This window comes from Serratia sp. 1D1416 (genome assembly GCF_003641105.1).
GTDB lineage: Bacteria > Pseudomonadota > Gammaproteobacteria > Enterobacterales > Enterobacteriaceae > Serratia > Serratia ficaria.
The window spans coordinates 2,231,202-2,288,872 of record NZ_CP032738.1 but is presented as its reverse complement, the minus strand read 5'-3'; the positions used below and the strand labels follow the sequence as shown (position 1 = coordinate 2,288,872).

Here is a 57,671-nt window from a genome sequence, read left to right as displayed (position 1 = left end):
ACGCGCTACGCCATCCGCTTCCTGCCGCTGGACAACGAACACGGCGTGGTGCCGGAACGCCTGACCTTCGAACTGGCCTGTTGCTGAATTATTGAGATGAAACCCTTTCTGATCGGGAGGGGTAAGGAACCGTTATGACGACCGTAGTGAAATGCCCGACCTGTGGCAAAGGCGTAGTATGGGGCGAAGTGAGCCCATTCAGACCGTTCTGCAGCAAACGCTGCCAGCTGATCGATCTCGGCGAGTGGGCCGATGAAGAGAAGCGTATTCCGAGCAACAACGAACGGTCGGAAAGCGATGACTGGAGCGAATGAAAAATCGGTCGGGAACAGATTTGAACGCTGCTTGCAGCGGCCCTGAAAGGGCCAGGCTCATGGACGAGCCGAGTAGCCATCGTTGATCGCCTCTGCCGGCCCGGCGCCCCGCCGGGCCGGTTGTTTTATTGCGCAGCGTTGGCCTGATCCACCAACAGCTTGATAATGCTGATGTTGGCCTCGGGAAACTCTTCCTCGCGCAGATCCGCCTGCTTCACCCAGCGCATCGGCTGGCCTTCGCGGCCGAACGGCTCGCCCTGCCAACCTTCCACCAGATAAAAGTTCAGCGTGACGATGCGATCGCTGAAGCGATGCTCCAGCACCTCCAACAGCGTTGCGCGTTCGGTTTCGATGCCGGTCTCTTCGCGCAGCTCGCGGCTCAGCGCCTGTTCCGGCGTTTCGCCCTGCTCGATTTTACCGCCGGGAAACTCCCAAAAACCCGCCATATGTGAATCGGCGGCGCGGCGGGTAATAAAGATCTCCTGCCGATCGTTACGGATAATGCCCACGGCGATGTTCAGATGTTTCATCACATCCTCCTGTTTGATGCCAAAAAATAGGGGTTCAGCATGCTGAACCCCTGACGTACCGCGTTAAACCCGACTCAGCTTACTTCTGCAGGCGGCCGTGGCACTGTTTGTATTTCTTGCCGGAACCGCACGGGCAAGGATCGTTGCGGCCCACCTTACGCTCGGCGCTCGCCGGCGCGTTAGGATCTTCGGTAACCAGCGAGTTCTCTTCGTAATGGCTCAGCTGCTGCTGCTGCGCCAGACGTTCGGCTTCTTCGCGACGCTGCTGTTCCAACGCTTCAACCTCTTCCGGCATCCGCACCTGCACCTTGCTCAGCACGCTGATCACTTCGTATTTCAGTGATTCGAGCATGGTGGCGAACATGTTGAAGGACTCGCGTTTGTACTCTTGCTTCGGATCCTTCTGCGCATAGCCGCGCAGGTGGATGCCCTGACGCAGGTAATCCATCGCCGCCAGGTGCTCTTTCCACAGGGAATCCAGCGTTTGCAGCATCACGCCCTTCTCGAAGTTGCGCATCATCTCGGTGCCGACCACTTCTTCCTTGCGCAGATACTGTTGCTTGGCGTTATCCAGAATGCGCTCACGCAGCGTCTCTTCGTGCAACTCGGGCTCTTTGTCCAGCCACTGGGCGATCGGCATATCCAGGTCGAAATCGTTCTTCAGCCGCTCTTCCAGCCCCTGAATGTCCCACTCTTCTTCCAGCGACTGCGGGGTGATGTAGTTGTCGATGGTGCTCTTGAACACGTCTTCGCGGATGCTGGCGATGGTTTCGCTCACGTCAGACACGTCCAGCAGTTCGTTACGCTGGCTGTAGATGGCGCGGCGCTGATCGTTGGCCACGTCGTCGTATTCCAGCAGCTGCTTACGGATGTCGAAGTTGCGGCTTTCCACCTTACGCTGGGCGTTGGCGATCGCCTTGGTCACCCATGGGTGCTCAATCGCTTCGCCTTCTTTCATGCCCAACTTGCGCATCATGCCGGAAACGCGATCCGAGGCGAAGATACGCATCAGGGCGTCTTCCATCGACAGGTAGAAGCGGGATGAACCGGCATCGCCCTGGCGACCGGAACGGCCGCGCAGCTGGTTGTCGATACGGCGCGATTCATGGCGCTCGGTACCGATGATGTGCAGGCCGCCGGCTGCCAGTACCGCATCGTGGCGCACTTTCCAGGCGTCCTTGATGGCGGCGATTTGCTCTTCGGTCGGCGCTTCCAGCTGAGCAACCTCAGCCTGCCAGCTGCCGCCCAGCACGATATCGGTACCACGGCCCGCCATGTTGGTGGCGATGGTTACCGCGCCGCTCTGGCCGGCCTGGGCGACGATATCCGCTTCCATGGCGTGGAATTTGGCGTTCAGCACCTTGTGGTCGATGCCCGCTTTGGTCAATTCGCGCGACACCACTTCGGATTTCTCGATCGAGATGGTGCCCACCAGCACCGGCTGGCCGTTGGCGGTGCGCTCACGAATGTCTTCGATGATCGCGCCGATTTTCTCCAGCTCGGTCATGTAGACCAGATCCGGCATGTCCTTACGGATCATCGGCCGGTTGGTCGGCACCACGATGGTGTCCAGCTTGTAAATGGAGCTGAATTCGAAGGCTTCGGTGTCGGCGGTACCGGTCATGCCGGCCAACTTCTCGTACAGACGGAAGTAGTTCTGGAAGGTGATGGAGGCCAGCGTCTGGTTCTCGTTCTGGATCTCCACGCCCTCTTTCGCTTCCACCGCCTGGTGCAAACCGTCGGACCAGCGGCGCCCCTGCATGGTGCGGCCGGTGTGTTCGTCGACGATGATCACTTCGCCGTCTTTCACGATGTAGTCAACGTCGCGGGTGAACAGCACATGGGCGCGCAGCGCGGCGGTCACGTGGTGCATCAGCATGATGTTGGTCGGCGAGTACAGCGACTCGCCTTCTTCCATGATGCCGGCTTCCACCAGCATCTCTTCGATCAGGATCAGGCCGCGCTCGGTCAGGTGCACCTGACGCGCTTTTTCATCCACCGAGAAGTGACCTTCGCCCTGGAAGGAGTCGGAGTCTTCTTTTTCCTGGCGGATCAGTTTGGGGATCAGCTTGTTGACCTTGATGTACATCTCGGAGCTGTCTTCAGCCGGGCCGGAGATGATCAACGGAGTACGGGCTTCATCGATCAGGATGGAGTCCACCTCATCCACCAGCGCATAGTGCAGCTTGCGCTGAACCCGCTCTTCCGGGCTGAACGCCATGTTGTCGCGCAGGTAGTCGAAGCCGTATTCGTTGTTGGTGCCGTAGGTGATGTCCGCGGCGTAGGCTTCACGCTTGGCCGGCGCCGGCATGCCCGGCAGGTTGATGCCGATGCTCAGGCCGAGGAACTCGAACAGCGGGCGGTTGTTTTCGGCGTCACGCTGCGCCAGATAGTCGTTGACGGTCACCACGTGCACGCCGCGGCCGCTCAGGGCGTTCAGGTAGGCAGGCAGGGTAGCGGTCAGGGTTTTACCTTCACCGGTGCGCATCTCGGCGATGCAGCGGTCGTTCAGCACCATGCCGCCCAGCAGCTGCACGTCGAAGTGGCGCATGCCGAATACGCGCTTGCTGGCCTCGCGCACCACGGCGAAGGCTTCAGGGATCAGGCTGTCCAGCGCTTCGCCTTTTTCCAGGCGCGCGCGGAATTCGTTGGTTTTGGCTTTCAGCTCGTCATCGGACAGCTTTTCCATGTCCGGTTCCATGCGGTTGATCTGCTCAACCACTTTGCGCATGCGGCGCAGCGTACGATCGTTGCGGCTACCAAAAACTTTGGTCAATAATTTCACTAACATGATGTTTGATATCTCTGTCATGACGGCCAAAAGTGGCCGTCAACTTGCTGTTATTTTATCGGTTTTTTGTCGCCCTGCGGGCAGAATCAGCTGAGCGCGCCTGGCCCGGCGCGGATGCCCTGCACCTGCGCCAGCCACAGGCCGGTCTGATGCTGCGCCTGAGCGGGCAGCAGCGCACGATGCGTATGGCGAATGATGGTCGGCGGCTTCGGCTCGTGCGTCAGCAGCGCGTTGAGGGTGGAAAGCAGCGCCAGTTGCGCCACCTGCAAAGGAGGTTCGGCCGCTTCGGCTTCGCTTTCCTGCACCCGCGCATAGACCGCCTGCGGCGCCAGCGCGAAAGAAAGGTGACGAATGACGGTGCGAAGCGCATGCTGTTGCCAGTAGTCGACGCTGAAGGTCGGGCGGCGGTGCGCTTCCTGCAGCAGCGCCAGGCTATTGAAGGCGCCGCTGGCTGAATTTTGCCGGTTGAGGCTGGACGAGGTACTTGGCAGAGCGGCCTGATCGGGTACGCCGGACAGATTTGAAGGTACGCCAAGCGTGGCCGCGACCATCCCTAACAGGAGATGGGGCCAGAAATAACGTCTGCCAAATTGTCGCCAACGATTTAGAATACCGATCACGAGTTTATAATCCGCCGGAGCCCATTATGCGCGATAGCCGTCCACAATTATTAGATGTCCTGTTCGACGACGCGTCTGCAGAAGACAAAGGGCCGCTGCATAACGTCCAGCAACGCGCGGTGGCGCTGCTCAAGCTTAACCGTGCAGTGAAGGGCCTGCTGCCCGTTCAACTGCATCCCTGGTGCCGCGTCGCGAATTTCCGACAGGGTATTTTAGTGCTAGAAACGGCAAATGCCAGCTGGATGATGCGCTTGCGCTACGAACAACCCGCCTTGCTGTCTGCACTACGAGCGCAAATTCTACCATCATTGTCATCGATCGACATCAGGATTAATCCGGGCTTGATGGCGAAAGGGAACAATCAGGTGCAGAACGCGGAGAAAAAGCCGGAAAAAGCGGCGCCGCTGCGTCATTTGAGCCAGGAAAGCGCGGAAGAGCTGAGAGTTTTGGCGAGCCGCAGTCCGGAAAAACTGCGCAAGATATTGGAACGACTGGCGGCATTGGCCGGAGAGGGTGCCAACGCAACCAGTCGTGATAAGTAGCCAGCGACACGGCATTTGACCTGCAAGGGCTACCCGCAGCCGACGTCCATCGTACCCAGAGCCTGGTTGCCAGGCTCTCGGGATCAGGTGTCGCCCGCCGGTATTCCTAAGGCGATGGGGCCCGGCTTTACGCCAATACGGTGGACGGCGCCTTGAATGCCAAAGGCATTTCCGCTTCGTCCTGGAAAGTCACGTATTCCCACGCTTCCTGCTTGGCCAGCACGGCCTGCAGCAGTTTGTTGTTCAGCGCATGGCCAGACTTGTACGCGGTGAACGCGCCAATGATGTTGTGGCCGCACATGAACAGGTCGCCGATGGCGTCCAGCATTTTGTGACGTACGAATTCGTCTTCGAAACGCAGGCCGTCTTCGTTCAGCACGCGGTAGTCATCCACCACGATGGCGCAGTCGAAGCTGCCGCCCAGGGCCAAACCGCGGGACTGCAGGTATTCGATATCACGCATGAAACCGAAGGTACGCGCGCGGCTGATTTGGCGCACGAACGAGTCGGCGGAAAAATCAAGGCGATAGCGCTGCGTGCTCGCGTCGATGGCCGGGTGGTTGAAGTCGATGGTGAAGTCCAGGCGGAACCCGTTATGCGGGGACAGCTCGGCCCATTTGTCGCCATCTTCAACACGCACGGTGTCTTTCAGACGCAGGAATTTCTTCGCTGAGTTCAGTTCTTCGATGCCGGCATCCAGCAACAGGAACACGAACGGACTGGCGCTGCCGTCCATGATCGGGATCTCGGCGGCGTCGACTTCAATGATGATGTTGTCGATGCCAAGCCCAGCCAGTGCGGCGTTAAGGTGCTCAACGGTAGAAATACGCACGTCATGCTCATTCACCAGGCAAGTACAGAGCATGGTATCACGCACGGATTTTGCATCAGCCGGAAAATCAACCGGTGGATTCAAGTCAGTGCGACGATAGATGACCCCGGTATTAGCCGGCGCGGGGCGCATGGTCAGCGTGACTTTCTTGCCGGTATGCAAACCGACGCCAGTCGCCTGAACAATACGTTTTAATGTCCTTTGTTTGATCATCGTTTTATCTCGCAATGTTATCCATCCTACCGGCCAAGCATACAGCATGGCCGGCGGGACAGTTTAGCACAAAGAGCGGAGATTCCAAATTCTCAGGATATTCTTAGTCCGCCTGCTTGCGCAGGAAGGCTGGAATATCAAGATAGTCGGGCTCTTTATTCGGCTGCGCAGCTTGATCGTTAACCACCTTGGCGGCAGGCTTCACTTCCTGCGGCAGCGGTGACATGCCGTGCTGCTGATAACGGTGATCCATCACCGGCTGGCTGGCCTGCTTGTTGGTAACCAGCGTGATTTCAGGACGCTTGTCCATACCGATACCGGTCGCCACCACGGTGACGCGCAGTTCGTCGTTCATTTCCGGATCCAACGAGGTACCGATAACCACGGTGGCGTTGTCGGAAGCGAAGGCGCGGATGGTGTTACCCACGGTTTCGAACTCATCCAGACGCAGGTCGAAGCCGGCGGTGATGTTGACCAGCACGCCGCGCGCGCCGGACAGGTCGATGTCTTCCAGCAGCGGGCTGGAGATCGCCATTTCGGCCGCTTCTTCAGCGCGGTCTTCACCACAGGCAATGCCGGAACCCATCATCGCGTAGCCCATTTCGGACATCACGGTGCGCACGTCGGCGAAGTCGACGTTCATCAGGCCCGGGCGGGTGATCAGCTCGGCGATACCCTGCACCGCGCCTTTCAGCACGTCGTTGGCCGCGCCGAACGCGTCCAGCAGAGAGATGCCGCGACCCAGAACTTTCAACAGCTTGTCGTTCGGGATAGTGATCAGTGAGTCCACATGCTTGGACAATTCTGCGATGCCCTGCTCAGCGAACGCCATGCGTTTCTTGCCTTCGAAATTGAAAGGCTTGGTAACCACGGCCACTGTCAGAATACCCAGATCTTTGGCAACTTCAGCCACCACCGGCGCCGCACCGGTACCGGTACCGCCGCCCATGCCGGCTGCGATGAAGACCATGTCTGCGCCGTCCAGCGCTGCGCGCAGGGCTTCGCGGTCTTCTTCCGCTGAATTGCGACCCACTTCAGGGTTCGCGCCCGCACCCAGACCTTTGGTAATACCGCTACCAATCTGGATGGTTTGGCCAACTGCCGTTTTACGAAGCGCCTGAGCGTCTGTATTAACGGCGAAGAATTCAACACCTTCGATGCGCTCGCGCACCATGTGTTCAACGGCGTTGCCGCCGCCACCGCCGACGCCGATGACTTTAATCACCGCGTCATTGGTTAGTTCCATTGGTTCAAACATAGTTTCTCTCCGTTTTGTGCCTGTCGCTGCGAGATCATAAAAAGATTACTCAGCATGATCTCTTTGTTGAAACATTAAAACTCTTTTCTCAGCCAGCTATTGATGCGTTTAAACCAATTGCCCACCGAGGCGCGTTTTTCTACTTCTGCCTCACCGCTCAGGTGAGACTCTTTTCCATAGTGCAGCAGACCTACCGCCGTAGAGTAGTAAGGCTCCTGCGCATAATCCGTCAGACCCGTGATGTTCAAGGGTTGGCCGATGCGTACCTGAGTGTGGAACACCCGTTGCGCACAGGCTGCCAGGCCATCAATCTGGGCGGCGCCACCGGTCAGCACGATACCCGCTGCCAGATGATGCTTCACCCCTTGCTGACGCAGTTGCTCCTGCAATTGCAAAATTTCATCGTTAACCAGATTCAACAGTTCGGTGTAGCGTGGCTCAATGACTTCAGCCAGCGTCTGTCTTTGCAGACTGCGCGGAGGACGTCCCCCGACGCTAGGCACCTCTACACTCTCATCCTTGCTAACAATCGACCCAAGCGCACAGCCGTGCCGAACCTTGATCGCTTCCGCATCTGTCGGCGGCGTGCCGAAGGCGTAGGCGATATCGCTGGTGACCACGTTCCCGGCGTAAGGGATCACTTTGGTGTGGCGCAGCGCACCGCCGGTGTACACCGCCATATCCATGGTGCCGCCGCCGATATCCACTACGCAGACGCCGAGTTCGCGCTCATCTTCGGTCAGCACCGCATAGCTGGCGGCCAGACCGGCGAAAATAAGTTGGTCAACTTTCAGACCGCAACGTTCCACGGCCTTGACAATGTTCTTCGCCATATCGTTATGGCAGGTGATCAGGTGCACCTTGGCCTGCATGCGCACGCCGGACAGCCCAACCGGGTTCTTGATGCCTTCCTGATAGTCGATGGCGTATTCCTGAGGAATAACGTGCAGGATGCGGTGTTCGTCGCGGACGCGTACCGATTTAGCGGTATGCACTACGTTCTCCACATCTTCCTGAGTCACTTCCTCTTCTGAAATAGGAACCATCCCTATTTCGTTCTGACAGCTGATATGTTTCCCCGATAATGCGAGGTACACCGAAGAAATCTGGCAATCCGCCATCAGCTCGGCCTGATCGATGGCGCGCTGCACGCACTTCACCACCGACTCCAGGTCGTTTACGCCACCCTTATCCATGCCGCGAGACGGGCAGCTGCCCACCCCGATAATGTTGACCATGCCATCGGGCAGAACTTCCCCTACCAATGCGGAGACTTTTGCAGTACCGATCTCCAGTCCAACTACCAGTTTTCTGTCCGTCGACTTGATCATTGTTGTTTTGCCTGTGCCTGATTCTGTTGCTGATTACTGTTTTGCTGACCGCCTGCCGCCTGCGGGTCGACGAGCACCGGGGCCCAACCTACCGAGGCGCCGGACTCATAGCGCAAATCGACGTAGCTGACGCGCTTGCTTTCCGCCTGGCCCTGCTGCTGCAGCACCGGATACAGCTCGATAAACCGCTGCAGACGCCCGGCGCGATCGTCGCGCCCCAGCTCCAGCCGAACATCGTTATCCAAAGCCAGCTGCCACGAATGGCGAGCGCTCATCGCCACCATTTTCAACGTAAACTTGCTGGCCGTTAACATGCTGCTCATGGTTCGATAGCCTTCCAGAACGTCCTGTTCGCTGCCTTCCGGACCATAGAGCAACGGCAATTTCTGTTTGCCGGCCCGTTCTGCCGGCACGCTGAATGATTTGCCGTCGGCATCCACCATGTGCAAATCATTCCAGCGCGCCACCGGCACATACTCCACCAGGTGGATCTTCAGCTCATCCGGCCACTGCTTGCGCACGCTGGCCTGTTTGATCCACGGCAGGCGTTCAATCTGTTGCTGGATAACGTCCACATCCTGGGTCATGAACGTCCCCGGCGCGCCCAGCGCCAGGATCGCCTGACGAATATCATCGTTGGTGGTGTAGTGCCGTTCACCGGTCACCACCAGTCGCGAGAGCGGCAGGCGGCTGGCGTCTTTCATCCAGCCAATCACCGCCCACCCGCTCCACAGGACCGTTCCCAACACCATCAGCAGGAAGACCATTCCCGCCAACTGGGTTCCATTGCTGCGGCGCGGGCCGTTGTCCACCTCGCGTTCGCGCGCATTCAGGGCAGCTTGCGACATATCAGTCGGCCAACTCCAAAATTCTCGCTACCAGCTGCGAGAAGCTTAATCCAAACTGGCGCGCCGCCATCGGCACCAGGCTATGACTGGTCATGCCCGGAGAGGTATTCACCTCAAGCAGATAGAAGCTGCCATCGCTGTCTTGCATCACGTCCACGCGGCCCCAGCCGCTGCAGTCCAGGCCGCGGTAGGCGCGCAGCGCCAGCGCCGCCATCTCGGCTTCCTGCTCGGCGCTTAAACCGCTCGGGCAGAAGTACTGCGTGTCGTCCGAAATGTACTTGGCCTGATAGTCGTAGAACACGCCGGCCGGCTGAATGCGGATCGACGGCAGCACCTGGTCGCCCAGCATCGCCACGGTGTATTCCGGCCCGCTCAGCCATTTCTCCACCAACACGTCGTCGTCGTGACGGAAGGCTTCTTCCAGCGCCGCTTCCAGCGCGGCGCTTTCGGTGACCTTGCTCATGCCGACGCTGGAACCCTCGCGGCTCGGCTTGACGATCAGCGGCAGGCCGAGCGACGCGACGCGATCCAACAGCGCCGCTTTCTCGCCGCCGAGGTACAGCTGACGATTCAGCGCCACATAAGGCGCCACCGGCAGGCCCATCGACTGCCACACCATCTTGGTGCGCCATTTGTCCATGGTCAGCGCCGAAGCCATCACGCCGCTGCCGGTATAAGGCAGCGCGAGAAACTCCAGCAGCCCCTGCAGGGTGCCGTCTTCGCCGCCGCGCCCGTGCAGCGCGATAAATACCTTGGTGAACCCCTGCTCTTTCAGCTGGGTTACCGGAACGTCGCGGGTGTCGACGCCGTGGGCGTCGATGCCGGCTTCGCGCAGCCCGGCCAGCACGGCGGCGCCGGATTGCAGCGATACGTCACGTTCAGCGGAGGTGCCACCCAGCAGTACGGCAACTTTATCAGCCATGATGCTCCTCCTCCTTTTTCTGCGGCTGCAGCTTCAGCTCGGCCAGTTTGCGGGCGATTTTGCCCACGTTGCCGGCGCCCTGCACCAGCACCAAATCATCGGCCTGCAGCAGCTGCGCCAAGGTTTCCGACAGGGTATCGGCGTCGGAAACCAGGATCGGATCCAGCTTGCCGCGGTTGCGGATGGTGCGGCACAGCGAACGGCTGTCCGCGCCCGGGATCGGCGCTTCGCCGGCGGCGTAGACGTCGAGCATCAGCAGCACATCCACCTGCGACAGCACGTTGGCGAAGTCGTCGTACAGGTCGCGGGTGCGCGTGTAGCGGTGCGGCTGGAAAATCATCACCAGCCGCTTGTCCGGCCAACCGGCGCGCGCCGCTTTCAGCGTGGCGTCCACCTCGGTCGGGTGGTGGCCGTAGTCGTCCACCAGCATCGCGCTGCCCGCGGTGCCGTTGACCGGCTCGAGCGGGAACTCGCCCAGGAAATCGAAGCGGCGCCCGGTGCCCTGGAAGCCCGCCAGCGCACGCAGAATATCTTCGTCGTCGATACCTTCTTCGGTCGCCACCGCCACCGCCGCCGCGGCGTTCAGCGCATTGTGGCGGCCCGGCGCGTTCAGGGTCACCGTCATCAGCGGCTTGTCCTGACGGCTCAGGGTAAAGTGCCCCTGCGGCCCCACCTGGCTGTAGCTCTCGATGCGCACGTCGGCATCGTCGCTGAAGCCGTAGGTGGTGATATGGCGGCCCACGCGCGGCAACAGCTCACGCACCACAGGATCATCGACGCACATCACCGCGCGGCCGTAGAACGGCAGGTTGTGCAAGAAATTGATAAACGTCTGCTTCAGGTTCTCGAAGTCGCCCTGGTAAGTGTCCATGTGGTCGGCTTCGATGTTGGTGACGATCGCCACCATCGGCTGCAAATGCAGGAACGACGCGTCGCTCTCGTCCGCTTCCGCGATCAGGTAACGGCTGGAGCCCAGACGCGCATGGGTACCCGCCGCCTTCACCAGCCCACCGTTGACGAAGGTCGGGTCCAGCCCGGCTTCGGCGTAAATGCTCGACACCATCGCCGTGGTGGTGGTCTTGCCGTGCGTGCCGGCGACGGCGATGCCGTGGCGGAAACGCATCAGTTCGGCCAGCATTTCGGCGCGGCGGATCACCGGGATGCGCGCTTCACGGGCGGCGACGATCTCCGGGTTATCGGCGGAAATGGCGGTAGACACCACCACAACGCTCGCATCCAGCACGTTTTCCGGGCGGTGATTGAAGTAAATCGTCGCCCCGAGCGCGCTCAGCTGTTGGGTTACCGGGTTCGGCGCCAGGTCGGAGCCGCTGATCTGATAACCTTCGTTTGCCAACACTTCGGCGATACCACCCATGCCGGCACCACCGATGCCGACAAAGTGAATGTGCCGGACGCGTCGCATCTCGGGCACTATAGTACGTAGTTTCGCCAGTTGTTGTGTATTCATCAGTCTCTCTAATCCAGGTCCGGTTAGCCGAACCCCTACAGATTCTTCAATTCAGGCCCGGCATACCGAGCCCCTGCATATTATTTGGCGACCCGCACCAGCTCCGCCGCCACCCGTTCGGTCGCGTCGGGGATGGCGACCGCGCGCGCCTTTTCGGCCATCGCCAGCAGCGTCGGGCGGTCCCAGCTCGCCAGCAGTTCCGCCACCGCATCGGCGCTGAACTGCGGCTGTTCGATAATCTTCGCCGCGCCGGCTTCTTCCAGCGGACGCGCGTTCCAGTACTGCTGGCGGTCCTTGTGCATAAACGGCACAAAAATCGCCGGCAGGCCGGCGGCGGCAATTTCGCTGACGGTCAAAGCGCCGGAACGGCACACCACCACGTCGGCCCAGGCGTAGGCGGCCGCCATGTCATCGATAAACTCGGTCACCTTGTGCTGCGTCTGCCCTACCCTCTCGTAGTCGCGCAGCACCGTATCCAGTGCGCCTTTGCCTACCTGATGCCAGAGCGTAATTCTATCGCCCAAACGCGCCGCGACTTCAGGAACTGTCTGATTCAGCACCCGGGCCCCCTGACTTCCGCCAATGACCAGCACGCGGATCGGGCCTTCACGCCCGTTCAAACGCTCCGCCGGCAGCGGCAGGGCCAGCACGTCGGTGCGCACCGGATTGCCCACCACTTCGGCGTTCGGAAACGCGCCGGGGAAGGCTTGCAATACCGTTTTGGCCACGCGCGCCAGCCAGCGGTTGGTCAGCCCGGCGATGCCGTTCTGTTCGTGCAGCACCACCGGAACGCCGCACAGCCAGGCGGCCAGACCGCCCGGGCCGGAAACGTAACCGCCCATGCCCAGCACCACGTCCGGCTGATAGTTGCGCATGATCGCCTTCGCCTGACGCACCGCGCTCCAGATGCGCAGCGGCGCGCTCAGCTGGGCCTTCAGCCCCTTGCCGCGCAGGCCGGAAATGCGGATAAAATCAATTTCGATCCCGTGCTTCGGCACCAGATCGGCTTCCATTCGGTCTGCGGTTCCGAGCCAGCGCACCTGCCAGCCCTGCGCCATCAGATGATGCGCGACCGCCAGCCCCGGGAACACATGCCCGCCGGTACCGCCTGCCATCACCATTAAACGCTTAGCTTTCCCGCTCATCCCTTACCTCTTCACGAACGCCTGGGCTTTGGCCAGACGCGTTTCAAAATCAATACGCAGCAACAGCACGATCGCCGTCGACATGATCAACAGGCTCGAACCGCCGTAGCTGATCAATGGCAGCGTCAGGCCTTTGGTCGGCAGCATGCCGGCGGCGGCGCCGACGTTAACCAGCGCCTGGAAGCTGAACCACACGCCGATCGAGCAGGCCAGGAAGCCGGAAAAGCGCTGATCGATCTCCAATGCGCGGCGGCCGATCGACATCGCGCGAAAAGCGACGAAGAATACCATTAACAGGGCTAAAACCACACCGATATAGCCCAGTTCTTCGCCCAAAATCGAGAAGATGAAGTCGGTGTGCGCTTCCGGCAAATACTCGAGTTTCTGCACCGAGTTGCCCAGCCCTTGTCCCCAGAATTCGCCGCGGCCAAACGCCATCAGCGACTGGGTCAGCTGGTAGCCGCTGCCGAACGGATCGGCCCACGGGTTCCAGAACGAGGTCACGCGGCGCATACGGTAAGGCTCCGCGATGATCAACAGCACCACCGCGAAGGCGCCCGAACCGATGATCGCCAGGAACTGCCACATTTTGGCGCCGGCCAGGAACAGCATCGCCAGGGTGGTGATGAACAGCACCACCACGGTGCCGAGGTCCGGCTGCGCCAGCAGCAGCACCGCCAGCACCACCATCACGCCCATCGGCTTGCAGAAGCCCCAGAAGTTGCTGCGCACCTCTTCCACCTTGCGCACCAGATAGCTCGCCAGGTAGCAGAACAGCGACAGCTTGGACAGCTCCGCCGGCTGAATGCGCAGCGGGCCCAGCGCAATCCAGCGCGATGCCCCGTTTACCGAGCTGCCGACCACCAGTACGATCAGCAGCATCACAATCGACATCAACAGCATCACGTTGCTGTAGCGCTGCCAGACTTCCATCGGAATGCGCAGCGTCACCATCGACAGCCCGAAGGCCAGGCCGAGATACAGCGCGTCGCGCTTGGCGAACAGGAAGGGATCGTCCGCCAGACGCTGGCCGATCGGCATCGAGGCCGAGGTCACCATCACGAAGCCGACGATCGCCAGCCCGAAGGTCAGCCACAGCAGCGTGCGGTCGTACAGCACCATGTTGACCGAATCGTTGTCGCGCGATCCCATCACCCAGTCTTTCAGCCGTTCTGTCAGCCCGAAGTTCGGCATGCGTAGTCTCATCCGCCAAGCTCCTGTGCCAGGCGGGCGAATTCATCGCCGCGCGCTTCAAAATTACGGAACTGATCGAGGCTGGCGCACGCCGGCGACAGCAGCACCATATCGCCAGGCTGCACCCGGCCGGCGATAACGCGCATCGCCTGCGCCATGGTTTCGGTCAGCGTCGCCACTTCCGGCCGCAGCTGCGCCAGCTGCTCGCCGTCGCGGCCGAAGCAGTACAGGCGCAGGTTGTCGCCCTGCAGATAACGCGCCAGCGGCGAGAAGTCGGCGGATTTGCCGTCGCCGCCCAGCAGCAGATGCAGCGAGCCGTCCACCTGCAGGCCGTTCAGCGCCGCTTCGGTGCTGCCGACGTTGGTGGCTTTGGAATCGTTGATCCAGCGCACGCCGTTGTGTTCCCACGCCAGCTGGAAGCGGTGCGCCAGGCCGGTAAAGGTGGTCAGCGCCTTCAGGCTGGAGGCGCGCGGGATGTTCACCGCGTCGGCCAGCGCCAGCGCCGCCAGCGCATTGGTGTAGTTATGGCGGCCGGTCAGTTTCATCTCGCGGGTATTCAGCACTTTCTCACCCTGCACCCGCAACCAGGTTTCGCCCTGCTGCCGGTTCAGGTGGTAGTCGCCCACGTCGGCGCCGAAGCTGACGCAGCGCGCGTCGGCGCCGCGCACCGGCATGGTCAGCGCGTCGTCCGCATTCACCACGCAGACGCCGGCATTTTCATAAACGCGCAGTTTGGCGCCGCGATACTGCTGCAGGCCAAACGGGTAACGATCCATATGGTCTTCGGTAACGTTCAGGATGGTCGCCGCCGCCGCCCGCAGGCTGTGGGTGGTTTCCAGCTGGAAGCTCGACAGCTCCAGCACGTACAGCCGGCATTCCTGGCGCAGCAGGCTCAACGCCGGCAGGCCGATATTGCCGCCGACGCCCACCGCCCAGCCGGCCGCCTGCGCCATCTCGCCCACCAGGGTGGTGACGGTGCTCTTGCCGTTGGAACCGGTGATCGCCACGATCGGCGCCTGGGCTTCGCGGCAGAACAGCTCTACGTCGCCGACGATTTCCACCCCGGCGTCCGCCGCGGCGCTCAACGCCGGGGTCGCCAGGGCCACGCCCGGGCTGGCGACGATCAAATCCGCCGCCAGCAGCCAGTCCTGATGCAGATCGCCCAGATGGCGTTCTACGCTGTCCGGCAGCTTGTCCAGCCCAGGCGGTGAGACGCGGGTATCCATAACGCGCGGCGTCACGCCGCGCGCCATAAAGAAATCAACACAGGACAGGCCGGTAAGGCCCAGCCCGATGATGACCACTTTCTTACCCTGATAGTCTGCCATGATTACCGCACCTTCAGCGTCGCCAGGCCAATCAGCACCAGCATCAGCGAAATGATCCAGAAGCGCACGATCACGCGCGGTTCCGGCCAGCCTTTCAATTCATAGTGGTGGTGAATCGGCGCCATGCGGAAAATGCGTTGTCCGCGCAGCTTGAACGATCCCACCTGCAAAATTACCGACAGCGTTTCAACCACGAACACGCCGCCCATAATCAGTAACAGAAACTCCTGACGCAGCAGCACCGCGATGGTGCCCAGCGCGCCGCCCAGCGCCAGCGAACCGACGTCGCCCATAAACACCTGCGCCGGGTAGGTGTTGAACCACAGGAAACCGAGGCCGGCGCCGACGATGGCGGTACACACGATCACCAGCTCACCGGCATGGCGCAGATACGGAATATGCAGGTAGTTGGCGAAGTTCATGTTGCCGGTAGCCCAGGCCACCAGCGCAAAACCGGCGGCCACGAACACCGTCGGCATGATCGCCAGGCCGTCCAGCCCGTCGGTCAGGTTGACCGCGTTGCTGGTGCCGACAATCACGAAATAGGCCAGCAGCACGTACAGCAGCCCCAGCTGCGGCATGATGTCCTTAAAGAACGGCACAACCAGCTCGGTGGCTGGCGTGTCTTTTCCTACGGCGTACATGGCGAATGCGACAATCAGCGCAATCACCGATTGCCAGAAGTACTTCCAGCGGGCGATCAGCCCCTTGGTATCCTTGCGCACCACCTTGCGGTAGTCGTCGACAAAGCCGACGATGCCGTAACCCACCAGCACGAACAGCACGCACCACACATACGGGTTGGACGGGTAGGCCCACATCAGCACCGAGATGGTGATGGAGGTCAGGATCATGATGCCGCCCATGGTCGGCGTGCCGCGCTTGCTGAAGTGCGACTCCGGGCCGTCGTTGCGCACCACCTGCCCGAAGGACATTTCCTGCAGGCGCTTGATCACCCGCGGGCCCATCCACAGCGACAGGAACAGCGCGGTCAGCAGGCTGACAATGGCTCGGAACGTCAGGTAGGAAAAGACGTTGAAGCCTGAGTAATACTTGACCAAATGCTCGGCCAGCCAAACTAGCATGGTGCTCTCTCCTGTAACGCGCGTACTACCTGCTCCATTGCGGCACTACGTGAACCCTTGATTAACACGGTAATTACCGCATGTTCCGACAGTAATTCCGCCACGCGCGCGATCGCTGCCGTCTTGCCCTGATAATGCTCGCCGTTGCCGGACGCCGCGCTCAGCACCCGGCTCAAACCGCCGACGCTGATCACCTTGTCGACGCCGGCCAGACGGGCGGCTTCGCCCACCTGACGATGGCATTCTTCGGCCTCTGCCCCCAGTTCGGCCATATCGCCCACCACCATCACGCGGTAGCCCGGCATATCCGCCAGCACCTGCGCCGCCGCGGTCATCGACCCGACGTTGGCGTTGTAGCTGTCGTCCAACAGCAGCTTGCCGGCGCCCAGCGCCACCGGGAACAGACGCCCCGGCACCGCTTCCAGCTGTTGCAGCCCCTGGCGCACCGCCTCGAGGGTGGCGCCCACCGACATCGCCAGCGCCGTCGCCGCCAGGGCATTGGCCACGTTGTGGCGCCCCGGCAACGGCAGCCTGATCTCGGTGCGGCCAAACGGGCTATGCAGTTGGAACTGCGTGCCGTCGCCGTTAACCCGCACCTCTTCAGCGAAGAAATCTACGCCTTCCGCCGCCTGCGGCGAGAAGCGCCAGACGGTCTTGCCGCCCAGCATGCTCTGCCAGTGCGGCCAGTCGTTATTGTCGGCGTTGATGATCGCCACGCCGTCGTCCGGCAAGCCGGCAAAAATTTCACCTTTCGCCTGGGCGACGCCGGCCAACGAGCCGAAGCCTTCCAGGTGGGCCGCCGCCAGGTTGTTCACCAGGGCGGTCTGCGGCCGCGTCAATGCGGTGGTGTAAGCAATCTCGCCAATATGGTTAGCGCCCAGCTCAATCACGGCAAAGTCATGCTGCGGCTGCAGACGCAGCAGCGTCAGCGGCACGCCGATGTCATTGTTGAAGTTGCCGGCGGTATACAGCACCTCGCCGCATTCACGCAGAATGGCGGCGGTCATTTCTTTCACCGAGGTCTTGCCGGAAGACCCGGTCAGCGCCACAACGCGCGCCGGCACCTGCTGACGCACCCAGGCGGCAAGCTGCCCCAGCGCCAGTCGGGTATCCGCCACCACCAGCTGCGCTACGTCCACCAATAAGCGCTTACTTACCAGCAACGCCCCGGCGCCCGCGGCTACGGCGTCAGCTGCAAAATCATGAGCGTCAAAACGCTCGCCTTTCAGCGCCACAAACAGGCAACCGGCGGTCACCTTGCGGGTATCTGTCGTCACCTCAACGATTTGGCAATCGGCGCCGTAAAGCTCAGCGCTCAATACCTCAGCCAGTGCCTGAAGGGAGACAGGGATCATGCCAACACCCCCAGCAGCCGGGCGACCGTGGTGCGGTCGGAGTAATCCAGGCGGCGGTTGCCCACCAGTTGGTAATCCTCGTGGCCTTTGCCCGCCACCAGCACCACATCCTGCTCTTGCGCCTGCATGATGGCGCTGGTCACCGCCTCGGCGCGGCCGTGGATCACCAGCGCCTGCCCGGCGTCCAGCAGCCCGGCAAGAATATCGGCGATGATCGCCCGCGGCTCTTCGGTGCGCGGGTTGTCATCGGTGATCACCACCCGATCGGCGAACTGTTCGGCGATGCCGCCCATCAGCGGGCGCTTGCCCTTGTCGCGATCGCCGCCGCAGCCGAACACGCACCACAGCTGCCCCTGGCAGTGCAGGCGCGCCGCTTCCAGCGCTTTTTCCAACGCATCCGGGGTGTGGGCGTAGTCCACCACCACCGTCGGTTTGCCCGGCGCGTTAAACACTTCCATCCGGCCGCAGACCGGCTGCAGACGGTTGCCGGTTTCCACCAGCTGATCCAGCGGATAACCCAGCGACAGCAGCGTCGCCAGCGCCAACAGCAGGTTGCTGACGTTGAAGGCGCCCATCAGGCGGCTTTCGATTACGCCGTCGCCCCAGCTGGAGCTGAAGCGAATGGTGGCGCCGTTGTCGTGATAGCTGACCGCGGTGGTTTTCAGCCAGCGGCCGTGACAGCCCGGCTGCAGGTTGTCGTGCAGGGTGACCGCCACCGCATCCGGCAGCTTGCTCAGCCAGCGCTGGCCGACTTCATCGTCGGCGTTGATGATCGCCTGGCCCACGTCGTGGCCGGCGAACAGCGACCATTTGGCGGCTTCGTAATTGGCCATGTCGCCGTGGTAATCCAGGTGATCGCGGCTCAGGTTGGTGAACACCGCCGCGGCGAACGGCAATGCCGCCACCCGGTGCTGCACCAGCCCGTGGGAAGACACTTCCATGGCGGCGAAGGTCGCGCCCCGCTCAGCCAGATCGTTTAATACGTGTTGAACATCCACCGCAGAACCGGTGGTATTCTCCGTCGGGCACACCTGGCCCAGCAGACCGTTGCCGACGGTGCCCATCACCGCGCTGGTCTCGCCCAACAGTTGGCTCCACTGCGCCAGCAGCTGGGTGGTGGTGGTTTTGCCGTTGGTGCCGGTGACGCCCACCAGGCGCAGACGCTCCGCCGGCTGGTGGTAAAAACGCCCGGCCAGCGCGGAAAGGCGCTGGTTCAGTTGGCTCAGGTAGATAACCGGCACGCCGTGCATTTCGACGATGGCGCCGTCTTCGTCCTGGCCGTCAGCTTCGGCGATCACGGCGGCGACGCCCTGCGCGATGGCCTGCGGAATATAGCGGCGGCCATCCGTTTGATGGCCGGCAACGGCGACAAACAGATCCCCGGCAGCCGCAATACGGCTGTCTAATGTCATTTCCCGCAGCGCGCGCCCGGGTGCCGTCGGCACCCACGGGGCGAGTAAGTCGCGCAAATTACGATCTGCCACCTGAACCCTCTTTTTTGTTAGTCACTAATTCGCTTTTATCGCTGGTAGGCAATGCGTCCGGTTCGACGTTCATGGTGCGCAATACGCCGCCCATGATGGCGCCAAACACCGGCGCGGAAATTGCGCCGCCATAGTACTTCCCGCCCTGCGGGTCGTTGATGACCACCACCAGAGCAAAACGGGGATTACTGGCCGGCGCGACGCCGGCGGTATAAGCGAGGTATCGGTTGACGTATTTGCCGTCCGGACCGACCTTTTTGGCGGTACCGGTTTTAATGGCGATACGGTACCCCTTGATGGCGGCTTTCACGCCGCCGCCGCCCGGCAGGGCTACGCTTTCCATCATGTGCACCACGGTGCGCACCAGTGGTTCAGGGAAAACGCGTTCGCCGGCGACCGGCGGGTCAACCTTGGTGATCGACAATGGGCGATACACGCCCAGGCTGCCGATCGTTGCGTAGACTCGCGCCAACTGTAACGGAGTTACCATTAGCCCGTAGCCGAAAGAGAAGGTGGCCCTCTCTATGTCAGACCACCGTTGTTTTTTTGGGTATATGCCACTGCTTTCTCCGACCAGCCCCAAATTGGTCGCCTTTCCCAGTCCAAAACGAGAGTAAGTATCTACTAACGCCGAGGACGGCATCGCTAACGCCAGCTTGGTAACGCCGACGTTACTCGACTTCTGCAAGATCCCGGTTACCGACAGCTCCGCATAGCGCGCCACGTCTTTAATTTCGTGGCCCTGAATGCGGAAAGGAATGGTGTTCAGCACGCTGTTCTCTTTCACCACGCCATTCTGTAAGGCGGTCATCACCACCATCGGTTTTACGGTAGAACCAGGCTCAAAAATATCGGTGATAGCGCGGTTACGCATGGTGTCTTTCGGCGTACCGGCCATGTTGTTCGGGTTGTAGGACGGGCTGTTGGCCATCGCCAACACCTCGCCGGTGTTCACGTCTATCAGCACCGCGGTGCCGGACTCGGCCTTGTTGAAGGCCACGGCGTTGTTCAGCTCGCGGTACACCAGCGCCTGCAGGCGTTCATCGACGCTCAGCACCAGGTTATGCGCCGCCTGGCTGTCGACCGAGGAGATGTCCTCAATCACCCGGCCATAGCGGTCCTTGCGCACGGTTCTTTCGCCCGGTTGCCCGGTCAGCCAGCGGTCGAAACTCTTCTCGACGCCTTCGATGCCCTGGCCGTCAATGTTGGTGACGCCGATGATGTGCGAGGTGACCTGCCCGGCCGGGTAGTAACGGCGCGATTCCTGCCGCAGGTTAATCCCCGGCAGCTTCAGCTTGCGGATATAATCGCCGACCGCCGGGTTCACCTGACGCGCCAGGTAAACGAAGCGCCCTTTCGGGTTGGCGTTGATGCGGTTGGAGAGCTGATCCAGCGGGATATTCAGCGCGTCGGACAGCGCCTTCCAGCGGCTGTCCAGCGTAATGCCGCCGCGTTCGTTCAGCTCTTTCGGATCGGCCCAGATGGCGTTGACCGGCACGCTCACCGCCAACGGCCGGCCGGCGCGATCGCTGATCATACCGCGCGCGGTAGGCACTTCCTGCACCCGCAGCGAACGCATGTCGCCTTCTTTCACCAGGCGATCCGGGTTGATGACCTGCAGATAGGCCACGCGCAGCATCAACCCCACCAGCGCCAGTAAAATACAGCCGCACAGCAACGCAAAACGCCAGCTTACAAAGCTGGCCTGATCTTCCTGGCGTTTCAACTTACCGGGGCGCGCTGCTTTCATGCGTTTCCTTTCTACTCCGTGTCATTATTCCGGTTAAACCATTCATTGTTTAACGATGATATTTTCCTGCGATGGATCAACGTGTTGCATCTGCAGTTTTTCGGTAGCGATACGTTCAACCCGGCTATGGTCGCCGAGGGCGTTCTCTTCCAGAATCAGGTTGCGCCACTCGATATCCAGCGCATCCCGCTCAAGCACCAGCTGCTCGCGTTCGGCGGTCAGCAGGCGGGTGCGGTGCGCGGTGGTCACCACAAAAACGGCGGAGACCAGGGCGGCAACCAGTAAAATCAATGGGATCTTGGCGTTGCGCAGCAGATCGCCGCCAATCACCCCGACCAGGCCGTGACGTTCGTTGCCGATCACGCGGGCATCCTCTCTGCAATGCGCAGCACCGAGCTGCGGGCGCGTGGGTTGTCCGCCACTTCGGCTTCCGACGGCATCATCTTGCCCAGCGCTTTCAGCGTGCGTCCGCCCATGCTGCGCAGTTGCTCTTCGGTCAACGGAATGCCGGCCGGCACCTGCGCGCCGCGGCTGTGGTGACGCATAAAGCGTTTGACGATGCGGTCTTCCAGCGAGTGGAAGCTGATGATCGACAAACGGCCCTTGGGGGCCAACACTTCCAGCGCGCCGTCGAGCGCGCGCTCGATCTCTTCCAGCTCGCTGTTGATATAGATGCGGATCGCCTGGAAACTGCGCGTCGCCGGGTGCTTGTGCTTCTCGCGGAACGGGCTGGCTTCGGCGATCAGATCGGCCAGCTGCTTGGTGCGGGTCATCGGCTCGACGCGGTTTCTCTCCACGATGGCGCGCGCGATGCGCTTGGCGAAACGCTCCTCGCCAAAGGTTTTCAGCACCCAGGCGATGTCGTCGGCTTCCGCCTTCATCAGCCATTCGGCGGCGGAAAGGCCGGTGGACGGGTCCATGCGCATATCCAGCGGACCGTCGCGCATAAAGGAGAAACCGCGCTCCGCGTCGTCCAGCTGCGGCGAAGAAACGCCCAGATCGAGCAGAACGCCGTCGATCTGCCCCACCAGCTCGCGTTCCCGCACATAGTGTGACAAATCGGAAAATGGGCCGTGTACGATAGTGAAACGAGGATCTTCAATAGAATTGGCGGCTGCAATCGCCTGAGGATCGCGGTCAATTGCCAGCAAGCGTCCTTCCGGCCCCAGCTGGGACAGAATCAGACGAGAATGGCCACCGCGACCAAAAGTACCGTCGATATATATGCCGTTGCTGCGGATGTTGAGGCCGTTAACCGCCTCATCCAACAGTACGGTGGTGTGTTTATAGTTTTCCAACATGCTTATAGCGACAAGTCCTGTAGCCGCTCAGACAACGGTTCCTGAGTCGACTGTTCAGCGTCAATATCATCCTTGACTTGTTGATACCAGGTCTGTTCATCCCACAGTTCAAACTTGTTGAACTGCCCGACCAGCATCACTTCTTTCGTGAGTCCGGCGTGTTGCCGCAGCGTACTGGCTAACAGCAAACGGCCGGCGCTGTCCATCTGACACTCACTGGCATGCCCCAACAGCAAGCGCTGAACGCGGCGCTCGGCGGGATTCATGCTCGACAGACGGGACAATTTTTGTTCAATAATTTCCCATTCGGGTAAAGGATAAAGCAGCAGGCAGGGCTGATGGAGGTCAATGGTACAGACCATTTGGCCTTGCGATTCCTCGTTCAGCAAATCCCGATATCGGGTTGGTACGGCAAGCCGCCCTTTGCTGTCGAGGTTGACCATCGTTGCCCCACGGAACATTCCTGAGCTACCCCTTCATGACCGTTTTCACCACTTTACCCCACAAATTCCCACATAATGGAGTTTACGGAGGGTATGAAAACCTTGTCAAGCCAGAGCGGCTGCGCTTTGGCAATATTTCTCTGGTCATTTTGGGAGCTGACTCGCGAAAGGAACTCTATTTGTTCGACGATTAAAAATTAACACCATGATAAACGGAGAGAATTTTCTAAGCGGAAAGAGCCTGATTAAAAACCTGACAAATTGGCGATTAATTAACTCATTACTTCCTTCTGCAATCGATGTCTCATTTTTCAGCTCGGCAATCGCATGCCTGTATCTCATGCCGCGCTGCGCCAGCCAAGGCTCGGCGCAGCGCGCCCCGGTCGGCGAAATAGGGCATAACCCCTTGAGTTAATAACGCTCAACGGTAATTGCCGTCGGGGCCGCGCGCTATTTTACTTCAATTGAAGCGGCAATGATGAGGCCGAAGAAAAAATAAATGGCTCGGATATTACGAGCAGAGCCAATTTCGATTTAAATCAACTCGGTAAGATTATTCCCAAAATACCTGTTTACAATTATGGTTTCATTTTCTTACACCTTTATTCCCACAATTTTTTCTTTGAAAAACCGCCGTTGAAACCGAAAAAATGCAACATGTTGTTTTTAATCAACTTATTTAAAAAACTCGATTTTAATCCCTTCGCGCCAGATTTAGCCGACCGCTATCAGCATAAAAACCAGCCAGATGTTAAAAATAAAAACATCCCGCTAGTTAAAAAACCACCCTCAGATTAGTACACTATAAATTGATGCAAAAACCAAAATTAACCACCACACACAACGCAATTAACAGAATATTAACAATGAAAAGTCGAGGATGCACCATGCTTTCGCCCACCGCCCGCTGGCGCAGCGCCGCCGCCGATACCTTTGCGCTGGTGGTGTACTGCTTTATCGCCGGTATGGCGATAGAAGTGTTGATCTCAGGCATGAGTTTCCAGCAGTCCCTTTCCTCGCGCCTGTTGTCGATCCCGGTCAATATCCTGATCGCCTGGCCCTATGGGCGCTACCGCGACCTGTTTATCCGCACCGCCCGCCGTAGCCCACGCGGCCAGTTTCTATTGCGCAACCTCGCCGACCTGCTGGCCTACGTCAGCTTTCAGTCGCCGGTTTATGCGGCGATCCTGTGGAGCGTCGGCGCCGACGGGCAGCAAATGGCCGCGGCTGTCGCCAGCAATGCGGTCGTGTCGATGGCGATGGGCGTGGCGTACGGTTATTTTCTGGAATATTGCCGACGGCTGTTTGGCGTGACGGGATACGTTTGAGATACCGGGCCTCACGCGGGAGGCCCGGCGGCGGGCATTACTTGCGGCTGAGGCTGCCGCGGCGGAACAGGTTGCGGCGAATGCGCGTCAAACCCGGTTTGGGTTTGCGCGGCTCATCGAGGCTGGCCAACACCAGCTCCAACACGCGTTCCGCAACGTCGCGGTGACGCTGCGCTACCGCCAGCACCGGACACTCCAGGAAATCCAGCAGCTCGTGGTCGCCGAAGGTGGCGATCGCCAGATCGGTCGGCAAGCGGCCGCGCTGCTTCAGGGTGACGTCCATCACGCCCTGCAGCAAAGAGAACGAGGTGGTGAACAGCGCCTGCGGCATCGGGTGCGTTTTCAGCCATTCGGCAAACAGCGCACCGGCGGCTTCGCGCTCATAGCTGTTGGCATACAGATAATCGACGTGGCGCGGATCGTCTTGCCAGGCCTGACGGAACCCCTGCTCGCGCAGGAAGCTGACGGACAGCTCCGGCAACGCCCCCAGGTACAGCACCGACTCCGCCGGGAAGCTGCGCAGCTCCTGCGCCAGCGCAAAGGAGTCTTCCTGATCGGCCCCCACCACGCTGATGAAATGCTCGCGATCCAGCGCGCGGTCCAAGGCGATGATCGGCAGCGGATCCTTGGCCCAGCGTTGATAGAACGGGTGTTCCGGCGGTAAGGCGGTGGAGACGATGATCGCGTCCACCTGGCGCTGCAGCAGATGTTCGATGCAGCGCATTTCGTTGTCCGGCTGGTCTTCCGAACAGGCGATCAACAGCTGGTAGCCACGCTGGCGCGCCTGGCGCTCCAGATAATTGGCGATGCGGGTGTAGCTGGTGTTTTCCAGATCCGGTATCACCAGGCCGATAGAGCGGGTCCGCCCGGCGCGCAGCCCTGCCGCGACGGCATTCGGGTGATAGTTGTGCTCCCTGACCACGGCCATCACTTTCTCGACGGTTTTATCGCTGACACGATACTGCTTCGCCTTGCCGTTGATGACATAACTGGCCGTGGTGCGCGAAACGCCCGCGAGACGCGCGATTTCATCCAGTTTCACATTAACCCCTTAATGACGCTGAAAATAGAAGTGTAAGCTGGGCTCGGATTAACCATCGCATCCCGTGCGGTTATTCAATCCAGCTTCTGCGATCTAACAGCAGAAAACACTGCCTAGCAACCGCTTTTGCCGAAAGGTGCCGGCAAACAGGCAAAAAACGCCGAAAAACAAAGGGCGCAGCCATGTGAACTGCACCCCAAAAGTTGGACACCCAACTGAGTAAGGTGCAGTTTTTTATGAGCAAATATTCTCTTAGCTTTAAGCTTCAGGTCGTGCAGCACTATCTTTCCGGGCTGGAAGGGCAGAAGGCGACGGCAAAGCGCTTTGGTATCGACCACAGCGCCGTTCGTAAGTGGTCTGTTGCCTGGAAACTTCATGGTGAAGCCGGACTGATTACCCGACATTTCATCTATTCTCCTGCTTTCAAAGAGTCCGTTATCCTGCATATGCGTGAACGCCAGATGTCTGTTCGCGAAGCCTGTGCAAAGTTCACTATCCCTGCTTTTTCCTCGGTTTGTCAGTGGAAACGACTGTATGATGAAGGCGGTATAGAAGCCCTCACAGACAATCGTCGCAGGAAAAAAACGATGCCGGAAATCTCTGGAAATAAGTCAGTACTCCCTTCCAAAGACTCGCTTAGCTCGGACGAACGTGAAGAACTTGAGCAGCTACGCGTTGAGGTGGCCTATTTAAAAAAGCTGCAGGCCTTACTCAGGGAAAAGAACACACCAAAGCGCGAGATAAAACGCAGGTCGTGAATGAGTTAAGGCTGCTGTTTCCTCTGGCTCGCTTACTGAAAGCTGCCGGATTAGCCAGAAGTACTTTTTACTGGCAGATGACGAGCGGCAAAAAGGAAGACAAATACGCCGACGATAAGCGTCAGATTTTGACGCTATTTCATAAGCATAAAGGACGGTATGGATACCGCAGGATAACGCTTGCCGTTCGCCGGGAAGGAAGTCAGCTGAATCATAAAACGGTTCAAAGGTTGATGCAGCAGTTGGCGTTAACATCCTGTATCAGAAGGAAGAAATATACCTCCTACAAAGGTCATTATGGCAAAGCCGCAGGCAATGTTCTGAACCGCCAGTTCAGCGCGGACAAACCGAACCAGAAGTGGGTAACTGACGTTACTGAATTTAAAATTAACGGTGAAAAACTCTATTTATCACCGGTTCTTGACCTGTACAACGGTGAGATCGTCGCGTATCAGATGGAAGCTCGTCCGCATCTATCGATGGTGGACGATATGCTGACTAAGGCACAGTCAGTGCTGAGTGAAGGTGAACATCCGCTGCTGCATTCAGATCAGGGCTGGCAGTATCAGATGGGGCACTATCAGAAACGGCTCAGGGACGCAGGGTTGAAACAGAGCATGTCCCGCAAAGGAAACTGCTATGACAATGCGGTGATGGAAAGCTTCTTTGGCACGCTGAAGGTGGAATGCCTGTATCTGGAAGAGCATAAAAGTATCAGTGAATTACGCGTAGCTATTGACGAATATATCGACTATTACAATCACGAAAGAATAAAACAGAAATTAAAAGGCCTGAGTCCGGTAGAGTACCGAACCCAGGCTCAGATAGCCGCCTAATATAAACCGTCCAACTTTATGGGGTCAGTTCAATGCCGCGCCCTTAAATTATACCAATCCGAACTTCAGCGCATGATTTTGTCGCCGCGCGACACGCCGACCACGCCGGAGCGCGCCACTTCCACGATCTCCGCCACTTCGCGCACCGCGTTCAGGAAGGCGTCCAGCTTGTCGCTGGTGCCCGCCAGCTGAACGGTATACAGCGTCGCGGTGACGTCAACGATCTGGCCGCGGAAAATATCGGCGCAGCGCTTCACCTCTTCGCGGCCGTAGCCGCTGGCCTGCAGCTTCACCAGCATGATTTCGCGTTCGACGTGGGCGCCCTGCACCAGTTCGCTGACGCGCAGCACGTCCACCAGCTTGTGCAGCTGCTTTTCGATCTGCTCCAGCACCTTCTCGTCGCCGACGGTCTGGATGGTCATGCGCGACAGCGTCGGATCGTCGGTCGGGGCCACCGTCAGGCTTTCAATGTTGTAGCCGCGCTGGGAGAACAGCCCGACCACGCGCGATAACGCGCCGGATTCGTTTTCCAACAAGACAGATAAAATACGGCGCATGATCAGGTCCTCTCCGTTTTGCTTAACCACATCTCGTCCATGCTTCCACCGCGGATCTGCATTGGATAAACATGTTCGGTCTCATCGACGGTCACGTCGACGAACACCAAGCGTTCTTTCTCGGCCAGCGCCTGCGCCAGCTTGCTTTCCAGCTCATCCGGGGTGCGAATGGCGATGCCGACATGGCCGTAAGCCTCCGCCAGCTTGACGAAGTCCGGCAGCGAATCCATATAGGATTGCGAGTGGCGGCCGGAGTAGATCATGTCCTGCCACTGTTTCACCATGCCCAGATAGCGGTTGTTCAGATTCACCACCACCACCGGCAGGTTGTACTGCAGCGCGGTGGACAGTTCCTGGATATTCATCTGAATACTGCCGTCGCCGGTCACGCAGACCACGGTTTCCTCCGGCAGCGCCAGCTTGACGCCCAGCGCCGCCGGCAGGCCGAAGCCCATGGTGCCGAGGCCGCCGGAGTTGATCCAGCGGCGCGGTTTGTCGAACGGGTAGTAAAGCGCGGCGAACATCTGGTGTTGGCCCACGTCGGAGGTCACATACGCGTCCCCCTTGGTCAGGCGATGCAGCGTTTCAATCACCGCCTGCGGCTTGATGGTGCCGCTGTGTTTGTCATAGCCCAGGCAGTCGCGCGCCCGCCACTGTTCGATAGACTGCCACCAGTCGCGCAGCGCATCGAAGTCCTGCGCCTTGTCGTCCTGCGCCAGCAGCTCCAGCATCTGGGACAGTACCTGTTTGGCGTCGCCGACGATCGGGATGTCGGCATCCACCGTTTTGGAGATCGAGGTCGGATCGATATCGATGTGCAGCACGGTGGCGTCCGGGCAGTACTTGGCCAGATTGTTGGTGGTGCGGTCATCGAAGCGCACGCCGACGGCGAAGATCACGTCGGAGTGGTGCATGGTCTTGTTGGCTTCATAGGTGCCGTGCATGCCCAGCATGCCGACGCTCTGGCGATGGGTGCCGGGGAAAGCGCCCAACCCCATCAGGGTGCAGGTGACCGGCAGGTTCAGTTTCTCCGCCAGCGCCAGCAGTTCGCCGTCGCAGGCCGCGTTGATCGCCCCGCCGCCGACGTACATCACCGGCCGCTTGGCCGCCAAAATGGTTTGCAGCGCGCGCTTGATCTGCCCGCGATGCCCCTGGACAGTCGGGTTATAGGAACGCATGCTCACGTCCTGCGGATAGGCGTAAGGCAGCCTGACCGCCGGACCGACGATGTCTTTCGGCAGGTCGATCACCACCGGGCCTGGCCGGCCGGTCGACGCCAGATAGAACGCTTTTTTCAGCACCCCGGGAATGTCTTCGGTGCGTTTCACCAGAAAGCTGTGTTTCACTACCGGGCGCGAGATGCCCACCATGTCGCACTCCTGAAAGGCGTCGTAGCCAATCAGCGAGCTGGGAACCTGGCCCGACAGCACCACCATCGGAATGGAGTCCATATAGGCGGTGGCGATGCCGGTGATGGCATTGGTGGCGCCGGGGCCGGAGGTGACCAGCACCACGCCGACCTCGCCGGTGGCGCGCGCATAACCGTCGGCCATGTGCACCGCCCCCTGCTCGTGGCGCACCAGAATATGATCGATTCCCCCCACCGTATGCAGGGCGTCGTAGATATCGAGTACCGCCCCGCCCGGATAGCCGAATACATGCTTAACGCCCTGATCGATCAACGATCGAACGACCATCTCGGCTCCTGACAACATCTCCATGGTTTTGCCTCCAGGCTTGCTTATTCTTGTCGGGCGCCGGAACGTGGCGCCTGCTGCGGCTAATGCCCCAACGTTTTTATGGATTGACTATAACTGATTAACATAACGTCAGAATATGGGGCAGGCAAACGGCAAAATGGCTTAAAGATGCCAGGGTTATTGCCAAGCGGCTGGAGATTGGCGCTTTATAAAAACAATGCACTAGCCCCGTGGCTATCAGGCTAGGCATTGTTTCAAACCGGTGGGGAATTACAGAACTATATCAGGCGGAAAATCTGCCGATTTTTTCGCCGGGCAGGCTGCCCGGTGGCGGTTTCAGGCCTGCTCCCGGTACATCGAATCGATTTCTCGCCGGTAGCGTTGCAGGATCACCCTGCGGCGCAGCTTCAGGGTCGGCGTCAGCTCGCCCAGCTCCATCGAAAAGGCCGCCGGCAGCAGGGTAAACTTTTTCACCTGCTCGAAACGCGCCAGCTCTTTTTGCATGTCGCGCAGGCGATTTTCGAACATCTCGATAATATGGCTGTGGCGCAGCAGATCCAGCCGATCATGATATTTCAAATTGACCGACTTGGCGTATTCTTCCAGGGATTCGAAACAGGGCACGATCAGGGCGGAAACAAACTTGCGCGCGTCGGCGATGATCGCCACCTGTTCGATAAAGCGATCCTGCGCCAGCGTGCCCTCCAGCATCTGCGGCGCGATATACTTGCCGCCGGAGGTTTTCATCAGGTCTTTCAGCCGTTCGGTAATGAACAGGTTGCCCTCCTCATCGAGCGCGCCGGCGTCGCCGGTCTTCAGCCAGCCGTCGCCGGTGAAGGCGGCGGCGGTTTCCAACGGCTTGTTGAAATAGCCGCGCATGACGATCGGCCCGCGCAGCTGGATCTCGCTCTCCTCGCCAATGCGCACTTCCACGCCCGGCAAGGGCTTGCCGATCGAGCCGAAACGGAAGTTGCCCTCTTCCCAGCAGGACACGGTGGCGCAGGTTTCGGTCATGCCGTAGCCGTATTTGATGTTGACGCCCATCGCCTGGAAAAACAGGATCACGTTGTCGTCCAGCTTGGCGCCCGCCGCGGGCAGAAATCGCACCCGCCCGCCGAGAATGCCGCGCAGCTTGCTCAGCACCAGCTTATCGGCCCAGCGGTGAGAAAGCGCAAACAGCTTGCCCAACGGCTTACCGGCGCGCTCCTGCAGGAACTTGCGTTCGCCGCAGACCATCGCCCAATGGAACAGAGCGCGGCGCAGCCAGGGCGCGCGCGCCACCTTTTCCTGCACCGCGCTGAAGATCTTTTCGTAGAAGCGCGGTACCGCGCACATCAGCGTCGGGCGCACCTGCGCCATCGCCTCGCGTACCCAGTCGGTATTCGGCAAATACACGTTTTGCGCGCCTGAATGCATGATGAAGAAGCTCCAGGCGCGTTCGAATACGTGCGACAGCGGCAGGAAGCTGAGTGAAACGTCTTCCTCATTGACCGTCAGCCGCTCATCGTGCAGCGAGAGCTGCGCCGCCAGGTTGCGATAGTCCAGCATCACGCCCTTGGGCTCCCCGGTGGTGCCGGAGGTGTAAATCAGCGTAAGGAGATCCTGCAGGTCGCAATCGGCGATGCGCTGCCGCCGCTGCGCTTCATAGGCCGCCGGTTCGGCTGCCCGCTCGAAGGCGCTCAAAGGGCGGGCGATTTCGCAGCCGCGCAGATCGGCCGCGTCATCAAACACGATGATGTGGCTCAGCTGCGGACACACGCCGCGCAGGGCTATCGCCGCATCCAGCTGCGCCTGTTCGCCGACGAACAGGATGCGAATATCGGCGTCATTAATGATAAAGGCGGCCTGGGCCGGCGTGTTGGTGGCGTACAGCGGCACGCTGACCGCGCGCAGCTGCAAAATGGCCAGGTCGGCCAGCGACCAGGCCATGCTGTTGTTGGCGAATATCGCGATGCGCTCCTGCACCTCGGCGCCCAACGCCAACAAGGCGCTGGCGATGCGGGTGATGCGAACGTCGGCCTGCTTCCAGGTCAGTTGCGTCTCCCCCTGAGGAGACCATTGGCGAAAAGCTGTGCGATCGGCACGGTGGGAGACATGGTGCTGTATACGATGAGTCAGATGGTAGTGCAGCAGATTATTGATCATAGCGCTCTAAGCCTGAAATGAATCAAACAGTTAACCTTGCGCAGGGGCCTTACCCCGCATCTCAGCTTACAGGTGTTTACTTTTTTTCGCGCAGTCTACCTACTCTCCGGCAGCGGGAAAAGGTATTTCAGCGTAGAAGTGTGAGCTAAAACTCAGGCTAACTTCACCGCACCCACCGCTTGGACAAAGGGGCGGCCAAAAGGTTTTATGCCGGCGACAAAAGGCGGCCCCCGCGGGCCGGACCTGACGACAGATAAAAACACCAGTAAAAATCAAATAATCAGAATATAACTTCATATTAATTGTTTTTCATAAATTCATCATCGCATGACGAAAAACAATTAAACCCCCGCCCTTTCCCCAAGAAATATCTTAATAAAAATACAGATAGTTCTTACCTTTTCGCGCCCCCTCCTCCATCGTCATGGTTATTGTCACGCCTTGTTTATAAGCAAACGGCGGTTTATTTATAGGCGCCCGCCTCGGACAATACGGCCTTCATCCATTGATGCCCTTTATCTCGTTCAGAAGAATCATGCCAGGTCAGATAGCAGGTCGCCTTATTTTCTTCCGGCCATAAAGGCAACGCTTTTATTTTCAGCGACGTCGCCAGCTGACGCACCAGCCAGGCCGGAGCAATGGCGATCATCTCCGTGAGGGAAACCATATTCAATACGCTGTATAAATCGGTGCACTGCTGGATAACGGCGCGCTGCATAAATTCATCGGTATAGTAAGGTTTGCTGAACGATCCGAAACTCTCCAGGGAAACGACCGCATGCCGTTCCGTTAAAACCTGATCCCGCGTAACGCGGTCGGCGATTCGCGGATGTTCCTGCGCCGCCGCCAGCACTAACTCATCGTCAAATAATGCCACATTGCGAAACTCCTCCGAGTCAAAACGACTGTAGCCGATGACGAATTCCACGTTCTGATAACGCAATTGATGCTCGATGTTATGGTTAATATATGACTTCATTTGCAAATTCAGCAGAGGCGCTATCTGTTTTAGATGATTTATTATGTTTGCGCCCAGGCGTAAATCGAGCGGGCTGCACAGCGACAGCGAGAAAACACGCGTGCTGTTCAGCGGTTCGAATTCTGCCCCGGGCAGTTCATTTTGCACCAGCTGCAGCGCCTGGCGCACCGGCCCAAACAGCTGTCTGGCGCGCATGGTGGGTTGGATCCCGCGCCCGCAGCGCACGAACAGTTCGTCGTTAAACATCACCTTCAGACGCGCGACGGCGTTGCTCACCGCCGGCTGCGACATCCCCAGCGAATTGGCGGCCCGCGTAATATTCTGCATTTGCATGACCGAATCGAAAACGGTCAACAAATTAAGATCGACGCTGCGCAAATGAATATCCGACGGTTCTTTAACCCTGATCACTTCTGAATCATATTCAGCCATATCTCACTCCACTCTATCCTGTGTAGTTAATCCAATCCCTATGCAGAAGAAACAATGATAAGCCGCATTGATTTATTCACACACGACACAACCATCACCCTTCAATTCAGTTGATAAATGTCATGCCATAACACGAATACAGGGCGCACGGCAGAGGCCGCTCATTCAACCGAGAGAGGCTCAGCCAATGTCATACTAATAAATAGGTAGCAATAATCATGAGGCGCTAAAATCGGCCTCGTCTTATAAGACAAACTATAAAAACACATCATGAACCATCAAACTACTTAAAACCCATCAATAATTTATGTAAACACACCGCGACGGAGGGTTTTATTCTCAAAGCAATAAATAAAACACATGCATTTTCATTAAAGCATTTGCTAAAACAATAAAAAGCCTCTCATTCTCCGCAGTCGATGCCACTTATTGCCTCCCATAAATTTTAACCCAATTAGAAGTAGAAGCAATTGCCGCCGTATATATTCGATTCGTTTATGCTAAGCAGCGCGCAAACCGCCCCCTTCTTTTACGCTGACCCATCGCTTTTTCACCGAACTATCCTCTGCTTTCATCCGGCGCCAATTTGCCCGCGGCGAATTACCCGTGCATTCAATCAGGTGTTGACATCGCCAGGCCAATAAAGTATCAAATTAGGCAACGACACAAATTTAAGAGAAGCTGAACCCTCATGATCCGTACTCACCGTCTACTAGGCCTACTACTTAACGCATCTTGTTTGCGCGGTATGCTGGTGGACGGAGTTCAGAGCTGACTCAGCCCATCATCCATAAGAAACCCGCGCTACTGCGCGGGTTTTTTTTTACCCGCTTAGCGTGAAATCAACACGATAAGGAACGCCCCGATGAGCCAACAAGTCATTATTTTCGATACCACGCTGCGTGACGGTGAACAGGCGCTGCAGGCCAGCCTGAGCGTAAAAGAAAAGATTCAGATCGCGATGGCGCTGGAAAGAATGGGCGTCGACGTGATGGAGGTCGGCTTCCCGGTCTCCTCGCCGGGTGACTTCGAATCCGTGCAGACCATCGCCCGCCAAATCAAGAACAGCCGCGTCTGCGGGTTGGCCCGCTGCGTCGATAAAGACATCGACGTGGCCGCCGAAGCGCTGCGCGTCGCCGAAGCCTTCCGCATCCACGTTTTCCTGGCCACTTCGACCCTGCACATCGAATCGAAACTGAAGCGTTCGTTCGACGAAGTGCTGGAGATGGCGGTGCGCTCGGTCAAACGCGCCCGCAACTTCACCGACGACGTGGAGTTCTCCTGTGAAGACGCCGGCCGCACGCCGATCGACAACCTGTGCCGGGTGGTCGAAGCCGCCATCAACGCCGGCGCCACCACCATCAACATCCCGGACACCGTCGGCTACACCACGCCGAACCAGTTTGGCGGCATCATCACTACCCTGTATGACCGGGTGCCAAACATCGACAAAGCCATTATTTCCGTCCACTGCCACGACGATCTGGGCATGGCGGTCGGCAACTCCATCGCCGCGGTGCAGGCGGGCGCACGCCAGGTCGAAGGCACCCTGAACGGCATCGGCGAACGCGCCGGCAACTGCTCGTTGGAAGAGGTGATCATGGCGATTAAAGTGCGCCAGGACATCATGAACGTGCACACCAACATCAATCACCAGGAAATCTTCCGCACCAGCCAAATCGTCAGCCAGCTGTGCAACATGCCCATTCCGGCCAACAAGGCCATCGTCGGCTCCAACGCCTTCGCCCACTCCTCCGGCATTCACCAGGACGGCGTGCTGAAGAACCGCGAAAACTACGAAATCATGACCCCGCAGTCGATCGGCCTGAAAGACGTGCAGCTGAACCTGACCTCGCGCTCCGGCCGCGCGGCGGTGAAACATCGCATGGAAGAGATGGGCTACCAGGAGCAGGACTACAACCTGGATACCCTGTACGCCGCCTTCCTGAAGCTGGCCGACAAAAAGGGCCAGGTATTCGATTATGACCTGGAAGCCCTGGCCTTCATCAACAAGCAGCAGGAAGAGCCGGAGCATTTCGGCCTGGATTACTTCAGCGTGCAGTCCGGCAGCAGCATTATGGCCACCGCCTCGGTGAAATTGGTCTGCGGCGGCGAAGAAAAAGCCGAAGCCGCCACCGGCAACGGCCCGGTCGATGCGGTCTACCAGGCGATCAACCGCATTACCGGCTACCCGATCGAACTGGTGAAATACCAGCTGACCGCCAAAGGTCAGGGCCGCGACGCGCTGGGCCAGGTCGACATCGTGGTGTCCTATAACGGCCGCCGCTTCCACGGCGTGGGCCTGGCGACCGACATCGTCGAATCTTCCGCCAAGGCGATGGTTCACGTATTGAATAATATTTGGCGCTCACAGCAGGTAGAAAAAGAAAAGCAGCGCTTGCAGCAAAGCAAACATCAAAATAATCAGGAAACGGTGTGAACATGACGAAGACTTACCATATTGCCGTCTTGCCCGGAGACGGAATCGGCCCGGAAGTAATGGCCCAGGCGCACAAGGTGTTGGACGCGGTGCGTCAGCGTTTTGACATCCGCATCACCACCGCAGAATACGACGTCGGCGGCATCGCCATCGACCGCCACGGCAGCCCGCTGCCGCCGGCGACCCTGGCCGGCTGCGAGCAGGCGGATGCGATCCTGTTCGGCTCGGTGGGCGGCCCGAAATGGGAGCACCTGCCGCCGGCCGAGCAGCCTGAACGCGGCGCCCTGCTGCCGCTGCGCAAGCACTTCAAACTGTTCAGCAACCTGCGCCCCGCCCGTCTGTATCAGGGGCTGGAGGAGTTCTGCCCGCTGCGCGCCGATATCGCCGCCCGCGGCTTCGATATCCTGTGCGTGCGGGAGCTGACCGGCGGCATCTACTTCGGCCAGCCGAAGGGCCGCGAAGGCCAGGGCATGCAGGAGCGCGCCTTCGATACCGAGGTCTATCACCGTTTCGAAATTGAACGCATCGCGCGCATCGCCTTCGAATCCGCCCGCAAGCGCCGCAACAAGGTCACCTCTATCGACAAGGCCAACGTGCTGCAAAGCTCCATCCTGTGGCGCGAAGTGGTCAATCAGGTCGCCAAAGACTATCCGGACGTGTCGCTGTCGCACATGTACATCGACAACGCCACCATGCAGCTGATTAAGGATCCGTCCCAGTTCGACGTGCTGCTGTGCTCCAACCTGTTCGGCGACATCCTGTCCGACGAGTGCGCGATGATCACCGGCTCGATGGGCATGCTGCCTTCCGCCAGCCTGAACGAACAAGGCTTCGGCCTGTATGAGCCGGCGGGCGGCTCCGCGCCGGACATCGCAGGCAAAGGCATCGCCAACCCGGTGGCCCAGATCCTGTCCGCCACCCTGCTGCTGCGTTACAGCCTGGGTGCCTTCGAGGCGGCCGACGCCGTCGAGCGCGCCATCAACCAGGCGCTGGAACAGGGCTACCGCACCGCCGATCTGGCCGGTGAAGGCAAAGCCATCAGCACCGATGAAATGGGCGACATCATCGCCCGCTTTGTAGCTCAGGGGGCATAACATGGCCAAAACCTTATATCAGAAGCTGTACGATGCCCACGTGGTCTACGAAGCGCCGAACGAAACGCCGCTGCTGTATATCGACCGCCATCTGGTGCACGAAGTCACTTCGCCGCAGGCGTTCGACGGCCTGCGCGCCATGGGCCGCAAGGTGCGCCAGCCGGGCAAGACCTTCGCCACCATGGATCACAACGTCTCGACCCAGACCAAAGACATCAACGCCAGCGGCGAGATGGCGCGCATCCAGATGCAGGAGCTGATCAAGAACTGCGCGGAGTTCGGCGTCTCGCTGTACGATTTGAACCACCCGTTCCAGGGCATCGTGCACGTGATCGGCCCCGAGCAGGGCATGACGCTGCCGGGCATGACCATCGTCTGCGGCGACTCGCACACCGCCACCCACGGCGCGTTCGGCTCGCTGGCGTTCGGCATCGGCACCTCCGAAGTGGAGCACGTGCTGGCCACCCAGACCCTGAAGCAGGGCCGCGCCAAGACCATGAAGATTGAAGTGACCGGCGACGCCGCCGAAGGCATCACCGCCAAGGACATCGTGCTGGCGGTGATCGGCAAAACCGGCAGCGCCGGCGGCACCGGCCACGTGGTGGAGTTCTGCGGCAAAGCCATTGAAGCGCTGAGCATGGAAGGCCGCATGACGTTGTGCAACATGGCGATCGAAATGGGCGCCAAGGCGGGCCTGGTGGCGCCGGACGACACCACCTTCGATTACCTGAAGGGCCGCCAGTTTGCGCCGACCGGCAGCAACTGGGAGCAGGCGGTAGAATACTGGCGCACGCTGAAGTCCGACGACGACGCCAAATTCGACGCCGTGGTCACGCTGCGCGCCGAAGACATCGCGCCGCAGGTTACCTGGGGTACCAACCCCGGCCAGGTGATCGCCGTCAATCAGGCGATCCCGGCGCCGGAATCGTTCAGCGATCCGGTCGAGCGCGCCTCGGCCGAAAAGGCGCTGGCGTATATGGATCTGAAACCGGGCATCAAACTGACCGAGGTGCCGATCGATAAAGTGTTTATCGGCTCCTGCACCAACTCGCGCATCGAAGACCTGCGTGCGGCGGCGGCGATCGCCAAGGGCCGCAAGGTCGCCAGCGGCGTGCAGGCGATCGTGGTACCGGGCTCCGGCCCGGTGAAGGCGCAGGCGGAAGCCGAAGGGCTGGACAAAATCTTTATCGAAGCCGGTTTCGAATGGCGTTTGCCGGGCTGCTCGATGTGCCTGGCGATGAACAACGACCGCCTGAACCCGGGCGAGCGCTGCGCATCCACCAGCAACCGTAACTTCGAAGGGCGTCAGGGCCGCGGTGGGCGCACCCACCTGGTCAGCCCGGCAATGGCCGCCGCGGCCGCCGTTGCCGGCCATTTCGCCGATATTCGTGATATTCACTAAGGGGCTACCGTGGCTAAATTTACTCAACATACCGGTTTAGTGGTGCCCTTGGATGCGGCAAACGTCGACACCGACGCCATCATTCCCAAACAGTTTTTGCAGAAGGTGACCCGCACCGGTTTCGGCCAGCACCTGTTCAACGACTGGCGTTTCCTCGACGACGCCGGCCAGCAACCGAACCCGGAATTCGTGCTGAACAAACCGCGCTACAAAGGGGCCAGCATCCTGCTGGCGCGGGAAAACTTCGGCTGCGGCTCTTCGCGCGAGCACGCGCCCTGGGCGCTGACCGACTACGGTTTCAAGGTGGTGATTGCACCGAGCTTCGCCGATATCTTCTACGGCAACTCGTTCAACAACCAGCTGCTGCCGGTCACCCTGAGCGAACAGCAGGTCGATGAGCTGTTCAAGCTGGTGGCGGAGCGCGAAGGCGTCGAATTCGTGGTCGATCTGGAAAACCAGACCGTCAACGCCGGCGGCAAGAGCTACCCGTTCGAGATCGACAGCTTCCGCCGCCACTGCATGATCAACGGGCTGGACAGCATCGGCCTGACGCTGCAGCACGAAGCGGACATCTCCCGCTACGAAGCGCAGCAGCCGGCGTTTCTGAACTGATCATCGGCGTATACCCTATAAATAATTGGAATTGCGGCAAGGCGGCAAGTAAGTAAATCCCCTGGAGCTTAGTGTACTAAGTGACAGGGGTGCACTTACGCAGCCAACACGGCGGCAGTTTCAAGTATGACGGGTATCACCAGTAACCCAACCACTTCCACCATGCCCCGCCGATCAGCATCCAGATCAGCAGGTTGATTACGCTCATCACCAGCCCCGCCTTCCACCACTCGCCCAGCGTCACATAGCCGGAACCGAAGATAATCGGCGCGGTGCCGGTGCCGTAGTGGGTCAGCGACATCATCAGCGAAGAAGAGAACGCCAGAATCAGCCCCAGCAGCGCCGGCGGCGCGCCAAGCGCTATCCCGGCGGCGAAGAAGGCGGCGAACATCGCGGTAACGTGCGCGGTGGTGCTGGCGAAGAAGTAGTGAGAATACAGATAAATAATGGTGAGCAGCACGGTGCCGCCGACCCAGCTCATGCCAATATGCGCGATGCCGCCGCCCACGGTCTGCGACAGCCAGCCGATCAAGCCCAGCTTGCCGAGGAAGCTGGCCATCATCACCAGCGCCGAGAACCACACCACGGTGTCCCAGGCCCCTTTGTGTTTCAGCACGTCTTCCCAGCTCAACACGCCGGTGGCCAGCAGCGCCGCCAGGCCAATCAGCGCCGCGGTGGTCGGATGCACCGCCAGCGCCGGCCCGAAGATCATCGCCGGAATGCCGGCCCACAGCACCAACAGCAGCGCGAACACCGCCAGGGTGATTTTCTCCGGCAGCGTCACCGGCCCCAGCGCCTGCAGTTTCTCGCGGGCGAAACGCGGCGCATCCGGGGTGCTTTTCACCTCCGGCGGATACAGCAGGTAAATCACCAGCGGCATGACGATCAGTGAACACAGCCCGGGCACCAGCGCGGCCACCGCCCACATCGACCAGGAAAGCTCGAAGCTGCCCTGAGTGCCTTTGGCGATCAGGCTGACGATCAGCGGGTTAGGCGCGGTGGCGGTAATAAACATCGCCGAGGTGACCGGGTTGATGTTGTAGTTGACCAGCGACAGATAGCGGCCGATTTTGCCGGAGGTATTCAGCTCGGGCCTGGAGCCGAAGCTGTCGGCGATCGACTTCATGATCGGGTGAATAATGCCGCCGCCGCGCGCGGTGTTGCTGGGGGTCACCGGCGCCAGGGTGGTTTCCGCCAGCGTCAGCGCATAGGCGATGCCCAGCGTTTTTTTGCCGAACAGCGAAATGAAATAGTAACCGATGCGTGCCCCCAGGCCGGTTTTGTTCAGGCTGAGGGAGATCATGATAGAAAAGCCGATCAGCCAGATCAGCGGGTTGGAGAAGCCGCTGAGCGCATCGTCCAGCGCCGCGCCCGGCTTGCCGGGGTGGGTTACGCCGGTCACCGCCACCAGCGCGATGGCGATCATCGCAACGGCGCCGATCGGCATCGCCTTGCCGATGATGGCGATGATGGTGCCGATAAACAGCGCCAGCAGCTGCCAGGCATTGGGCGCCACGCCTTCCGGCACCGGAATGAAGAACCAGACGATCAGCGTGGCGGCGACGGCGCACAGGGAAGGAACGGGCTTGAGCGGTGTCAGTTTATCCATAACGTACCCACTTTTCTAAACGGATCGGCATCTCAACGGCAAGATGGGCGAGAACGCGGCGATCGCGCTCTGTGTCCGTTTAGCTTGGGCGTGTGGCTTAAGCTTCTCAATGACTTGCGTCAATAATGACGGCGTTCGATCTCACACTTCGCGCACCCGGGCGCTGATCCACAGCGCCGCCACCGCCAGCAGCGCCGCCAGCCAGTAAACCGCGTAGTGCCCCAGGTTTTCCACCAGCGCCCCCTGCAGCACCCCGGCCAGGATCACCCCGGTGGAAATGCTGTTGGTGAACAGCGTGGTGGCGGCGCCCGGCCGCCCCGGCATCAGGTCCTGGAAATAGAGCATGCCGATACCGGCGATAATGCCGATAAAAACGGCGTTGAGCAGCTGCAGCGCGATCAGCGCCAGCTTGACCTTGAACACCACCAGCCCGAGGTAAAACAGCACGCCCGCCGCGACCGCGAACAGCATCATGTTGCGCTTGCCGAAGCGTTTGACGTAATAACCGGCCAGCAGCATCGCCGGGATCTCCAGCCCGGCGGCGGTACCCATCAGCAGCCCCGCCAGGCTCTCCGGCAGGCCGAGATCGGCGGTGATGTACAGCGGCATGTCGATGATGTACATGGTGTTGCAGGTCCACATCAGCATCGAGGCGATAAACAGCAGCCGCACGTCGCGGTTGCGCCAGGCGCTGGCGGGCGCGATCGGCGCGGAGGCGCCGCCCTGCAAACTATCGCCCGCCTCTTGTGCACGCGGCACCGACGGCAGGGTGAACCACACCAACAGCGTACACAGGGCAAAGGTGGCGGCGGCGATCAGGAACATCGCCGTGAAGCCGTAGCTCAACGCCAGCGCGAAGGACAGCGGCGGGCCCACCACCCAGGCCAGCGACAGCTGCGCGCGCATCACCGAACTGAACATCACCACCTCGCGCGCTTCGCTGTCGGCGTATTCGCGCGCCAGTGCGAAAATCTGCGGCATGGCGGTGTTGGCGACCGCCGACATCAGCACCCCGGCGGTGATCAACGTCAGGTAGTCGCGGTTGAAGGCGAACAGCAGGCAGTTGCCGACCGCCATCAGGCAGCACAGCAGGATCAGCATGCGGCGATCGCCGCGGGTGTCGGAACGCTTGGCCAGCAGGAAGCTGACGGCAATGCCGGCGACGGCGTTGGCGGTATAGAACAAACCGACCCACAGCGGCCGCACCTGCACCTCGGTGGTGAGAAACAGGCTCAGCGTCGGCGCCAGCAAGGCGCCGGCGATGCCCGAAAGAAAGGCGATCAGCAGGAAAGCGGCAAAAATGGGATTAAAACGTCGTGACAGCCAGCTCAGGTGTTGCATATCTTCGTCCCTGACCCTAAAGCAGAAGTGAAAACCTTAGGCTACGCGCTGGAAATTGCAAGGAGATGGCGTTGCCGACGATAAAAAAACCAGTGGGTTGCCCCACTGGCTGGTGAAATTGCACCATTACTCAGAAACTCTTTTGCCCTGCCTATTTCAAGCCGCAGCGTCGTTCAAAGATGTTCGCGGTACTGCTTTTCGGTCATTTCCTTGATATTCCACTGGGTCAGGTGGGCCAGCATCTCCAGCCGCGCCTGCTCAGGCACCAGGCCCAGCCAGTCGGCGTGCTGGCGGCGCACCGCGCTGAAATAGCGCTGATAGAACTGTTTTGACAAGAAAGCTTTCATCATTCGCCCTCCCCCTTTCATTGAGGAAAATTATCGGCGTAATATAGGGAAAGATAAATTGACGGATTGATGCGGGAGCGTTCCTCTTTTATGTCCACCTCCAGATTGCAGCAGCAGTTCATTCGCCTGTGGCAACGCTGCCACGGCGAAGCCACCGAAACCACGCTGCAGGAGCTGGCGGAAGTGCTCAGCTGCTCGCGGCGCCACGTGCGTTCGTTGCTGAGCGCCATGCAACAGCAGGGCTGGCTGACCTGGCAGGCGGAGTCGGGGCGCGGCAAACGATCCCGGCTGACCTTTCACTACACCGGCCTGGCGCTGCAGCAGCAGCGGGCCGAGGAGCTGCTGGAGCAGGACCGCATCGATCAGCTGGTGCAGCTGGTCGGCGACAAAAACGTGGTGCGCCAGATGCTGCTGTCCCAGCTGGGCCGCAGCTTCCGCCAGGGCAAACACATCCTGCGGGTGCTCTACTATCGCCAACTGTACAACCTGCTGCCCGGCTCGGCGCTGCGGCGTTCGGAGACCCACCTGGCCCGCCAGATTTTCAGCGGCCTGACGCGGATAAACGAGGAAAACGGGGAACTGGAGTCCGATCTTTCCCATCATTGGCAGGCGCTGACGCCGCTGCACTGGCGTTTTTATCTGCGGCCGGCGATTCATTTCCACCACGGCCGCGAGCTGGAAATGGAAGACGTCATCGGCACCATCAACCGCCTGACGCCACAGCCGCTGTTCTCGCATATCGACCGCGTGACCTCACCGACGCCCTACGTGATCGACGTGCATCTGCGCAGCCCCGATCACTGGCTGCCGTGGCTGTTGGGCAGCGTGCATGCGATGATCCTGCCGCGCGAATGGCCGAGCCTGCCGGATTTTGCCCGCCACCCCATCGGCACCGGGCCTTACAGCGTGGTGCGCAACCACCGCAGCCAGATGAAAATCCACGCCTTCGACGACTACTTTGGCTACCGGGCGCTGATCGATGAGGTGAATATCTGGGTGCTGCCGGAGGTGACCGAAGAGCTGGTGCACTCCGGCGTGCAGCTGCAGGGCGACGATACCGGCAAAAACGAGCTGGAAAGCCGGCTGGAGGAGGGCTGCTACTTTCTGCTGTTCGACCAGCGCTCCCCGCTGGCGGCCGATCCGGCCATCCGCAGCTGGCTGTGCGAACTGATCAATCCGATTGCGCTGCTGGCCAACGCCGGGCCGGTCTACCAGCGCTACTGGTCGCCGGCCTATGGCCTGCTGCCGCGCTGGCACCACAACCGCGCGCTGGCGCAGCAGCCCAAGCCGGCGGGCCTGACCGAGCTGACCATGACCCATTTCAACGAGCACTCGGAGTTCCACGCCATCCGCCAGGCGATCGAGCCGCTGCTGGCGCTGCACGGCATCAAACTGATCGTGCAGAGCGTCGACTACGAGGTCTGGCATAAAGGCGATGCGCAGAGCGATCTGTGGCTCGGCAGCGCCAATTTTTACCTGCCGCTGGAGTTTTCGCTGTTCGCCACCCTGTATGAGCTGCCGCTGATGCAGCACTGCATGAGCGAGGATTTAGCCCAGGACGCCGCGCTGTGGCGCGCCAACCGCCTGCCGCTGGCGGAATTCTGCCAACGGTTGGTCAGCCGCCACCATCTGCATCCGCTGTTCCACCACTGGCTGCAGCTGCACGGCCAGCGCAGCATGCGCGGGGTGCGGATGAACACCCTCGGCTGGTTCGACTTCAAATCCGCCTGGTTTGCGCCGCCGGAGGCATAAGCGCCTTTCGTCGGCGTCGGTTAGTCTTTACAATAGCGCCGTCTCAACGGGGTGCGGAAAATGAGCTGGCGCGACCGGCCGCTTTTCCGCTGAGAGCACACCCGTCGAACCTGATCCGGTCAATACCGGCGGAGGGATTTGAGCCCAGCGATCCGGCGTAACCGCCCCCGCCCCCTCAGATGCCTTGCCCCTTATTTCTCAGGAGTGCAACGTGGTCAAAGAATACCTGCCCTGCTTACTGCTGCTGTGCGCCGCGCCGGTTCTCGCCAAGCCGACGCTGACGGTCTATACCTACGATTCCTTCGCCGCCGACTGGGGCCCCGGCCCGGCGGTGAAAAAGGCCTTCGAGGCCGAATGCGGCTGCGCGTTGAAATTCGTCGCGCTGGAAGACGGCGTATCGCTGCTGAACCGCCTGCGCATGGAGGGCAAGAACAGCGCCGCCGACGTGGTGCTGGGCCTGGACAACAACCTGTTGCAGGCCGCCCGGCAAACCGGCCTGTTCGCGCCGAGCGGCGTCGATGTCGGCAAGCTGGCCGTACCGGGCGGCTGGCAGGATAAAACCTTCGTGCCTTACGACTACGGCTACTTCGCCTTCGTCTACAACAAGGACAAGCTGAAGAACCCGCCGAAAAGCTTGCAGGAACTGGTCAGCAGCGATCAAGACTGGAAGGTGATCTATGAAGATCCGCGCACCAGTACGCCGGGTCTTGGCCTGCTGCTGTGGATGCAGAAGGTCTATGGCGACAAGGCGCCGGCGGCCTGGCAGCAGCTGGCGAAGAAAACCGTCACCGTCACCAAGGGCTGGAGCGAAGCCTACGGCCTGTTCCTGAAAGGCGAAGGCGACCTGGTGCTCAGCTACACCACCTCCCCGGCCTACCACCTGATTGAAGAGAAAAAAGACGGCTACGCCGCCGCCAACTTCAGCGAAGGCCATTATCTGCAGGTCGAGGTGGCGGGCAAGCTGAAGGCCAGCAAGCAGCCGGCGCTGGCGGAGCGTTTCCTGCAGTTTATGGTGACGCCGGCGTTCCAGAACAGCATTCCCACCGGCAACTGGATGTACCCGGCGATCAAAACCGCGCTGCCGGCCGGCTTTGAACAGATGATCGTTCCGCAGACCGCGCTGCAGTACAGCGCCGAAGAGGTGGCCAAGCAACGCGGCAGTTGGATCCGGACATGGCAAACCGCCGTCAGCCAGTGATCCCCCGCTGGCTGTGGCCGGGGCTGCTGGCCGCCGCGTTGATGCTGACGCTGGCCGCGCTGGCGATGGGCTCGCTGTGGCGCCATGCGCCGGACAGCGACTGGCGCGCCCTGTGGCAGGACAGCTATCTGTGGCATGTGGTGCGCTTCACCTTCTGGCAGGCGCTGCTGTCGGCCTTGATCTCGGTGTTGCCGGCCATCCTGTTGGCGCGCGCGCTGTTCCGGCGCCGCTTCCCCGGCAGGCGGCTGCTGCTCAGGCTGTGCGCCATGACGCTGGTGCTGCCGGTGCTGGTGGCGGTATTCGGCCTGCTCAGCGTCTATGGCCGCCAGGGCTGGCTGGCGACGCTATGCGGCTGGCTGGGCCTCGATTACGGCTTCTCGCCCTACGGCCTGCAGGGCATTCTGCTGGCGCACATGTTCTTTAACCTGCCGCTGGCCAGCCGGTTGCTGCTGCAGGCGCTGGAAAACATCCCGGTCGAGCAGCGCCAGCTGGCGGCGCAGCTGGGCATGAACGGCTGGCAGCAGTTCCGCTTCGTCGAATGGCCGGCGCTGCGCCGCCAGATCCTGCCGAGCGGCGCGCTGATCTTCATGCTGTGCTTCGCCAGCTTCGCCACCGTGCTGTCGCTGGGCGGCGGGCCGCAGGCCACCACCATCGAGCTGGCCATCTACCAGGCGCTGAGCTACGACTACGATCTCAGCCGGGCCGCGCTGCTGGCGCTGATCCAACTGACATGCTGCCTGGGGTTGGTGTTGCTCAGCCAGCGGCTGAGCCAGGCGCTGCCGGTGGGCCATACCCATGCGCAGATCTGGCGCAACCCCGAAGACAGCCTGTGGCGGCGCGTCAGCGACGTGGTGCTGATCGCCGCCGCCCTGCTGCTGTTGCTGCCGCCGCTGCTGGCGGTCATGGTCGACGGCGTCAATCAGGCGATGCTCAGCGTGCTGCAACAGCAGGTGCTGTGGCAAGCGCTGTTCACTTCGCTGCGCATCGCGATCGGCGCCGGGCTGCTGTGCGTGGCGCTGACCATGATGCTGCTGTGGAGCAGCCGTGAGTTGAAGCTGCGGCAACGGCTGCGCGCGGGGCAACGGCTTGAGCTGAGCGGCATGGTGATCCTGGCGATGCCGGGCATCGTGCTGGCCACCGGCTTCTTCCTGCTGCTGAACGACACCGTCGGGCTGCCGCAGTCGCCCTATGCGCTGGTGATCCTCACCAATGCGCTGATGGCGGTGCCCTATGCGCTGAAGGTGCTGGAAAACCCGATGCGCGACCTGGCCGAACGCTATAATCCGCTGTGCCTGTCGCTGGACATACGCGGCTGGCGGCGGCTGCGCCTGATCGAACTGAACGCGCTGCGCCGCCCGCTGTCGCAGGCGCTGGCCTTCGCCTGCGTACTGTCGATCGGCGATTTCGGCGTAGTCGCCTTGTTTGGCAACGAACATTTCCGTACCCTGCCGTTCTACCTGTATCAGCAGATTGGCGCCTACCGCAGCAACGATGGCGCGGTGACCGCGCTGTTGCTGCTGGGGCTGTGCTTCCTGTTGTTTACCCTGATCGAACGCTTACCGGGCCGCGCTGCCCAATAGGTTTCAAGCTAAATGACAGGCAACCCACACCGCGGCGACTCGAAAGATGAAGAACCTATGCTGACGCTTGAAAAACTGACTTATCTGTATGAACACCTGCCGATGCGCTTTGATCTGCGCATCCAGCCGGGCGAGCGCGTCGCGGTGCTCGGGCCAAGCGGCGCGGGCAAAAGCACTCTGCTGAGCCTGATCGCCGGTTTTCTGCCGGCCGCCAGCGGCAGGCTGCTGCTCGACGGCGAGGAAAGCACCGCCACGCCGCCGGCCCAGCGGCCGGTGTCGATGCTGTTTCAGGAAAATAACCTGTTCGCCCACCTGACGGTGGCGCAGAACATCGGTCTGGGCCTCGATCCCGGCCTGCGGCTGAATGCCCAGCAGCAACGGCAGCTGGCGCAGATCGCCCGGCAGGTGGGATTGGAGGAACATCTGCCGCGCCTGCCGTCGCAGCTCTCCGGCGGCCAGCGGCAGCGCGCCGCGCTGGCGCGCTGCCTGATCCGCCAACGGCCGATCCTGCTGCTCGACGAGCCTTTCTCGGCGCTCGATCCGGCGCTGCGCAACGAAATGCTGCAGCTGCTGCAGGAAGTGTGTGAACAGCGCAATCTGACGCTGCTGATGGTGTCGCACAACCTGGACGACGCCGCGCGCATCGCGCCGCGCACGCTGCTGGTGGTCGACGGCCGCATTTACTACGACGGCCCGACGCAATCCCTGTTGGACGGCAGCTCGCCGGCAGCGCAGGTGCTGGGCATTTCGCATAAAGCGTGATCCGCCGCGCGTTTTTTATGCTGTGCAAATAAACCTGTTGTGCGAATTTTGCGCCTGTGTTTTTATAAAAACCTGACTTTTTTTACTGATGATAAGGTTCCCTGTGATCGCATCCTCGCTGACTTCGACCCTACTAGTTACCGCGCTACCAGCCGCGGTGGTCGTCGTGCGTGTGGTGGTGGTCGTCGGCAATGCGCCGTAGGGTCCGAATCAACGCATCGATTCCCAAACCCCGCCGGCGCAAACCGGGCGGGGTTTCTAGTTTTAGCCCCCTGCCCAGGAAAGCTCACCGGCCTTGAGAAAGGACAGGAACAATGGCAATTTCGGGCACGCCTCACCCAGGCAAACGCTTTACCGGCGCGCAGCTGATCGTTCATCTGCTGGAGCGTCAGGGCATCACCACCGTCGCCGGCATTCCCGGCGGCGCCGCGCTGCCGCTGTATGACGCGCTGAGCCAAAGCACCCGCATCCACCACGTGCTGGCGCGCCACGAACAGGGCGCGGGCTTTATGGCGCAGGGCATGGCGCGGGCCAACGGCAAAGCGGCGGTGTGCATCGCCTCCAGCGGGCCGGGCGCCACCAACCTGGTCACCGCCATCGCCGACGCCAAGCTCGATTCCATTCCGCTGGTGTGCATCACCGGCCAGGTGCCTTCCTCGATGATCGGCACCGACGCCTTCCAGGAAGTGGACACCTACGGCATCTCGATCCCGATCACCAAGCATAACCATCTGGTGCGCGATATCCGCGAGCTGCCGCAGGTGATCTGCGACGCCTTCCGCATCGCCGAATCCGGCCGGCCTGGCCCGGTGTGGATCGATATTCCGAAAGACGTGCAGACCGCGGAGATTGAGCTGGACGAACTGCCGCCGATCGCGGTGCCCGATGCGGCGCCGGCCTTCGAACCGGCGCAGGTGGCGCAGGCCGCCGCCATGATCAACCGGGCCAAGCGCCCGATCCTCTACCTCGGCGGCGGCATTATCTGCGCTGAAGCCCACCAGCAGGCGCTGGAACTGGCGGAGCGCGCCAGCCTGCCCACCACCATGACGCTGATGGCGCTGGGCGCGATGCCGGTTGAACACCCGCTGTCGCTGGGCATGCTGGGGATGCATGCCGCGCGCAGCACCAACTTTATTCTGCAGGAGGCCGATCTGCTGATCGTGCTGGGCGCGCGCTTCGACGACCGGGCGATCGGCAAGACCGAACTGTTCTGCCCCAACGCCGCCATCATCCATGTGGATATCGACCGCGCCGAACTGGGCAAGGTGAAACAGGCCAATATCGCCATTCATGCCGACGTGGGTCAGGTATTGCGGCAGCTGCTGCCGCTGATCGAGACGCAGCCGCGCAGCGCGTGGCTGAACACCGTGAGCGACCTGAAGCGCGAGTTCCCGTTCAACATGCCGAACGCGGAAGATCCGCTGAGCCACTACGGGCTGGTGCAGGCCGCCGCGCGCTGCGTGGACGACAGCGCCATCATCACCACCGACGTGGGCCAGCATCAGATGTGGGTGGCGCAGGCTTATCCGCTGAGCCGACCGCGCCAATGGCTGACCTCCGGCGGTTTGGGCACCATGGGCTTCGGCCTGCCGGCGGCGATCGGCGCGGCGCTGGCCGAACCGCAGCGCAAGGTGCTGTGCTTCTCCGGCGACGGCAGCCTGATGATGAACATTCAGGAGATGGCCACCGCGGTCGAACAGGATCTGGACGTGAAAATCATCCTGATGAACAACCAGGCGTTAGGGCTGGTGCATCAGCAACAAACCCTGTTCTACCAGCAGCGCATCTTTGCCGCCGCCTATCCGAAGCGCACCGACTTCCTCAAGATCGCCGCCGGTTTCGGGCTGGATACCTGCGATCTGAACGCCGCGGAGGATCCGCAGGCCGCCCTGGCCGAGGCGATCCGCCGCCCGGGCCATGCCTGATCCACGCGCTGATCGATATCAATGAAAAAGTGTTCCCGATGGTGCCGCCGGGCGCCGCCAACATCGACATGATTGGAGAATAAGCCATGCTGCAACAACAAGATAAACCACAGGTGATCCTGGAGCTGGCGGTACGAAACCATCCCGGCGTGATGTCGCACGTCTGCGGCCTGTTCGCCCGCCGCGCCTTCAACGTCGAGGGCATTCTGTGCATGCCGCTGAAAGACGGCCAGCAGAGCCGCATCTGGCTGCTGGTGGCCGACGATCAGCGGTTGGTGCAGATGATAAGCCAGGTCGAAAAGCTGGAGGACGTGCTGCAGGTGAAGCGCCACGGCGAGGACCTGCGGGTATTCGAACAGCTGGAGGCGTTCTTCCAGTAAAGCGAACGGGGGCAAACGCCCCCGTTGTCATTGCCCGGACAACACCTTCCACAGCAGATGCCGATACACCGGCATCAGCGGCTGTTGGCTCAGCAGGTAACAGCTGGCCAGCGCCGCCAGCCAGCTCAGCGAACAGGCCGCGCGCAGCCGCCCCGGCGACAGCCAGCGGCTCAGCCGATCGGCGCTGCGCTTGCCTTCGCGCCACCAGCGCCAGCTTAGCCAGGCGGCCAGCCAGAGCAGCATCGCCGCCGCAAACAGCAGCCATTTGAACATGGCGCTGTCGGCGCTGGCGGGAATGTCGATCGCCACGCCGGCCAGAATGCCGGGGAAGAAATAAACCGGCGGCCAGGTGATGCAGCCGATAACGTTCGGCAGGGCGAATTTGTACGGCGGCAGATCGAGCATGCCGGCCACCATCGGCACCAGCGGGCGCGTCGGGCCGACAAAGCGGCCAATCAGAATGGTGGCCATGCTGTGCTGATGCAGCGCGTGCTCGGTTTTGTCGAGCATCGCCTTGTTCTTCTTCAGAAATGACCAGCGGTGCAGCGGCCCCTTGAAGGCGCGGCCGATAAAATAGGAGATCCAGTCCCCCAGCAGACAACCGACGATACCGGCCGCCCAGGCGTAATAAAAATCCACCTGCCCGCTGCCGATCAGCGCACCGATGCTGGCCATCATCACCGTGCCGGGCAGCAGCAGCCCCACCAGCGCCAGCGACTCCAAAAATGCGACCAACATGACGACCATCAGGGTGAAAGCCAATGACTGGGTGATCAAATGTTGTAAATAGGCTTCCATTAAACCTCTGTTCGTTAGGCAAAGCGCACGGGCCGAGGATTGTCCGGTGCCGCCGGAGACGAGTCAATCGATGAATTGTATGCGTTTTTGGCAACGCCGCACAGCCGTGGACAACCCCTGTATAAAAACCCATACTATGATTCATCTATATTGGCATTAGCGCCAAAAACGACATCACGCTGAATGTCGCGCACGCCGCCCGGCGGAGAACGAAGGGGTTATGACAGCACTGCAACAGGGTTTCCTGCTCACTCGCCACTGGCGCGACACGCCCGCCGGCACCGAGGTTGAATTTTGGCTGGCGACCGACGCCGGGCCGCGGCAACTGCACCTGCCGCCGCAGACCTCGGTGGCCTTTATTCCCGCGGAACAGCGCCGGCGCGCTGAGCCGTTGCTGCGCGAAGAGCGGCAGGTGGAGCTGAAGCCGCTGGCGTTGACGGATTTCCATCACCGCCCGATGATCGGGCTGTATTGTCGCCAGCACCGTCAGTTGATCAAGCTGGAAAAGCTGCTGAAAGAAGGCGGCGTCACGGTTTACGAAGCCGATGTCCGGCCGCCGGAACGCTACCTGATGGAGCGTTTCATCACCGCGCCGGTCTGGTTCAGCGGCCAGGCCAACGGCGGCGGCCCGTTGCTCAACGGCCAGATGAAGCCGGCGCCGGAATACCGCCCGGCGCTGAAGCTGGTGTCGCTGGATATCGAAACCACCGCCCACGGCGAACTCTATTCCATCGCGCTGGAAGGCTGCGGCCAGCGGCAGGTTTACATGCTGGGGCCGGCCAACGGCGGTGACGAAGCGCTGGATTTCGATCTGGAGTACTGCATCAGCCGCCCGCAAATGCTGGAACGGCTGAATCAGTGGCTGGAACGGCACGATCCCGACGCCATCATCGGCTGGAACCTGGTGCAGTTCGATCTGCGGGTGCTGCAAAAGCACGCCGAACGTTACCGGATCCCCCTGCGGCTGGGGCGCGGCGGCAACCTGCTGGAGTGGCGCGAGCATGGCTTCAAGCAGAATCACTTTTTCGCCTCCGCCGCCGGCCGGCTGATTATCGACGGCATCGAAGCGCTGAAATCCGCCACCTGGAACTTCCCCTCCTTCAGCCTGGAATACGTGGCGCAAGATTTGCTGGGCGAAGGCAAGTCGATCGATAACCCCTATCAGCGCATGGCGGAGATCGACCGGCGTTTCGCCGAAGACAAACCGGCTTTGGCCCGCTACAACCTGAAAGACTGCGAGCTGGTGACGCGCATTTTCGCCAAAACCGACCTGCTCAACTTCCTGCTGGAGCGCGCCACCGTCACCGGGCTGGCGGCCGATCGCAGCGGCGGCTCGGTGGCGGCGTTCAGCCATTTGTATATGCCGCGCATGCACCGGCTGGGCTTCGTGGCGCCCAACCTCGGCGAACAGCCGGAGGAGCACAGCCCCGGCGGCTTCGTGATGGATTCGCAGCCCGGCCTGTATGACTCGGTGCTGGTGCTCGATTACAAGAGCCTGTACCCGTCGATCATCCGCACCTTCCTGATCGATCCGGTCGGGCTGGCGGAAGGCATGCGCCATCCGGACGATGCCGATTCGGTGCCCGGCTTTCGCAACGCGCGCTTCTCGCGCAGCAAGCACTGCCTGCCGGCGATCGTCGAGCAGATCTGGCAGGGGCGCGAGGCGGCCAAGCGCCAGCAAAACAAGGCGTTGTCCCAGGCGCTGAAGATCATCATGAACGCGCTGTACGGCGTGCTGGGATCGAGCGGCTGCCGCTTTTTCGATCCGCGGCTGGCGTCTTCCATCACCCTGCGCGGCCATGAGATCATGCGCCAGACCCGCGAACTGATCGAAGCCGAAGGCTATCAGGTGATCTACGGCGATACCGACTCCACCTTCGTCTGGTTGAAACAGCCGCACGATGAACGGCAGGCGGCGCAGATTGGCCGCGCGCTGGTGCAGCAGGTCAATCAGTGGTGGCAACGGCATCTGCAGCAGCAATACGGGCTGGAAAACGCGCTGGAGCTGGAGTTCGAAACCCACTACTCGCGCTTCCTGATGCCGACCATCCGCGGCGCCGAGCAGGGCAGCAAAAAACGCTACGCCGGCCTGGTAGCCCGCCCCGACGGCGGCGAAGAAATGGTGTATAAAGGACTGGAAACGGTGCGCACCGACTGGACGCCGCTGGCGAAGCAGTTCCAGCAGCAGCTGTATCAGCGCATCTTCAAACGCCAACCCTATCAGGACTACGTGCGCGACTACGTCAGCAAGACGCTGAACGGCGAGTTCGACCAGCAGCTGATTTACCGCAAGCGCCTGCGCAGAAAGCTGGACGAATACCAGCGCAACGTGCCGCCGCACGCCCGCGCCGCGCGCATCGCCGACGATTACAATCGCCGACAGGGGCGGCCGCTGCAGTACCAGAACGGCGGCTGGATCAGCTACGTAATGACCGTCGCCGGGCCGGAGCCGCTGGAAACGCGCCATTCGGCCATCGACTACCAACATTATCTGGAGCGCCAGCTGCAACCGGTGGCAGACGCTATACTCCCTTTTCTGCACGACGATTTCACCACGCTGGTCACCGGTCAGATGGGGCTGTTCTGAGATCGCGAAGGGTTAAGAAAAATCATCGGGTTTTGCAGGTGACGAACGCGCCGCCTTCCATTACCATAGCGCCCTTCCCAATTTCTGAATCACCCCCCGCGCCGTCCGACGACGATGGCATGGGAGCTATAGCTATTGCCCGCCGAATTAAAATAAATCGGGTTTAATACAGGTCGCTGCGCCGTAGCGACAGGACTTACTTACAAAGAATCGAGCCGACAATATATGCCTTTTACACTTGGTCAACGCTGGATCAGCGATACGGAAAGCGAATTAGGACTGGGAACCGTCGTGGCGCTGGATACGCGCATGATTACCCTGCTTTTCCCCGCCACCGGTGAAAACCGCCTCTACGCCAGAAACGATTCGCCGATCACCCGCGTGATGTTTAATCCGGGCGATACCATCAGCAGCCACGAGGGATGGCAGCTGCAGGTGGAAGAGGTCAAAGAGGATAACGGTCTGTTGACCTACATCGGCACCCGCCTGGACACGCAGGAAAGCGGCGTGGCGATGCGCGAAGTCTTGCTGGACAGCAAGCTGACCTTCAGCAAACCGCAGGATCGCCTGTTCGCCGGCCAGATAGACCGCATGGATCGCTTCGCCCTGCGCTTTCGCGCGCGCAAATACCAGAGCGAGCAATATCGCCTGCCGTTCGCCGGCCTGCGCGGCATGCGCGCCAGCCTGATCCCGCACCAGCTGCATATCGCCTACGAAGTCGGCCAGCGCCATGCGCCGCGCGTGCTGCTGGCGGATGAAGTCGGCCTGGGCAAAACCATCGAAGCCGGCATGATCATTCACCAGCAGCTGCTGGCCGGCCGCGCCGAACGCGTGCTGATCGTGGTGCCCGAAACCCTGCAGCACCAGTGGCTGGTCGAGATGATGCGCCGCTTCAACCTTTATTTCTCGCTGTTCGACGACAGCCGCTATGCCGAGGCCAAGCTCGACAGCAGCAACCCGTTCGAGACCGAACAGCTGGTGATCTGCTCGCTGGACTTCGTGCGCCGCAACAAGCAGCGCCTGGAAGAGCTGGCCGACGCCCAGTGGGACCTGCTGGTGGTCGACGAGGCCCACCACCTGGCCTGGAGCGAAGAAGCCCCAAGCCGCGAGTACCAGGTGATCGAACAGCTGGCCGAGCACATTCCCGGCGTGCTGCTGCTGACCGCCACCCCGGAACAGCTTGGTCAGCAGAGCCACTTCGCCCGTCTGCGCCTGCTGGATCCGAACCGTTTCCACGACTATCACGAGTTCGTCGCCGAGCAGCAGAAGTACCGCCCGGTGGCCGACGCCGTCACCCTGTTGCTGAGCGGCGAGCGCCTGGCCGACGACAAACTGAACCTGCTGGGTGAGCTGATCGACGAACAGGACATCGAGCCGCTGCTGAAAGCCGCCAACAGCGACGGCGACAACGCCGAGCAGGCGCGCCAGGAGCTGGTGACCATGCTGATGGACCGCCACGGCACCAGCCGCGTGCTGTTCCGCAACACCCGTAACGGCGTGAAGGGCTTCCCGCACCGCAACCTGCATCAAATCAAGCTGCCGCTGCCGACCCAGTACCAGACCGCGATTAAAGTGTCCGGCATCATGGGCGCCAAGAAAACCGTCGAGGCGCGCGCGCGCGACATGCTGTACCCGGAGCAGATTTATCAGGAATTTGAGGGCGAAAACGCCACCTGGTGGAACTTCGACCCGCGCGTGGAGTGGCTGCTGGATTACCTGATCGCCAACCGCCACGAGAAAGTGCTGGTGATCTGCGCCAAGGCGGAAACCGCGCTGCAGCTGGAGCAGGTGCTGCGCGAGCGTGAAGCGATCCGCGCGGCGGTGTTCCACGAAGGGTTGTCGATCATCGAACGCGACCGCGCCGCCGCCTACTTCGCCTCCGAAGAGGAAGGCGCCCAGGTGCTGCTGTGCTCCGAGATCGGCTCCGAAGGCCGCAACTTCCAGTTCGCCAGCCAGCTGGTGATGTTCGATCTGCCGTTCAACCCGGATTTGCTGGAGCAGCGCATCGGCCGCCTGGACCGCATCGGCCAGATGCACGATATCCAGATCATGGTGCCGTACCTGGAAAATACCGCGCAGGCGGTGCTGGGGCGCTGGTTCCACGAAGGGCTGGACGCCTTCGAACACACCTGCCCGACCGGCCGCACCATCTACGACAGCAGCTATGAGCAGCTGATCGGGTATCTGGCTTCGCCGACCGAACAGGAAGGGCTGGACGAATTCATCCACGCCTGCCGCCAGCAGCACGACCAGCTGAAAGCGCAGCTGGAGCAGGGCCGCGACCGCCTGCTGGAGATGCATTCCAACGGCGGCGATAAAGCCCAGGCGCTGGCGGAAGCCATCGCCGCGCAGGATAACGACGTCAACCTGGTGGGCTTCGCGCTCAACCTGTTCGACATCGTCGGCATCAACCAGGACGACCGCAGCGATAACCTGATCGTGCTGACGCCGTCCGACCATATGCTGGTGCCGGACTTCCCGGGCCTGCCGCAGGACGGCTGCACCGTGACCTTCGACCGCGATCAGGCGCTGTCGCGCGAAGACGCGCAGTTCGTCAGTTGGGAACACCCGATTATCCGCAACGGGCTGGATCTGATCCTGTCCGGCGATACCGGCAGCTGCGCGGTATCCCTGTTGAAAAACAAGGCGCTGCCGGTCGGCACCCTGCTGGTTGAGCTGGTGTACGTGGTGGAGGCGCAGGCGCCGAAACACCTGCAGCTGACCCGCTTCCTGCCGCCGACGCCGATCCGCATGCTGATGGATCGCAAAGGCACCAACCTGGCGGCGCAGGTGGAGTTCGAAAGCTTCAACCGCCAGCTCAACGCGGTCAACCGCCACACCTCCAGCAAGCTGGTCAATGCGGTGCAGCAGGACGTGCACGCCATGCTGCAGCAGGCGGAAGGCCTGGTCGAAGCGCAGGCTCGCCAGCTTATCGAGCAGGCGAAACAGGAAGCGGACGACAAGCTGAGCACCGAACTGGCGCGGCTGGAAGCGCTGAAGGCGGTCAACCCGAACATCCGCGACGACGAAGTCGAAGCGCTGGAGTTCAACCGCCGTCAGGTGCTGGCCAACCTCAACGAAGCCGGCTGGCGTCTCGACGCCATTCGTCTGGTGGTGGTCACCCACCAGTAACCGGCGCGACGCGGGGAGCCACGGCTCCCCGTTCAGCCCCTTTAGCGGAGCCGAGATGGAACCCTACAATCCCCCGCAGGACCCGATGCACATCCTGTATCAGGATGAGCACATCATGGTGGTCAACAAGCCCAGCGGCCTGCTGTCGGTGCCCGGCCGGGCGCCGGAGAACAAAGACAGCCTGATGACGCGCATTCAGGCCGATTTTCCGGCCGCCGAGTCGGTGCATCGGTTGGACATGGCCACCAGCGGGGTGATCGTGGTGGCGTTGAACAAGCCCGCCGAACGCGAGCTGAAGCGCCAGTTCCGCGAACGCGAGCCGAAGAAGTGCTATATCGCCCGCGTCTGGGGGCATCTGGAACAGGATGAGGGACTGGTGGATTTGCCGCTGATCTGCGACTGGCCGAACCGGCCGCTGCAGAAAGTGTGCTTCGACACCGGCAAGGCGGCGCAAACGGAATATCGCGTGCTGTCGCGCGACGCCGACGGCAGCACGCGGGTACAGCTGACGCCGATCACCGGCCGCTCTCACCAGCTGCGGGTGCATATGCTGGCGCTGGGGCATCCGATCCTCGGCGACGGTTTCTACGCGCCTCCCGAAGCCAAAGCGATGGCGCCGCGGCTGCAGCTGCACGCGCAGGAGCTGCGCATCACCCACCCCGCCTTCCAGACGCCGATGCATTTTCGCGCCGAGCCGGATTTCTGAGCTCATCGCCAACGAATACCTTAAATAATTCGAGTTGCAGGAAGACGGCAACTAAGCGCAGCCCCGGGAGCGTACAAAAAGTACGTGACCGGGGTAAGCGCAGGCAGCCAACACACCTGCGGCTCGAAGTATGACGGCGCTATCCCCCTGGGGTTATTTGAAGCCTTTCTCGCGTTTGATCAGATCGTATGCCGCCTGGATCTCCTGCGCTTTTTGCTTGGCCATCTCCATCATTTGCGGCGGCAGGCCTTTCGCCACCAGCTTGTCCGGATGATGTTCGCTCATCAGCTTGCGGTAAGCGCGCTTGATGGTGGCGGCGTCGTCGCCGCTGCTGACGCCCAGCACCTTGCAGGCATCCTCCAGCGTCGGCCCGCGCTGCGCCTGCTGGTAGCCGCCCTGCGAATAGCCGCCCTGCCGACCGCCGCCGAACTGGCGCCCGCCCTCCATCATGCTGAGGAACTGATCGAACTGCGCATGCGAGATGCCCAGCTCCTCGGCGATCACGTAGAGTACCTGGCGCTCGTTCGGATGCAATGAGCCGTCGGCGAACGCCGCCTGGATCTGGATTTCCAGAAACATCCGAATCAGGTCGAAACGGCCGAAACAGATGCTGCGGAACTGCTGCAGCGTCTCTCTCAGCGGAAACTGGCTCTGCTTGCCTTCACGAAACGCCTGCTGCGCCGCGGTGCGCGCCTCGCCATGCAGCTGCAGGCGATCCATAAACAGGCTGGCGATCTGAATATCCGCCTCGGTAACACGCCCTTTCGATTTGGTCAGGTGACCCATCACCTGAAAAGTGGTGCGGAAAAACAGCGTTTGCCGCGTTTGCTGGTCGGCGAAGAAACCCCGGCTGCGCTTATTGCCGCGCGCAGTATCGATCATATGACCGACAATCAGCCCCAAAACTACACCCCAGAATCCCGCGCCAGACCAAATGGCGACGATGACCCCGAGCAGTTTTCCCCAATACTGCATATACTCCTCAATTATCATGCCGAAAGCCGCACTATCCCTTCCGTCTTAGGTAAGGGTTAAGGCGATTTTTCCCAGGATTTGGATTATCATACCTGTCATTTATCTTTGCGCCTAACGACGACGCAAGTAAACGGCAGGATTTAACACTAGCGCAACGCAGATGAGTGATATAGTCTCTGACCGTTTGCCGGACATGACGCCTCTGATGACGGAACACCAAAACCGCGTATGAAAAAAAGTTTCCCAACACTGCTGGCCACAATGATTTGGACGGCACTCTACAGTCAGCACGCGCTGGCTGATCTGGCCGAGCAATGCATGCTTGGCGTCCCCGTTTACGACAAACCCTTGGTCAGCGGCGATCCCAACAGCCTGCCGGTCACCATCAATGCCGACGATTCGCGCACTGATTACCCGAAAAGCGCGCTGTTCACCGGCAACGTCAACATCGAGCAGGGCAACAGTACCCTGACCGCCAAGCAGGTGGAACTGAACCAGAC

Annotated in this window: 48 protein-coding genes, 1 pseudogene and 1 riboswitch (2 of these 50 cut by a window edge); of the genes and pseudogenes, 20 read left to right on the top strand and 29 right to left on the bottom strand. The window is 60.7% G+C overall.

The window, feature by feature from the left end:
* Together zapD and yacG are read left to right on the top strand one after the other, a co-directional pair.
* Nucleotides 1–87, top strand: the end of a protein-coding gene (zapD, locus tag D7I37_RS10800) for a cell division protein ZapD (RefSeq protein WP_061794975.1). Its footprint begins 666 nt before the window's first position; only the last 87 of its 753 coding nucleotides appear in the window; its start codon lies beyond the left edge, outside the window; it ends in the stop codon at nucleotides 85–87.
* A 47-nt stretch (nucleotides 88–134) separates the two neighbouring features.
* Complete coding sequence (gene yacG, locus D7I37_RS10795) at nucleotides 135–314, top strand: DNA gyrase inhibitor YacG (RefSeq protein ID WP_061794974.1); 180 nt, start codon at nucleotides 135–137, stop codon at nucleotides 312–314.
* A 125-nt stretch (nucleotides 315–439) separates the two neighbouring features.
* On the opposite strand, the gene mutT is transcribed toward yacG, so the two are convergent.
* The 3 genes from mutT to secM all read right to left on the bottom strand — a co-directional run bounded on the left by mutT (nucleotide 440) and on the right by secM (nucleotide 4,255).
* Nucleotides 440–844: an 8-oxo-dGTP diphosphatase MutT gene (gene mutT / locus D7I37_RS10790; RefSeq protein WP_095095754.1), complete on the bottom strand. Its 405-nt coding sequence runs from the start codon at nucleotides 842–844 to the stop codon at nucleotides 440–442.
* 79 nt (nucleotides 845–923) lie between these two features.
* On the bottom strand, nucleotides 924–3,635 hold the full coding sequence (secA, locus tag D7I37_RS10785; RefSeq protein WP_061794972.1) for a preprotein translocase subunit SecA: 2,712 nt from the start codon (nucleotides 3,633–3,635) through the stop codon (nucleotides 924–926).
* An 86-nt stretch (nucleotides 3,636–3,721) separates the two neighbouring features.
* Entirely contained in the window at nucleotides 3,722–4,255 is a 534-nt protein-coding gene (secM, locus tag D7I37_RS10780) for a secA translation cis-regulator SecM (protein ID WP_129543663.1), read from the bottom strand.
* A 26-nt stretch (nucleotides 4,256–4,281) separates the two neighbouring features.
* Here secM and D7I37_RS10775 point away from each other — a divergent pair, with 26 nt between their 5' ends.
* Nucleotides 4,282–4,797: a DUF721 domain-containing protein gene (locus D7I37_RS10775; protein ID WP_061794970.1), complete on the top strand. Its 516-nt coding sequence runs from the start codon at nucleotides 4,282–4,284 to the stop codon at nucleotides 4,795–4,797.
* A gap of 127 nt (nucleotides 4,798–4,924) precedes the next feature.
* Here D7I37_RS10775 and lpxC read toward each other — a convergent pair whose 3' ends face one another.
* The 16 genes from lpxC to mraZ all read right to left on the bottom strand — a co-directional run bounded on the left by lpxC (nucleotide 4,925) and on the right by mraZ (nucleotide 22,772).
* Nucleotides 4,925–5,842 (bottom strand): UDP-3-O-acyl-N-acetylglucosamine deacetylase, encoded by a 918-nt coding sequence (gene lpxC / locus D7I37_RS10770; RefSeq protein ID WP_061794969.1) that lies wholly within the window; start codon nucleotides 5,840–5,842, stop codon nucleotides 4,925–4,927.
* Nucleotides 5,843–5,945: 103 nt separating this feature from the next.
* The gene (ftsZ, locus tag D7I37_RS10765; protein WP_061794968.1) at nucleotides 5,946–7,100 is read right to left on the bottom strand and encodes a cell division protein FtsZ; all 1,155 of its coding nucleotides are present in this window, start codon (nucleotides 7,098–7,100) and stop codon (nucleotides 5,946–5,948) included.
* A gap of 74 nt (nucleotides 7,101–7,174) precedes the next feature.
* Complete coding sequence (gene ftsA / locus D7I37_RS10760) at nucleotides 7,175–8,431, bottom strand: cell division protein FtsA (RefSeq protein WP_004950148.1); 1,257 nt, start codon at nucleotides 8,429–8,431, stop codon at nucleotides 7,175–7,177.
* On the bottom strand, nucleotides 8,428–9,279 hold the full coding sequence (gene ftsQ / locus D7I37_RS10755) for a cell division protein FtsQ (RefSeq protein ID WP_061794967.1): 852 nt from the start codon (nucleotides 9,277–9,279) through the stop codon (nucleotides 8,428–8,430). Before ftsQ ends, ftsA begins: the two co-directional genes overlap by 4 nt.
* Before the next feature lies 1 nt (nucleotide 9,280).
* Nucleotides 9,281–10,201, bottom strand: a complete 921-nt coding sequence (locus tag D7I37_RS10750; RefSeq protein ID WP_095095748.1) for a D-alanine--D-alanine ligase — start codon at nucleotides 10,199–10,201, stop codon at nucleotides 9,281–9,283.
* Complete coding sequence (murC, locus tag D7I37_RS10745) at nucleotides 10,194–11,669, bottom strand: UDP-N-acetylmuramate--L-alanine ligase (protein ID WP_061794965.1); 1,476 nt, start codon at nucleotides 11,667–11,669, stop codon at nucleotides 10,194–10,196. Before murC ends, D7I37_RS10750 begins: the two co-directional genes overlap by 8 nt.
* An 80-nt stretch (nucleotides 11,670–11,749) precedes the next feature.
* Nucleotides 11,750–12,814, bottom strand: a complete 1,065-nt coding sequence (murG, locus tag D7I37_RS10740; RefSeq protein ID WP_095095743.1) for an undecaprenyldiphospho-muramoylpentapeptide beta-N-acetylglucosaminyltransferase — start codon at nucleotides 12,812–12,814, stop codon at nucleotides 11,750–11,752.
* A 3-nt stretch (nucleotides 12,815–12,817) separates the two neighbouring features.
* Nucleotides 12,818–14,020, bottom strand: a complete 1,203-nt coding sequence (gene ftsW, locus D7I37_RS10735; RefSeq protein ID WP_061794963.1) for a cell division protein FtsW — start codon at nucleotides 14,018–14,020, stop codon at nucleotides 12,818–12,820.
* A complete protein-coding gene (murD, locus tag D7I37_RS10730) occupies nucleotides 14,017–15,336 on the bottom strand; it encodes a UDP-N-acetylmuramoyl-L-alanine--D-glutamate ligase (RefSeq protein WP_061794962.1) in 1,320 nt (439 codons plus the stop codon). The genes ftsW and murD overlap by 4 nt, the downstream gene beginning before the upstream one ends.
* 2 nt (nucleotides 15,337–15,338) lie before the next feature.
* The gene (gene mraY, locus D7I37_RS10725) at nucleotides 15,339–16,421 is read right to left on the bottom strand and encodes a phospho-N-acetylmuramoyl-pentapeptide-transferase (protein ID WP_061794961.1); all 1,083 of its coding nucleotides are present in this window, start codon (nucleotides 16,419–16,421) and stop codon (nucleotides 15,339–15,341) included.
* Nucleotides 16,415–17,776 (bottom strand): UDP-N-acetylmuramoyl-tripeptide--D-alanyl-D-alanine ligase, encoded by a 1,362-nt coding sequence (gene murF, locus D7I37_RS10720; RefSeq protein ID WP_129543662.1) that lies wholly within the window; start codon nucleotides 17,774–17,776, stop codon nucleotides 16,415–16,417. Before murF ends, mraY begins: the two co-directional genes overlap by 7 nt.
* A complete protein-coding gene (gene murE / locus D7I37_RS10715) occupies nucleotides 17,773–19,260 on the bottom strand; it encodes a UDP-N-acetylmuramoyl-L-alanyl-D-glutamate--2,6-diaminopimelate ligase (protein WP_129543661.1) in 1,488 nt (495 codons plus the stop codon). Before murE ends, murF begins: the two co-directional genes overlap by 4 nt.
* Nucleotides 19,247–21,010 carry a peptidoglycan glycosyltransferase FtsI gene (locus tag D7I37_RS10710; RefSeq protein WP_061794958.1) on the bottom strand — a complete coding sequence of 588 codons (1,764 nt, stop codon included), beginning with the start codon at nucleotides 21,008–21,010 and terminating at the stop codon, nucleotides 19,247–19,249. The genes murE and D7I37_RS10710 overlap by 14 nt, the downstream gene beginning before the upstream one ends.
* A gap of 42 nt (nucleotides 21,011–21,052) precedes the next feature.
* Nucleotides 21,053–21,373, bottom strand: a complete 321-nt coding sequence (gene ftsL, locus D7I37_RS10705) for a cell division protein FtsL (protein WP_061794957.1) — start codon at nucleotides 21,371–21,373, stop codon at nucleotides 21,053–21,055.
* Nucleotides 21,370–22,311, bottom strand: coding sequence for a 16S rRNA (cytosine(1402)-N(4))-methyltransferase RsmH (rsmH, locus tag D7I37_RS10700; protein WP_061794956.1), 942 nt, complete (start codon nucleotides 22,309–22,311; stop codon nucleotides 21,370–21,372). Before rsmH ends, ftsL begins: the two co-directional genes overlap by 4 nt.
* A 2-nt stretch (nucleotides 22,312–22,313) precedes the next feature.
* Nucleotides 22,314–22,772 carry a division/cell wall cluster transcriptional repressor MraZ gene (mraZ, locus tag D7I37_RS10695; protein ID WP_061794955.1) on the bottom strand — a complete coding sequence of 153 codons (459 nt, stop codon included), beginning with the start codon at nucleotides 22,770–22,772 and terminating at the stop codon, nucleotides 22,314–22,316.
* 869 nt (nucleotides 22,773–23,641) lie between these two features.
* On the opposite strand from mraZ, the gene D7I37_RS10690 reads away from it, so the two are divergent.
* A complete protein-coding gene (locus tag D7I37_RS10690) occupies nucleotides 23,642–24,082 on the top strand; it encodes an L-alanine exporter AlaE (RefSeq protein WP_095095735.1) in 441 nt (146 codons plus the stop codon).
* A 37-nt stretch (nucleotides 24,083–24,119) separates the two neighbouring features.
* On the opposite strand, the gene cra is transcribed toward D7I37_RS10690, so the two are convergent.
* A complete protein-coding gene (gene cra / locus D7I37_RS10685) occupies nucleotides 24,120–25,124 on the bottom strand; it encodes a catabolite repressor/activator (RefSeq protein ID WP_061794953.1) in 1,005 nt (334 codons plus the stop codon).
* A gap of 236 nt (nucleotides 25,125–25,360) precedes the next feature.
* Here cra and D7I37_RS10680 point away from each other — a divergent pair.
* Nucleotides 25,361–26,718, top strand: a protein-coding gene (locus tag D7I37_RS10680; protein ID WP_129543185.1) for an IS3 family transposase whose coding sequence is annotated in 2 segments (ribosomal slippage) — nucleotides 25,361–25,823 and nucleotides 25,823–26,718 — 1,359 coding nt in all. Because the reading frame shifts where the segments join, the coding sequence is not laid out codon by codon here.
* A gap of 65 nt (nucleotides 26,719–26,783) precedes the next feature.
* Here the strand turns inward: D7I37_RS10680 and ilvN (D7I37_RS10675) are convergent.
* The 4 genes from ilvN (D7I37_RS10675) to leuO form a co-directional block, all read right to left on the bottom strand.
* Nucleotides 26,784–27,275, bottom strand: coding sequence for an acetolactate synthase small subunit (gene ilvN, locus D7I37_RS10675; RefSeq protein WP_004950121.1), 492 nt, complete (start codon nucleotides 27,273–27,275; stop codon nucleotides 26,784–26,786).
* A 2-nt stretch (nucleotides 27,276–27,277) separates the two neighbouring features.
* Nucleotides 27,278–28,996, bottom strand: coding sequence for an acetolactate synthase 3 large subunit (ilvI, locus tag D7I37_RS10670; RefSeq protein WP_061794952.1), 1,719 nt, complete (start codon nucleotides 28,994–28,996; stop codon nucleotides 27,278–27,280).
* 315 nt (nucleotides 28,997–29,311) lie between these two features.
* The gene (locus D7I37_RS10665; protein WP_095095731.1) at nucleotides 29,312–31,120 is read right to left on the bottom strand and encodes a long-chain fatty acid--CoA ligase; all 1,809 of its coding nucleotides are present in this window, start codon (nucleotides 31,118–31,120) and stop codon (nucleotides 29,312–29,314) included.
* 463 nt (nucleotides 31,121–31,583) lie between these two features.
* Nucleotides 31,584–32,531 carry a transcriptional regulator LeuO gene (gene leuO / locus D7I37_RS10660; protein ID WP_061794950.1) on the bottom strand — a complete coding sequence of 316 codons (948 nt, stop codon included), beginning with the start codon at nucleotides 32,529–32,531 and terminating at the stop codon, nucleotides 31,584–31,586.
* An 865-nt stretch (nucleotides 32,532–33,396) separates the two neighbouring features.
* Between leuO and leuA the strand changes: the two genes are divergently transcribed.
* The 4 genes from leuA to leuD are packed head-to-tail and all read left to right on the top strand — an operon-like array spanning nucleotide 33,397 to nucleotide 38,079.
* Entirely contained in the window at nucleotides 33,397–34,971 is a 1,575-nt protein-coding gene (gene leuA, locus D7I37_RS10650; RefSeq protein WP_129543660.1) for a 2-isopropylmalate synthase, read from the top strand.
* A gap of 2 nt (nucleotides 34,972–34,973) precedes the next feature.
* On the top strand, nucleotides 34,974–36,065 hold the full coding sequence (gene leuB / locus D7I37_RS10645; protein WP_061794948.1) for a 3-isopropylmalate dehydrogenase: 1,092 nt from the start codon (nucleotides 34,974–34,976) through the stop codon (nucleotides 36,063–36,065).
* A gap of 1 nt (nucleotide 36,066) precedes the next feature.
* Entirely contained in the window at nucleotides 36,067–37,467 is a 1,401-nt protein-coding gene (leuC, locus tag D7I37_RS10640; RefSeq protein WP_061794947.1) for a 3-isopropylmalate dehydratase large subunit, read from the top strand.
* Between the two features lie 9 nt (nucleotides 37,468–37,476).
* Nucleotides 37,477–38,079, top strand: a complete 603-nt coding sequence (gene leuD, locus D7I37_RS10635; RefSeq protein ID WP_061794946.1) for a 3-isopropylmalate dehydratase small subunit — start codon at nucleotides 37,477–37,479, stop codon at nucleotides 38,077–38,079.
* 136 nt (nucleotides 38,080–38,215) lie between these two features.
* Here the strand turns inward: leuD and D7I37_RS10630 are convergent, their stop codons facing one another.
* The 3 genes from D7I37_RS10630 to sgrT form a co-directional block, all read right to left on the bottom strand.
* The gene (locus D7I37_RS10630) at nucleotides 38,216–39,688 is read right to left on the bottom strand and encodes a DASS family sodium-coupled anion symporter (protein ID WP_129543659.1); all 1,473 of its coding nucleotides are present in this window, start codon (nucleotides 39,686–39,688) and stop codon (nucleotides 38,216–38,218) included.
* A gap of 141 nt (nucleotides 39,689–39,829) precedes the next feature.
* Nucleotides 39,830–41,029 carry an MFS transporter gene (locus D7I37_RS10625; protein WP_061794944.1) on the bottom strand — a complete coding sequence of 400 codons (1,200 nt, stop codon included), beginning with the start codon at nucleotides 41,027–41,029 and terminating at the stop codon, nucleotides 39,830–39,832.
* A gap of 173 nt (nucleotides 41,030–41,202) precedes the next feature.
* On the bottom strand, nucleotides 41,203–41,379 hold the full coding sequence (sgrT, locus tag D7I37_RS10620) for a glucose uptake inhibitor SgrT (RefSeq protein WP_083950329.1): 177 nt from the start codon (nucleotides 41,377–41,379) through the stop codon (nucleotides 41,203–41,205).
* An 87-nt stretch (nucleotides 41,380–41,466) separates the two neighbouring features.
* Here sgrT and sgrR point away from each other — a divergent pair, with 87 nt between their 5' ends.
* The 7 genes and pseudogenes from sgrR to ilvN (D7I37_RS10585) all read left to right on the top strand — a co-directional run bounded on the left by sgrR (nucleotide 41,467) and on the right by ilvN (D7I37_RS10585) (nucleotide 48,973).
* Nucleotides 41,467–43,128 (top strand): HTH-type transcriptional regulator SgrR, encoded by a 1,662-nt coding sequence (gene sgrR, locus D7I37_RS10615; protein ID WP_061795075.1) that lies wholly within the window; start codon nucleotides 41,467–41,469, stop codon nucleotides 43,126–43,128.
* Between the two features lie 37 nt (nucleotides 43,129–43,165).
* Nucleotides 43,166–43,283, top strand: a riboswitch (TPP riboswitch).
* A gap of 56 nt (nucleotides 43,284–43,339) precedes the next feature.
* Entirely contained in the window at nucleotides 43,340–44,326 is a 987-nt protein-coding gene (gene thiB / locus D7I37_RS10610) for a thiamine ABC transporter substrate binding subunit (RefSeq protein WP_129543658.1), read from the top strand.
* On the top strand, nucleotides 44,302–45,906 hold the full coding sequence (gene thiP, locus D7I37_RS10605; RefSeq protein ID WP_129543657.1) for a thiamine/thiamine pyrophosphate ABC transporter permease ThiP: 1,605 nt from the start codon (nucleotides 44,302–44,304) through the stop codon (nucleotides 45,904–45,906). The genes thiB and thiP overlap by 25 nt, the downstream gene beginning before the upstream one ends.
* 57 nt (nucleotides 45,907–45,963) lie before the next feature.
* Complete coding sequence (thiQ, locus tag D7I37_RS10600) at nucleotides 45,964–46,668, top strand: thiamine ABC transporter ATP-binding protein ThiQ (protein WP_095095725.1); 705 nt, start codon at nucleotides 45,964–45,966, stop codon at nucleotides 46,666–46,668.
* 88 nt (nucleotides 46,669–46,756) lie between these two features.
* Nucleotides 46,757–46,870: an ilvB operon leader peptide IvbL gene (gene ivbL, locus D7I37_RS10595; RefSeq protein WP_154747116.1), complete on the top strand. Its 114-nt coding sequence runs from the start codon at nucleotides 46,757–46,759 to the stop codon at nucleotides 46,868–46,870.
* Between the two features lie 112 nt (nucleotides 46,871–46,982).
* Nucleotides 46,983–48,676, top strand: a pseudogene (ilvB, locus tag D7I37_RS10590) (acetolactate synthase large subunit).
* A gap of 3 nt (nucleotides 48,677–48,679) precedes the next feature.
* Complete coding sequence (gene ilvN, locus D7I37_RS10585) at nucleotides 48,680–48,973, top strand: acetolactate synthase small subunit (protein ID WP_061794940.1); 294 nt, start codon at nucleotides 48,680–48,682, stop codon at nucleotides 48,971–48,973.
* Between the two features lie 27 nt (nucleotides 48,974–49,000).
* On the opposite strand, the gene D7I37_RS10580 is transcribed toward ilvN (D7I37_RS10585), so the two are convergent.
* Nucleotides 49,001–49,771: a DedA family protein gene (locus D7I37_RS10580; protein WP_061794939.1), complete on the bottom strand. Its 771-nt coding sequence runs from the start codon at nucleotides 49,769–49,771 to the stop codon at nucleotides 49,001–49,003.
* Nucleotides 49,772–49,991: 220 nt separating this feature from the next.
* Here D7I37_RS10580 and D7I37_RS10575 point away from each other — a divergent pair, with 220 nt between their 5' ends.
* From D7I37_RS10575 to rluA, 3 genes are all read left to right on the top strand, one after another.
* The gene (locus tag D7I37_RS10575; protein WP_129543656.1) at nucleotides 49,992–52,358 is read left to right on the top strand and encodes a DNA polymerase II; all 2,367 of its coding nucleotides are present in this window, start codon (nucleotides 49,992–49,994) and stop codon (nucleotides 52,356–52,358) included.
* A 225-nt stretch (nucleotides 52,359–52,583) separates the two neighbouring features.
* A complete protein-coding gene (gene rapA / locus D7I37_RS10570) occupies nucleotides 52,584–55,490 on the top strand; it encodes an RNA polymerase-associated protein RapA (RefSeq protein ID WP_095095716.1) in 2,907 nt (968 codons plus the stop codon).
* A gap of 55 nt (nucleotides 55,491–55,545) precedes the next feature.
* Nucleotides 55,546–56,196 carry a bifunctional tRNA pseudouridine(32) synthase/23S rRNA pseudouridine(746) synthase RluA gene (gene rluA / locus D7I37_RS10565; RefSeq protein WP_061794936.1) on the top strand — a complete coding sequence of 217 codons (651 nt, stop codon included), beginning with the start codon at nucleotides 55,546–55,548 and terminating at the stop codon, nucleotides 56,194–56,196.
* 153 nt (nucleotides 56,197–56,349) lie between these two features.
* Here the strand turns inward: rluA and djlA are convergent, their stop codons facing one another.
* Entirely contained in the window at nucleotides 56,350–57,171 is an 822-nt protein-coding gene (djlA, locus tag D7I37_RS10560; RefSeq protein WP_061794935.1) for a co-chaperone DjlA, read from the bottom strand.
* A 228-nt stretch (nucleotides 57,172–57,399) separates the two neighbouring features.
* Between djlA and lptD the strand changes: the two genes are divergently transcribed.
* Nucleotides 57,400–57,671, top strand: the 5' portion of a protein-coding gene (gene lptD / locus D7I37_RS10555; RefSeq protein WP_129543655.1) for an LPS assembly protein LptD. 2,092 nt of this gene lie beyond the right edge of the window; the window shows 272 of its 2,364 coding nt (coding positions 1–272); it begins with the start codon at nucleotides 57,400–57,402; the stop codon falls past the right edge of the window.

Coding starts and splice junctions, on each gene's coding strand:
- yacG (WP_061794974.1), top strand. CDS start 135: ATGACGACCGTAGTGAAATGCCCGACCTGTGGCAAAGGCGTAGTATGG.
- mutT (WP_095095754.1), bottom strand. CDS start 844: ATGAAACATCTGAACATCGCCGTGGGCATTATCCGTAACGATCGGCAG.
- secA (WP_061794972.1), bottom strand. CDS start 3,635: ATGTTAGTGAAATTATTGACCAAAGTTTTTGGTAGCCGCAACGATCGT.
- D7I37_RS10775 (WP_061794970.1), top strand. CDS start 4,282: ATGCGCGATAGCCGTCCACAATTATTAGATGTCCTGTTCGACGACGCG.
- lpxC (WP_061794969.1), bottom strand. CDS start 5,842: ATGATCAAACAAAGGACATTAAAACGTATTGTTCAGGCGACTGGCGTC.
- ftsZ (WP_061794968.1), bottom strand. CDS start 7,100: ATGTTTGAACCAATGGAACTAACCAATGACGCGGTGATTAAAGTCATC.
- ftsA (WP_004950148.1), bottom strand. CDS start 8,431: ATGATCAAGTCGACGGACAGAAAACTGGTAGTTGGACTGGAGATCGGT.
- ftsQ (WP_061794967.1), bottom strand. CDS start 9,279: ATGTCGCAAGCTGCCCTGAATGCGCGCGAACGCGAGGTGGACAACGGC.
- D7I37_RS10750 (WP_095095748.1), bottom strand. CDS start 10,201: ATGGCTGATAAAGTTGCCGTACTGCTGGGTGGCACCTCCGCTGAACGT.
- murC (WP_061794965.1), bottom strand. CDS start 11,669: ATGAATACACAACAACTGGCGAAACTACGTACTATAGTGCCCGAGATG.
- murG (WP_095095743.1), bottom strand. CDS start 12,814: ATGAGCGGGAAAGCTAAGCGTTTAATGGTGATGGCAGGCGGTACCGGC.
- ftsW (WP_061794963.1), bottom strand. CDS start 14,020: ATGAGACTACGCATGCCGAACTTCGGGCTGACAGAACGGCTGAAAGAC.
- murD (WP_061794962.1), bottom strand. CDS start 15,336: ATGGCAGACTATCAGGGTAAGAAAGTGGTCATCATCGGGCTGGGCCTT.
- mraY (WP_061794961.1), bottom strand. CDS start 16,421: ATGCTAGTTTGGCTGGCCGAGCATTTGGTCAAGTATTACTCAGGCTTC.
- murF (WP_129543662.1), bottom strand. CDS start 17,776: ATGATCCCTGTCTCCCTTCAGGCACTGGCTGAGGTATTGAGCGCTGAG.
- D7I37_RS10710 (WP_061794958.1), bottom strand. CDS start 21,010: ATGAAAGCAGCGCGCCCCGGTAAGTTGAAACGCCAGGAAGATCAGGCC.
- rsmH (WP_061794956.1), bottom strand. CDS start 22,311: ATGTTGGAAAACTATAAACACACCACCGTACTGTTGGATGAGGCGGTT.
- mraZ (WP_061794955.1), bottom strand. CDS start 22,772: ATGTTCCGTGGGGCAACGATGGTCAACCTCGACAGCAAAGGGCGGCTT.
- D7I37_RS10690 (WP_095095735.1), top strand. CDS start 23,642: ATGCTTTCGCCCACCGCCCGCTGGCGCAGCGCCGCCGCCGATACCTTT.
- ilvN (WP_004950121.1), bottom strand. CDS start 27,275: ATGCGCCGTATTTTATCTGTCTTGTTGGAAAACGAATCCGGCGCGTTA.
- ilvI (WP_061794952.1), bottom strand. CDS start 28,996: ATGGAGATGTTGTCAGGAGCCGAGATGGTCGTTCGATCGTTGATCGAT.
- D7I37_RS10665 (WP_095095731.1), bottom strand. CDS start 31,120: ATGATCAATAATCTGCTGCACTACCATCTGACTCATCGTATACAGCAC.
- leuO (WP_061794950.1), bottom strand. CDS start 32,531: ATGGCTGAATATGATTCAGAAGTGATCAGGGTTAAAGAACCGTCGGAT.
- leuA (WP_129543660.1), top strand. CDS start 33,397: ATGAGCCAACAAGTCATTATTTTCGATACCACGCTGCGTGACGGTGAA.
- leuB (WP_061794948.1), top strand. CDS start 34,974: ATGACGAAGACTTACCATATTGCCGTCTTGCCCGGAGACGGAATCGGC.
- leuC (WP_061794947.1), top strand. CDS start 36,067: ATGGCCAAAACCTTATATCAGAAGCTGTACGATGCCCACGTGGTCTAC.
- D7I37_RS10630 (WP_129543659.1), bottom strand. CDS start 39,688: ATGGATAAACTGACACCGCTCAAGCCCGTTCCTTCCCTGTGCGCCGTC.
- D7I37_RS10625 (WP_061794944.1), bottom strand. CDS start 41,029: ATGCAACACCTGAGCTGGCTGTCACGACGTTTTAATCCCATTTTTGCC.
- sgrT (WP_083950329.1), bottom strand. CDS start 41,379: ATGATGAAAGCTTTCTTGTCAAAACAGTTCTATCAGCGCTATTTCAGC.
- sgrR (WP_061795075.1), top strand. CDS start 41,467: ATGTCCACCTCCAGATTGCAGCAGCAGTTCATTCGCCTGTGGCAACGC.
- thiP (WP_129543657.1), top strand. CDS start 44,302: ATGGCAAACCGCCGTCAGCCAGTGATCCCCCGCTGGCTGTGGCCGGGG.
- thiQ (WP_095095725.1), top strand. CDS start 45,964: ATGCTGACGCTTGAAAAACTGACTTATCTGTATGAACACCTGCCGATG.
- ivbL (WP_154747116.1), top strand. CDS start 46,757: ATGATAAGGTTCCCTGTGATCGCATCCTCGCTGACTTCGACCCTACTA.
- ilvN (WP_061794940.1), top strand. CDS start 48,680: ATGCTGCAACAACAAGATAAACCACAGGTGATCCTGGAGCTGGCGGTA.
- D7I37_RS10580 (WP_061794939.1), bottom strand. CDS start 49,771: ATGGAAGCCTATTTACAACATTTGATCACCCAGTCATTGGCTTTCACC.
- D7I37_RS10575 (WP_129543656.1), top strand. CDS start 49,992: ATGACAGCACTGCAACAGGGTTTCCTGCTCACTCGCCACTGGCGCGAC.
- rapA (WP_095095716.1), top strand. CDS start 52,584: ATGCCTTTTACACTTGGTCAACGCTGGATCAGCGATACGGAAAGCGAA.
- rluA (WP_061794936.1), top strand. CDS start 55,546: ATGGAACCCTACAATCCCCCGCAGGACCCGATGCACATCCTGTATCAG.
- djlA (WP_061794935.1), bottom strand. CDS start 57,171: ATGCAGTATTGGGGAAAACTGCTCGGGGTCATCGTCGCCATTTGGTCT.